This is a genomic window from Mycobacterium sp. IDR2000157661, from assembly GCF_022317005.1.
Classification (GTDB): domain Bacteria; phylum Actinomycetota; class Actinomycetes; order Mycobacteriales; family Mycobacteriaceae; genus Mycobacterium.
In genome coordinates, this window is the sequence record NZ_CP081006.1 from 2954629 (window position 1) to 3011157 (window position 56529).

Below are 56529 nucleotides of genomic sequence, written 5' to 3' on the forward strand. Positions count from 1 at the left end.
GGGCAAGGCGACATTCCTCTTCACCCGCACTACAGCGGGTGAGATCGGAATCCTGCCTCACCACATTCCGCTGGTGGCCCAGCTGGTCGACGACGCCATGGTGCGCGTCGAGCGGGAGGGTGAGGACGATCTGCGTATCGCAGTCGGCGGCGGCTTCATGTCGGTCACCGACGAAAGCGTGATCATCCTCGCCGAGTCCGCCGAACTCGAGTCCGAGATCGACGCTGACAGCGCGCGTCAGGACGCCGAGTCCGACGATCCCGCCACTTCTGCGAAGGGCCGGGCGAGGCTTCGCGCCCTGGGCCAGCTCGACTAGCGGACTCGGCACCTGGGCGAGCGAAGCGACGGAAACCCAGATGAACGCGTCCATGATCCTCATGGTCGTGCTGGTGAGCGTGCTGTTCCTGGTGGTCGTCGCGCTGAGTTACCGGCTGTGGAAGTTGCGGCAGGTTGGCGGCACGGCGGCGATTCTGCGTGATGTGCCGGCCGTCGGTGGCCACGGATGGCGGCACGGCGTAATGCGTTACCGCGGAGGCGAAGCCGGGTTCTACCGGTTGTCGAGCCTGCGATGGTGGCCAGACCGCCGGTTGAGCCGTCGGGGTCTGGAGATCGTGGCCCGCCGCGGACCGCGTGGCGACGAGTTCGACATCATGGCTGACGAGATCGTGGTCCTCGAGTTGCGGGACACCGGCCCGGATCGTCGGCGCGGTTACGAAGTCGCGCTGGATCGCGGTGCGTTGACGGCGTTCTTGTCGTGGTTGGAGTCCAGACCGTCACCGCGTACGCGACGGCGGAACTACTGATCCGCTTCGGCGATGGGGCCTGTTGGCGTTCGCGCCGGCGCTCATCCGCGCACGTTGGTCTTCGCGCAAGCGCTCATCCGCCGGGTTTCCATAGCACGTCGCCGTCGGGATTGGCCACGCGCGACAGGATGAACAGCAGATCCGACAGGCGGTTCAGATATTTGGCGGGCAACACGCTGACGGCATCGCCGTGCGTTTCCACCGCTGACCACGCCGATCGCTCCGCCCGGCGGGCGACGGTACGCGCGACGTGGAGAAACGCCGAGAGCGGCGTACCGCCGGGCAGTACAAAGGAGTTCAGTGCCGGCAGCGATTCGTTGAACTCGTCGCACCACGCCTCGAGGCGATCGATGTAGCTCTGAGTGATGCGCAGCGGGGGGTATTCGGGATTCTCCGCGACCGGTGTGGACAGGTCGGCGCCGGCGTCGAAGAGGTCGTTCTGAATCTGCTTGAGCACCTTGGCCATTTGCTGAGTCGGATTGCCCAGTGCGACGGCGACGCCGATGGCGGCGTTGGCTTCGTCGCAGTCGGCATACGCCACCAGGCGCGTGTCGGTCTTTGACACCCTGCTGAAGTCGCTGAGTCCGGTGGTTCCGTCATCGCCCGTGCGCGTATAGATGCGGGTCAGATGGACAGCCATGGTCAAACCGTACCCGACCACACGGCTCGCTAGGTCGCGGGAAACTGACACGGCTCGAAGCGCTGTTTACACTAACCCGCGTGAGCGAGCGATTCGTGGTGACCGGCGGAAACCGGTTGTCAGGCGAAGTTGCCGTCGGGGGAGCAAAGAACAGCGTCCTGAAACTGATGGCCGCCGCGCTGTTGGCCGAGGGCACCAGCACGATCACCAACTGCCCGGACATCCTCGATGTGCCGCTGATGGCTGAGGTGCTGCGGGGCCTCGGCGCCACCGTCGAACTCCGTGGTGACGTGGTACGGGTCACCTCCCCGGATGAGCCCAAGTACGACGCCGACTTTGCTGCGGTGCGCCAGTTCCGGGCGTCGGTGTGTGTCCTCGGCCCACTGGTCGGCCGGTGCAAGCGCGCCAAGGTGGCGTTGCCGGGCGGCGACGCGATCGGGTCCCGACCCCTGGACATGCACCAGTCCGGCCTGCGCCAGCTGGGGGCGCGTTGCAACATCGAGCACGGTTGCGTGGTCGCCGAGGCCGACCACCTCCGCGGTGCAGAGATCCAGCTCGAGTTTCCGTCGGTCGGCGCCACCGAGAACATCCTGATGGCGGCCGTCGTCGCGGAAGGTGTGACGACGATCTACAACGCGGCCCGCGAACCCGACGTGGTGGATTTGTGCACGATGCTCAACCAGATGGGCGCCCGTATCGAGGGAGCGGGAACCTCGACGATGACGATCACCGGTGTCGACCGGCTTCATCCGACCGAGCACCGGGTGATCGGTGACCGCATAGTGGCGGCAACCTGGGGGATTGCCGCGGCGATGACGCGCGGTGACATCTCCGTGACCGGCGTGGACCCCAGTCACCTGCAACTTGTACTGCACAAGCTGCACGACGCCGGCGCCACGGTGACCCAGTCCGACGACGGCTTCCGGATAGCGCAATACGAGCGGCCCAAGGCGGTCAACGTCGCAACGCTGCCGTTCCCTGGATTTCCGACCGACCTGCAGCCGATGGCGATCGGCTTGGCGGCCGTCGCCGACGGCACTTCGATGATCACCGAGAACGTCTTCGAAGCTCGGTTCCGGTTCGTGGAGGAGATGATCCGGCTCGGCGCCGATGCGCGCACCGACGGCCACCACGCGGTGGTCCGCGGTATCCCGCAGCTGTCCAGTGCGCCGGTGTGGTCGTCGGACATCCGCGCCGGCGCGGGCCTCGTGCTTGCGGGCTTGGTCGCCGACGGTGACACCGAGGTCCACGACGTGTTCCACATCGACCGCGGCTATCCACTGTTCGTCGAGAACCTCAAGAGCCTGGGCGCCGAGATCGAGCGCGTCGACTAGGACCGTTCCGGTTGCCGGCCACGGGACTCTTGCACTCACTTTGGGCCTGGCGCGAAATAGGCGTACTCTATGACTCATAAGCCCACGGCCCCAGGCCAATCGGACTGGCGGACGGGGTTTGACGTCTCCCTCTAGTCTGTTATAGACTGGCAGGGTTGCCCCAAAAGCGGGTGTGTTGTTTGAGAACTCAATAGTGTGTTTGGTGGTTTTTGTTTGTTGTTTTTTTGTTGCGCCTCTTTTTCCCGTTTAGGGGTGTGATGTTTTTTTGACCAGTTTTGTGCTGGTTGCTTGGTTCGGATTGTTCTGAATGGCTCATTTTGTTTGGGTTTTGTTTGGAGAGTTTGATCCTGGCTCAGGACGAACGCTGGCGGCGTGCTTAACACATGCAAGTCGAACGGAAAGGCCCTTTCGGGGGTGCTCGAGTGGCGAACGGGTGAGTAACACGTGGGTGATCTGCCCTGCACTTTGGGATAAGCCTGGGAAACTGGGTCTAATACCGAATACACCTTCCTGGTTGCATGGCTGGGTAGGGAAAGCTTTTGCGGTGTGGGATGGGCCCGCGGCCTATCAGCTTGTTGGTGGGGTGATGGCCTACCAAGGCGACGACGGGTAGCCGGCCTGAGAGGGTGTCCGGCCACACTGGGACTGAGATACGGCCCAGACTCCTACGGGAGGCAGCAGTGGGGAATATTGCACAATGGGCGCAAGCCTGATGCAGCGACGCCGCGTGAGGGATGACGGCCTTCGGGTTGTAAACCTCTTTCAGCTACGACGAAGCGCAAGTGACGGTAGTAGCAGAAGAAGCACCGGCCAACTACGTGCCAGCAGCCGCGGTAATACGTAGGGTGCGAGCGTTGTCCGGAATTACTGGGCGTAAAGAGCTCGTAGGTGGTTTGTCGCGTTGTCCGTGAAAACTCACAGCTTAACTGTGGGCGTGCGGGCGATACGGGCAGACTGGAGTACTGCAGGGGAGACTGGAATTCCTGGTGTAGCGGTGGAATGCGCAGATATCAGGAGGAACACCGGTGGCGAAGGCGGGTCTCTGGGCAGTAACTGACGCTGAGGAGCGAAAGCGTGGGGAGCGAACAGGATTAGATACCCTGGTAGTCCACGCCGTAAACGGTGGGTACTAGGTGTGGGTTTCCTTCCTTGGGATCCGTGCCGTAGCTAACGCATTAAGTACCCCGCCTGGGGAGTACGGCCGCAAGGCTAAAACTCAAAGGAATTGACGGGGGCCCGCACAAGCGGCGGAGCATGTGGATTAATTCGATGCAACGCGAAGAACCTTACCTGGGTTTGACATGCACAGGACGCCGGCAGAGATGTCGGTTCCCTTGTGGCCTGTGTGCAGGTGGTGCATGGCTGTCGTCAGCTCGTGTCGTGAGATGTTGGGTTAAGTCCCGCAACGAGCGCAACCCTTGTCTCATGTTGCCAGCGCGTTATGGCGGGGACTCGTGAGAGACTGCCGGGGTCAACTCGGAGGAAGGTGGGGATGACGTCAAGTCATCATGCCCCTTATGTCCAGGGCTTCACACATGCTACAATGGCCGGTACAAAGGGCTGCGATGCCGTGAGGTGGAGCGAATCCTTTCAAAGCCGGTCTCAGTTCGGATCGGGGTCTGCAACTCGACCCCGTGAAGTCGGAGTCGCTAGTAATCGCAGATCAGCAACGCTGCGGTGAATACGTTCCCGGGCCTTGTACACACCGCCCGTCACGTCATGAAAGTCGGTAACACCCGAAGCCGGTGGCCTAACCCCTTGTGGGAGGGAGCCGTCGAAGGTGGGATCGGCGATTGGGACGAAGTCGTAACAAGGTAGCCGTACCGGAAGGTGCGGCTGGATCACCTCCTTTCTAAGGAGCACCACGAAAAGATCGGGACATTGGGTTCTGGTCGAGCCGTGAGGAGTCGGTGGCTGTAGTGGCGCCGGCTGGGTGCACGACAAACAGTTTCGCCGGTTATGGGTTTCGAGTGATCGAGCCGGTGAGGGGTTGCCAGACACACTATTGGGCTTTGAGACAACAAGCCCGCTATCTCTTCGTCCCGAGTGTGGGAAACCGGAGATGGGACTGGTTGTCGCCCTGTCTTTGGTGGTGGGGTGTGGTGTTTGATTTGTGGATAGTGGTTGCGAGCATCTAGACAGATGCCGGAGGGCTCCGTTGCTTTTGGTGGCGGGGTTGCTGTGGTGTCGTGTCTTTGCAATTTCTTCTAGAAATGTTTGTGTGTAAGTGTTTAAGGGCGCATGGTGGATGCCTTGGCACTGGGAGCCGATGAAGGACGTGGGAGGCTGCGTTATGCCTCGGGGAGCTGTCAACCGAGCGTGGATCCGAGGATGTCCGAATGGGGAAACCCGGCACGAGTGATGTCGTGTCACCCAACGCTGAATGTATAGGCGTTGGGGGGGAACGCGGGGAAGTGAAACATCTCAGTACCCGTAGGAAGAGAAAACAATTGTGATTCCGTGAGTAGTGGCGAGCGAAAGCGGAGGATGGCTAAACCGTGTGCATGTGATACCCGGCGGGGGTTGTGTGTGCGGTGTTGTGGGGTCTGTGTTCTTTCCTCCGCCGAGGAGAGCAGCAGTGAGAAAATGGTGTGTTAGTTCAAGTGGCCTGGGATGGTCTGCCGTAGAGGGTGAGAGCCCCGTCGACGAAAACTCATCATCTGTTGTCACAGTGTCCCCGAGTAGCAGCGGGCCCGTGGAATCTGCTGTGAATCTGCCGGGACCACCCGGTAAGCCTGAATACTTCCCAGTGACCGATAGCGGATTAGTACCGTGAGGGAATGGTGAAAAGTACCCCGGGAGGGGAGTGAAAGAGTACCTGAAACCGTGTGCCTACAATCCGTCAGAGCCTTCCCTTCGGGGTGGGGTGATGGCGTGCCTTTTGAAGAATGAGCCTGCGAGTCAGGGACATGTCGCGAGGTTAACCCGGGTGGGGTAGCCGCAGCGAAAGCGAGTCTGAATAGGGCGTATCACGTCAGCAGTGGCGTGTGTAGTGGTGTGTTCTGGACCCGAAGCGGAGTGATCTACCCATGGCCAGGGTGAAGCGCGGGTAAGACCGCGTGGAGGCCCGAACCCACTTAGGTTGAAGACTGAGGGGATGAGCTGTGGGTAGGGGTGAAAGGCCAATCAAACTCCGTGATAGCTGGTTCTCCCCGAAATGCATTTAGGTGCAGCGTCGCATGTTTCTTGTTGGAGGTAGAGCTACTGGATGGCCGATGGGCCCTACTAGGTTACTGACGTCAGCCAAACTCCGAATGCCGACAAGTGAAAGTGTGGCAGTGAGACGGCGGGGATAAGCTCCGTGCGTCGAGAGGAAACAGCCCAGATCGCCGGCTAAGGCCCCTAAGCGTGTGCTAAGTGGAAAAGGATGTGCAGTCGCGAAGACAACCAGGAGGTTGGCTTAGAAGCAGCCACCCTTGAAAGAGTGCGTAATAGCTCACTGGTCAAGTGATTGTGCGCCGATAATGTAGCGGGGCTCAAGCACACCGCCGAAGCCGCGGCAATTCCATGCATGACATGGGGTTGGGTAGGGGAGCGTCCCTCATCTAGCGAAGCAGCAGAGTGATCTGGCTGTGGAGGGTGGGGAGTGAGAATGCAGGCATGAGTAGCGATAAGGCAAGTGAGAACCTTGCCCGCCGGAAGACCAAGGGTTCCTGGGCCAGGCCAGTCCGCCCAGGGTGAGTCGGGACCTAAGGCGAGGCCGACAGGCGTAGTCGATGGACAACGGGTTGATATTCCCGTACCCGTGTATGAGCGTCCCTGACGAATCCACACCGCTAACCACCCAAACGAGAAGCCACCAATCCCTTCGGGGTGCGGGGTTTCTCCGCTGCGTGGGACCCGTGTGGGTAGTAGTCAAGCGATGGGGTGACGCAGGAAGGTAGCCGTACCAGTCAGTGGTAATACTGGGGCAAACCTGTAGGGAGAGACCTAGGCAAATCCGGGTTTCACATATCCTGAGAGGTGATGCATAGCCGAGTGAGGCGAATTCGGTGATCCTATGCTGTCGAGAAAAGCCTCTAGCGAGCGCATACACGGCCCGTACCCCAAACCAACACAGGTGGTCAGGTAGAGAATACCGAGGCGTACGAGTGAACTATGGTTAAGGAACTCGGCAAAATGCCCCCGTAACTTCGGGAGAAGGGGGACCCCCACACCGTCAAGGCCTTCGCGGCCGGCAGCGGCAGGGGGTGGCACAAACCAGTGAGAAGCGACTGTTTACTAAAAACACAGGTCCGTGCGAAGTCGCAAGACGAGGTATACGGACTGACGCCTGCCCGGTGCTGGAAGGTTAAGAGGACCCGTTAACCCTTTCGAGGGTGAAGCGGAGAATTTAAGCCCCAGTAAACGGCGGTGGTAACTATAACCATCCTAAGGTAGCGAAATTCCTTGTCGGGTAAGTTCCGACCTGCACGAATGGCGTAACGACTTCTCAGCTGTCTCAACCATAGACTCGGCGAAATTGCATTACGAGTAAAGATGCTCGTTACGCGCGGCAGGACGAAAAGACCCCGGGACCTTCACTACAACTTGGTATTGGTGCTCGATACGGTTTGTGTAGGATAGGTGGGAGACTGTGAAACCCGCACGCCAGTGTGGGTGGAGTCGCTGTTGAAATACCACTCTGATCGTATTGGGCCTCTAACCTCGAACCGTCTATCCGGTTCAGGGACAGTGCCTGGCGGGTAGTTTAACTGGGGCGGTTGCCTCCTAAAAAGTAACGGAGGCGCCCAAAGGTTCCCTCAACCTGGACGGCAATCAGGTGTTGAGTGTAAGTGCACAAGGGAGCTTGACTGCGAGACCTACACGTCAAGCAGGGACGAAAGTCGGGACTAGTGATCCGGCACCCCCGAGTGGAAGGGGTGTCGCTCAACGGATAAAAGGTACCCCGGGGATAACAGGCTGATCTTCCCCAAGAGTCCATATCGACGGGATGGTTTGGCACCTCGATGTCGGCTCGTCGCATCCTGGGGCTGGAGCAGGTCCCAAGGGTTGGGCTGTTCGCCCATTAAAGCGGCACGCGAGCTGGGTTTAGAACGTCGTGAGACAGTTCGGTCTCTATCCGCCGCGCGCGTCAGAAGCTTGAGGAAACCTGTCCCTAGTACGAGAGGACCGGGACGGACGAACCTCTGGTACACCAGTTGTCCCACCAGGGGCACCGCTGGATAGCCACGTTCGGACAGGATAACCGCTGAAAGCATCTAAGCGGGAAACCCCCTCCAAGACCAGGCTTCTCACCCATCAAGTGGGATAAGGCCCCCCGCAGAACACGGGATCGATAGACCAGACCTACACACCCAGCAATGGGCGCAGGGAACTGGCACTAACCGGCCGAAAACTTACCACAAACACCGCAACCACAACCCACACAAACCCACACCCCACCACCATCGAAACACCAGGGCAAACAAAACCCCCCACCACACACAAAGGTGGGCACTTGAAAACAAGTGAATACAGTTACGGCGGTCAATAGCGGCAGGGAAACGCCCGGACCCATCCCGAACCCGGAAGCTAAGCCTGCCAGCGCCAATGATACTACCCAACCCGGGTGGAAAAGTAGGACACCGCCGAACACACATTAAGCCCTGTGGCCCCCATTGATTTGGGGGCCACAGGCATTTTCTGAGTAAGTCCGCGTCAATCGAATAATGTCGCAACCGGCGATAGTCGACTTTTTTCGAATTCCAATAGCGTCCTTTTCTTTTCGATACCGCCGCCGTATCCGGTGAGGCTTCCATTGGAGCCGATCACCCGATGGCACGGGACGATGATTCCGATCGGGTTGTGACCGTTGGCCAGTCCGACGGCGCGGAAGGCGCCCGGTGACCCGACCTGCCGTGCGATGTCGCCGTACGAGCGGGTCTCGCCGTATGGAATCGTCAGCAGTGCGGCCCACACCTTGCGCTGAAATGCTGTGCCGACCAGGTCGAGGTGGAGTTCGAACTCGGTGAGGTGGCCGGCGAAATAGGCCTCGAGCTGTTGGACCGCGTCGGGGAAGGCGGTGTTGTCGGGCACCCAGCCGTCGCGGCTCGGCTCGTAGGTCTGGTCGACCATTCGCAGGTGCATCAAGCGGTTGTCGATTCCCGCCAGGGTGAGCAGCCCGACGGGGCTGTCGATCGTGCGGAACTGCAGGCTGGTCATGAATTCTCCCTCGGTGGCCATTCGTTGACGGCATGGTCGAGTGCGGTCCACAAATGTTGGGTGGCGTAGGCGCGCCACGGCCGCCAGCGAGCGCTGTAGTCGGCGAGTGGGCGAGGGTCCGCCGGCAGTCCCAACTGGCTTGGCAGCCAGGTGCACGCCCAAATCGGTGACCGGGAAGGCGTCCGGGTCGCCGAGGCCGCGCATCGCGATGACCTCGGCCGTCCACGGGCCGATCCCCGGCAGCGCCAACAACTGCTCGCGGGCGCGGTTCCAGTCGCAACCCGCGTCGAGAACGAGGTCTCCGCGGTTCAGCGCGTGGATGAGCGCGTTGAGCGACCGTTGTCGCGCCTTCGGGAAGGCGAGGTGGACCGGGTCGATGTCGGCGAGGTGCTCGATCGCTGGGAACATATGGGTCAGGTCGCCGTTGGCGTCGGTGATCGGTTGTCCGTATGCCCTGGCGAGGCGCCCGGCGTGGGTGCGTGCGGCCTTCACCGACACCTGCTGACCGAGGACGACCCTCAGCGCGAGTTCTCCTTCGTCGACGGTGCGGGGAATTCGCTGACCGGGTGCCTTGTCGACGAGGACGGCCAGTTGCGGGTCGGCGCCGAGCGCATCGATGACAGCTTCCGGATCGGCGTCGAGGTCGAGCAGCCGACGGCAGCGAGCGATGGCGGTGGCGAGGTCGCGGAAGTCGTCGAGCACGATGTGGCACCGCACATGGTCGGGTTGAGGCGTGAGGCCGACGATCCCGCTGCCGTTCGGCAATCGCAGGGTGCGCCGGTACGCGCCGTCGCTCACCTCCTCGACGCCGGGGACAGCGCTGGCGGCCAGGTGCCCGAACAGTCCTTCGTAGGCGAACGGTGCGCGGACCGGCAGGCGCAAGGAGAGTGCGCCGGCGCCCCCGTCGCCGCTGCCGAACCTTGCCCGCGCGCGCTGACGCAGGACCGTCGGGGTGAGGTCGCACACCGAGCGGACCGTGTCGTTGAATTGCCGGATGCTGGCGAAGCCGGCCGCGAATGCCACGTCGCTGAACGGCAATTCGGTGGTCTCGATGAGCACCCGGGCGGTCTGCGAGCGTTGTGCCCGAGCCAGCGCCAACGGGTTGGCGCCGACTTCGGCCTGCAGCAGCCGTTCGAGCTGCCGCGTCGTATAACCCAGCCTGGCGGCCAGCCCGGTCACGCCCTCGCGATCGACGACTCCGTCCGTAATCAACCGCATGGCGCGAGCAACGACATCACCACGGACGTTCCACTCGGGCGAACCGGGCGACGCGTCCGGGCGGCAACGTTTGCAGGCACGGAAACCGGCCTTCTGGGCGGCCGCCGCGGTGGGGTAGAACCGCATGTTGCGGGCATACGGCGGCCGGACCGGACAGCTCGGCCTGCAATAAATCCCTGTGCTCAGCACGGCGGTGACGAACCAGCCGTCGAACCGGGCGTCCTTCGACTGAACGGCGCGGTAGCAGCGGTCGAAATCCTCGTGCACCCGTCAACGATTACATGCGGCCACCGACATCACTGGCGGAAAACCGACATCGTCGTAACAGCCACGACACCCACCAGACATCAGGTATGCGCTCAGTCGTCGTCGCTCTCGCACTCGCTCGTAGGGGCAGCACGTCAGGATCGGTAGCGTCCTGGCCGAACCCGCGCAGTGTCCGCCCCTCGCCGAACCTCACGCCCCGATCTCAACGCGCTAACGGTTGCATCATCACCAGCGTCGCGGGAAGCGCAGGACCCGGCTTTGTGGTGTCGTGGAAGTCGATGGGAAAACGCATGCTGTTCATGGCGAGTGCCGCTGCCACGGCGGGGGCGCTGCTCGTCGCGCCCGCGGTCTCGGCGGTGCCCGCGACAGATGCCCGGGGCTATGTCGACTCCACCGCCCGGTGTGCCGCGCCCAGTGAGGTCGTGGTCTTCGGCAGCACCGGGTCGTCACGGGTGGCGATCTGCAAGTCCGCTGACGGTGAGTATCAGTACCGTGGCGTGCGGCTGCGTGACGGTGCCCGACTGATCATCCCCGCCTCCCAGACCGGCGACGAGTTCACCGCCGAGAACAACGGGATCACTTACTTCGTCTCGGAGAAGTCCCTGGTTGTGAGTGCGGGCTCTCGGACCATTCGCGAAGAGCCGATGATCGATTTCCACGAATCTTCTTCTGCTGGAACGGCTCCAGTGCCGTCCAAGACCATGACTCCGACGAAGCCGTTGCCGCCGCCCTTGCCCGCCGAAGTCGGCGGCAGCTGAGCGACCGCGAGCCATCGCGTCAACAGGCGGCCTCGATGGTGAATTCGGCGTTGGTGGGATGCGTCCACTTGTCACCGAAGTAGCCGTATCCCGTTCCGTTGATGGTCAGGATGCCGGCGTCGCGATGCGCCTGAACGTCGCCAACGCCGCCGCGCCATGCGCTTCCCGTGAAGCCCCCGAGGTCGCGGATCTTCACCATTTCGGCGTTGAGGTCGCTGTCGGAGTCCAGCATCGCGGTGAACCCCGCGTCTTGGCCGACGGTGTCGATACTCAACTGCCACTGCTGCTTTCGGCAGCTCACAACATACTGTTTGCCGGTGTCGCGCCCGTCGATGGACACCTGCGCCGTGTTCCGCGGCATGCCGAGGTCGGGCCGCGGCGCCGGCTCGCTGCCGCAGCCTGCAGCGGCCGCGAGAAGGACAATGCCGAGGGTGTGGATGCCGGCTCTCCTGGGTGAAATCATCGCTGCTCCTGTGGTGTTCCGTCAGCGCATCGGTGATCCCGGCGGCGCCGAAGCCTTGTTGTCCGCGTCCCGTGTCGAGCGGCTCAGGCGCCCGAATCCCAGCAGCAGTCCGAGCACCATCATCACGGCGGCGAGGCCGAAGTGAAGCCGGTAGTCGGCGTTGGTGAAGGCGAGCGCGTCGGCCGCCGTCTTCCGGTTGACCACGTACGTCAGAAGCCACAACAAGCCCAGCACGAGGCCGGCACCCACCAGGAATATCCGCGCGTGATTGACGCGCCGAGAGGCCAGCAGGCCGAGTGTTCCGATCAACAGGTGAATGACGTTGTGTACGACTCCGGCCGAGAAGAGTCCGAACAGTATGGGGCCCGGCACGGTCGGCTGCTCTGCGGTGACAGGCGATACGAATCCCAGCACGCCGAAGCCGAGAAAGCCCACGCCGACGATCAGAGCCGCAAGGCGCACCGCCCGCCACCGCCCTCTGCTGAGCCGATCCGTGGAGTCACTGTCAGGCATCATCGTCACCCGAATGGTTCTTCTTTCTGCCTTGGGCACGCGTTGACCGGTACAGGCATCACGATGTCGCCGGCGCGGTCGAATTGAAATGTCACGTTGGCCGTCATGCCGGCCTTCAGATTCGGATCCAATTCGCCGAGTTGCACCGGCGGCACGCGGTTGCCCACCGATGGCGCCGCGGGCTCACCGAAGCCCACAGTGGACTTCGGGGGGATCTCGACACTCGTGTCGATATCGGCGCTCGCGGCCACGTTGGTGTTCACGCCGACAAGGCGTTCGGTCTCGGTGGGGCTGGCGTTGGTGACCGTGAAGAGCATTTTCGCTCCGGCGTCGAGCTGGATCGCACAGCGGTCCGGCAGGAACACCGGCACGATGAACGCGTTCTCGACGGTCGTTCCCTCGGTGAGTGAACCCGAACCGCGATTGGTCGACAGACCCTGTACGAAGTCGCAGCCGGTTGTCGACAGCGCGAGCACGACAGCGGCGACGGCCGATGTACCGACGCTTCGGCGGGACGATGCTCGCATTACTGACTCCTAGGCTGATCGGCGGCCGGACGTCAGGTACTGACAGCCCGGGTCCATGGATTCCCTGCGGTGCGCCGGCTGATACGTCCCCGGCGTTGCGGGATCGCGGCAGCGGCGGTGTCATTGCGGTGGGCGCGGCGCCACCTCGACCGTCGCGATCGTCTGAGCCGGCTGTCGGGTTGTGATCGTCACCGAGCCCGGGTCGTCGACGGTGAAGTCGAACACCTGATCTGCGACCGGCTTGACCGCGAACGTGCGGTTCAGTGCGCCCTCGATCTCGATGTTCGCCGCGGCGTCGCTGTCGACACGCAATTCGATGGGTTGCCCGACCGTGGCGCTCAGCGTTGCGTTCTGCGGTTGCACCGACCCGTTTGCGATATCCACGTCCACCACCACGGGCGACGGATCGGCCGGATACGAGGGCGGGTACGAGGTGCCGGGGACGGACGGTTCGGCTCCCTGCACGGTGGTGGTGAACTCGTCACCGGTGGGGTAGGGCGTCGAATCGCATCCCGCCGTCGCGGTCGCGAGCAGCACCGCCGCGAAAGAGGCGGTCACTGCGGCCGCGCGCCGCCCAACTCTCACCTCCGGGCCCGGATTGGTCATCGTGTCACCTCTCGTCTCGACGTCCGCCGACGTCGTACCCGAGCAGGCAATCGATAAACAGGGTCGAGCTACACCGGCAGTGCGAGCCGGGTCGGCTCGTCGTGGCCGCGCAGTGTGACGGTGTCGCCCAGGCTCCAGTGCGACTTTTCGTCGTCGCTCGCCTTGGACAGGGCATCCGATGAGGCGAGCAAATGGCCCGGCTTGTCCTTCGCCAGGTCGCACAGGCGCGCTGCTTCGTTGACCGGTTCGCCGATCACGGTGTACTCGAACCGTTCCTTGGCACCGACGTTGCCCGCCACCGCTTCGCCCGCCGCCACGCCGATGCCCGCTTCGCACTCGGGCACCTCCGCGCGGATGCGCCGGGCGATGGCACGACCGGCGGCCAACGCCTCGTCCTCCGGCCGCTCCAAGTGGTTGGGCGCACCGAACACCGCAAGCGCCGCATCTCCTTCGAACTTGTTGACGAACCCGTGGTGGCGGTCGACCTCCTCGACGATGACGGCGAAGAAGCGGTTCAGCAACTCGACGACTTCGGTTGCGGGTCTTCCCGTCACCAACTGTGTCGAGCCGATGATGTCGACGAAGATGACCGCCACATGGCGTTCCTCCCCGCCGAGCTTGGGCCGTTCCTTCTCGGCCGCCGCGGCGACGTCGCGACCGACATGACGACCGAACAAGTCGCGCACCCGTTCGCGTTCCTTGAGGCCCTCGACCATCGAGTTGAAGCCCCGCTGCAGCTCGCCGAGTTCGGTGCCGTCGAACACCACCAGGCCGCAGTCGTAATCACCCCGCTCGACGTGGTGCAGTGCCGAACGCACCACCCGGACAGGAGTCGCGGTCAGCCAGGACAGAATCCACATCAGGATGAAGCCGAACACCAGCGCCGCTGCCGCAATGCTCAGCACCGCAACACCGAACTGTGTGGGCGTGAGGTTGCCCAGTACCAGCGAGAAGATCGCGGTGATGGCAATGCCCATCACCGGCACCCCAGACCCCAGTGCCCACACCAGCATGGTGCGGCCCATGATCCCGGCGGTCAGCCGGCGCGGCGGACGGCCCGCTTCCAGCGCCTCCGCCGCGACCGGGCGCAGCGAGAATTCGGTGATCAGGTAGCACGCGGTGGCAACCACGATTCCGGGGAACCCGACCGCGAAGATGAAGCGGGGGATGAAGGCGGTGTCCTGCAGCCCGTACAACAGCGTCAGCAGCGCGGTGCCGAAGCCCCACAGGAAGAGCAGCCTCTTCGCCACCCGCCACGGCGCGAGGAACACGTTGCGCTGATCCTCCCGGGTCGGAGGGCGCTCTTCGATGGACCACCGCAGGGAGCGGACGGTCCGCGCGGTGATCCACGCGGTCCCGCCGACCAACGCGACCGCCATGTAGGTCGGGGCGACGGCCCACGTCAGCCACCCCGGCGCGTCGGAGAAGATGCTCGGCACGGGGATCGCCAACGCGTTGAGCAGCAACGACACCACGATTCCGATGATGTTGGCGAACAGCAACAGCGAGGTGAGGATGACCTGGATGCGGATGCGCCTGCGCCGCTGACTCTCGGTCGGCTTGCCGAGCAGCCACGACCCGTACTGCGGCGTGTCCGGCAGTCGGCCGCTCTGCCGTGTCACGGTCTCCAGGACGCGGCCGAGCCGCTTCGGGACGCTTTCGCTGACGCTCATCGTGCCTAGATCTTAATTTGCCGAACCGGCCCCTAAGGTGGTTCGGGTGCGTCTCGTGATCGCCCAATGCACCGTCGACTACGTCGGACGGCTGACCGCACACCTGCCCTCGGCGCGGCGACTGCTGCTGATCAAGGCCGACGGGTCGGTGAGTGTGCACGCCGACGACCGCGCCTACAAGCCGCTGAACTGGATGAGTCCGCCGTGTCGGCTTACCGAGAAGACCGAGGGTCCGGCGCCGGTCTGGGTGGTGGAGAACAAGGCCGGCGAGCAACTGCGGATCACCGTCGAAAGCGTCGAACACGATTCCAGCCATGAACTCGGCGTGGATCCCGGCCTGGTCAAGGATGGCGTCGAGGCCCACCTGCAGGAACTGTTGGCCGAGCACGTGGAACTCTTGGGCCCGGGATACACGCTGGTGCGGCGCGAGTACATGACCGCGATCGGGCCGGTGGACCTGCTGTGCCGCGACGAGAACGGTGGGTCGGTCGCTGTGGAGATCAAACGCCGCGGTGAGATCGACGGAGTAGAACAGCTGACCCGCTATCTCGAGTTGCTCAACCGCGACACGCTTCTCGCGCCCGTCACCGGAGTCTTTGCCGCGCAACAGATCAAGCCGCAGGCCAAGACGCTGGCCGTCGACCGCGGCATCCGGTGCCTGACACTGGACTACGACCAGATGCGGGGAATGGACAGCGACGAGTTCCGCCTGTTCTAGCGCCTTAGACTGAGTGCATGGCGCGTCGCCGCAGATCCAGCAGGCCGCCGGCTCCGCCACCGGCGCCGCGCCGCATCGAGACCGGGCCCGACGGTTACGACTACGAGGTCCGTCCGGTCGCAGCAGCGCGGGCCACCAAGACCTACCGTTGTCCCGGTTGCGACCACGAGATCCGGCCGGGCACCGCGCATCTGGTCGTGTTCGAAGCCCATCTGGGCGAGCGGGCAGTCGACGACCGCAGACACTGGCACACCGCGTGCTGGGCACACCGGTCTACGCGGGGCCCCACCCGCAAATGGTCTTAGTGAGCCGTCAGTGCTCTGGGGAGGCGGGCTCGACCAGCTCGATGAGGACACCGCCGGCGTCCTTGGGGTGGATGAAATTGATCCGCGAGTCCGCGGTGCCGCGCCGTGGGGCGTCGTAGAGCAACCGCACGCCTTCGGCGCGCAAGCGTTCGCTGAGTGTGTCGATGTCGCTGGTGCGATAGGCCAGCTGCTGCAGACCCGGTCCGCGCTTGTCGAGGAACTTGGCGATCGTCGAGGACTCGTTGATCGGCGACATCAGCTGGATCTGCGCGCTGCCGATGGGCGCACCGCGAACCGACAGCATCGCCTCGCGGACGCCCTGTTCCTCGTTGACCTCCTCGTGCAGCACGATCATGCCGAGGTGGTCGTGGTACCACTTGATGGCGGCGTCCAGATCCGGGACCGCGATGCCCACGTGGTCGATCGCCGCCACCAAGGCGCTTGCGAGCGCCGGACGTGCGTCTACGTGTTCGGTGGTCATAACGTAACGGTAACCTTGAGACAGATGTTTGCGGAATGTGTCATGTACCACACATGGCTATACCCACTTTCTGGAGGAAATAAATGAAGCAGCGCCAGTCGGTGATTGTCGCGGGAGCCCGCACTCCGGTCGGCAAACTCATGGGTTCGCTGAAGGACTTCTCGGGCAGCGACCTCGGCGGCATCGCGATCGCCGCAGCGCTCGAGAAGGCCTTCCCGAATACCGAAGAGCCGGCCCGGCTCGTCGAGTACGTCATCATGGGCCAGGTGCTGACCGCCGGCGCCGGGCAGATGCCGGCCAGGCAGGCCGCAGTGGCCGCCGGCATCGGGTGGGACGTGCCCGCCCTGAGTATCAACAAGATGTGCCTGTCGGGCATCGACGCGATCGCGCTCGCTGACCAGCTGATCCGTGCCGGCGAGTTCGACGTCGTCGTCGCCGGTGGCCAGGAGTCGATGAGCCAGGCGCCGCACCTGCTGATGAACAGCCGGTCGGGTTACAAGTACGGCGACGTCACGGTGATCGACCACATGGCTTACGACGGGCTGCACGACGTGTTCACCGACCAGCCGATGGGTGCGCTGACCGAGCAGCGCAACGATGTCGACCAGTTCACCCGTGCCGAGCAGGACGAGTTCGCCGCCGGATCGCACCAGAAGGCCGCCGCCGCCTGGAAGGACGGCCTGTACGCCGACGAGGTCGTGCCGGTGCAGATCCCACAGCGCAAGGGCGACCCGATCGAGTTCTTCGAGGACGAGGGCATCCGCGCCAACACCACCGCCGAGTCGCTGGCAGGACTGAAGCCGGCCTTCCGCAAGGACGGCACCATCACCGCCGGTTCGGCATCGCAGATCTCCGACGGGGCGTGCGCAGTGGTGGTGATGAACAAGGACAAGGCCGTCGAGCTGGGCCTGACCTGGCTCGCCGAGATCGGCGCGCACGGCGTAGTTGCCGGGCCGGACTCCACGCTGCAGTCACAGCCGGCCAACGCCATCAAGAAAGCGGTTGAGCGGGAAGGTATTTCACTTGACCAGCTCGACGTGATCGAGATCAACGAGGCCTTCTCCGCTGTCGCGCTGGCCTCCACCAAGGAACTCGGCGTGGATGCCGACAAGGTCAACGTCAACGGCGGCGCCATCGCCATCGGCCATCCCATCGGCATGTCCGGTGCCCGGATCACCCTGCACGCCGCTCTGGAACTGGCGCGCCGCGGGTCCGGTTACGCCGTGGCGGGACTGTGCGGTGCCGGCGGGCAGGGTGACGCTTTGATCCTGCGTCGCAGCTAGCGCCTGATCGGCGCTACGACGACGTGTAGTAATCGGCTTCTGTTTCGTGCACAATGGCGGCTATGACACGCGCTTTGGACCTGCGTTCCATCGCGGGCTGGTTTCGCCTCGTCGCCCTGCTCGAGGCAGTCAGCTGGGTGGGCCTGCTGACCGGGATGTACTTCAAGTACGTGGGCACGCCCCGCACCGAGATCGGCGTCAAGATATTCGGCATGGCGCACGGGCTGATCTTCGTCGCCTTCGTGCTCCTCGGCCTGCTGGCAGGAGTCGCCTTCAAGTGGGCGCTCGGCACCTGGGCGCTGGCCGTACTGGCCGGCGTCGTGCCGCTGGCCAGCGTGGTCTTCGTCATCTGGGTGGATCGCACCGGTCGGATGGGGGCGCCGGCCGCCGCCATGGCGCTCGCACAACCGGGGCGGTCGGCACTCGAAACGACGTGACAGACTTACTGACGTGAGTCGTCCACGACCCCCTATTGCGGCCTCGATGGCCGGCGCGGTTGATCTGTCGGCCCTCAAGCAGCGGCCTGCCACGAGCGAAGCGGGCCAATCCGGTCCAGCCGGCGGCGTCGAGGTAACCGAGGCCAACCTCGAAGACGAGGTGCTGGTCCGGTCCGGTCAGGTACCCGTTGTGGTGCTGCTGTGGTCGCCGCGCAGCGACGCCAGCGTCCAGTTGGGTGACGCACTGGCCGCGCTGGCCAACTCCGACGGCGGCAAGTGGTCGCTGGCGACCGTCAACGTCGATGCGGTGCCGCGAGTTGCCCAGATGTTCGGCGTTCAGGCGGTTCCGACGGCGGTCGCACTCGCGGCGGGCCAGCCGCTGTCCAGCTTTCAGGGCATGCAGCCGCCGGAGCAGCTGCGCCGGTGGGTCGACTCGCTGCTGAGCGCGGTCGCGGGGAAGCTGCCCGGCGGCGGCGACCCCGAGCAACCCGAACAGGTCGACCCCGAGCTCGCGAACGCCCGCGCTCACCTCGACGCCGGGGAGTTCGACGCCGCGCGCACCGCCTACCAGGCGATCCTCGACGCCAACCCGGGCCACGCCGAGGCCAAGGGGGCGGTTCGTCAGATCGCGTTCTTGCAGCGAGCGACGACGCGCGCCCCCGGTGCGGTGGTTGCCGCCGACGCCAATCCCGACGATATCGAGACCGCCTTCGCCGCGGCCGACGTCGAGATCCTGCAGCAGAACGTCGGCGCCGCGTTCGACCGGCTCATCGGGTTGATCAAGCGGACGTCGGGCGACGACCGCGCCAAGGTGCGCACCCGGTTGGTCGAGCTCTTCGACCTCTTCGATCCCGCCGAGCCCGAAGTGATCGCCGGTCGTCGCAAGCTGGCCAACGCCCTCTACTGATTCTCGCGGTTAGGACTCGGCCGGTTCGTACTCGAACCACAGCGCTGCCAATGGGGGCAGCACCATGACCGCGGACGCCGGCCGCCCGTGCCATGGCTCGTCGGTGGCCTGCACGGCGCCGTAGTTGCCGATGCCCGAACCGTTGTAGACGTCGGCGTCGGTGTTGAGCACCTCGCGCCAGCTGCCGGCGTGCGGCAGACCGAGGCGGTAGCGGGAGTGTTCCGATCCCGAGAAGTTGAACACGCAAGCCAGCACCGACCCGTCGTCGCCATAGCGCAGGAAGCTGAGCACGTTGTTGGCAGAGTCGTTGGCGTCGATCCACGAGTAACCCTCGGGGCGGGTGTCCTGTGACCACAGTGCGCGCCTGCTGCGGTAGATGGCGTTCATGTCCTGCATCATGCGCAGCACGCCCGTCGAGAAGCCGTTCTCGTCGAGCTGGTACCAGTCGACGCCGCGCTCCTCGGACCATTCGGCCCGCTGGCCGAACTCCTGGCCCATGAACAGCAGTTGCTTGCCCGGATGTGCCCACTGGTAGGCCAGTAGACCGCGCAGCCCGGCCGCTTTCATGTGATCGTCACCCGGCATCCGGCCCCACAGCGTGCCCTTGCCGTGCACGACCTCGTCGTGGCTGATCGGCAGCACGTAGTTCTCGCTGAACGCGTAGAGCATCGAGAACGTGATCTCGTGATGGTGGTAACTGCGGTGAATCGGGTCGCGCTTGATGAACTCCAGCGTGTCGTTCATCCAGCCCATGTTCCACTTCATCGAGAAGCCAAGGCCGCCGAGGTTGGTCGGCCTTGTGACACCGGGCCACGACGTCGACTCCTCGGCGATGGTCACGACGCCGGGAGCGGCCTTGTGCACTGTCGCGTTCATCTCCTGCAGGAACTGCACGGCCTCGAGGTTCTCGCGGCCGCCGTAGACGTTGGGCGTCCAGCCGCCCTCCGGGCGTGAGTAGTCCAGGTACAGCATCGACGCAACGGCGTCCACCCGCAGGCCGTCGATGTGGAACTCCTGCAGCCAGTAGAGCGCGTTGGCCACCAGGAAGTTGCGCACCTCGGCGCGGCCGAAGTCGAAAACGTAAGTGCCCCAGTCGAGTTGCTCGCCACGGCGCGGATCGGAGTGTTCGTAGAGCGCGGTGCCGTCGAACCGGCCCAGCGCCCACGCGTCCTTGGGGAAATGCGCGGGCACCCAGTCCATGATCACGCCGATGCCGGCCTGATGCAGGGTGTCGACCAGATGGCGGAACTCGTCGGGGGTGCCCATGCGCGACGTCGGCGCGTAATACGACGTCACCTGGTAGCCCCAGGAACCGCCGAACGGGTGCTCGGCCACCGGCATCAGCTCGACATGGGTGAATCCATGGTCGACGACGTATTCGGTGAGCTGCTGAGCCAGTTCGCGGTAGCTCAGCCCCGGCCGCCACGACATCAGGTGCACTTCGTAGGTGCTCATCGGCTCGAACACCGGGTTCTGGGCGGCGCGCTGCGCCATCCAGTCCTGGTCCTCCCACGTGTAGTCGCTCTTGGTCACCTTGGATGCCGTTTTCGGTGGCACCTCGGTGGCGAACGCCATCGGGTCGGCGCGCTCGGAGACCGATCCGTCGGCGCCGCGGATCCGGAACTTGTAGAGCCCGCCGATCTCGAAGCCCGGCCAGAACAGCTCCCAGACGCCGGTCGAACCCAGCACCCGCAGTTGTGCCTCGTTGGCGTCCCAATGGTTGAACTCACCGATCAGGCTGACGCCTGTGGCGTTCGGTGCCCATACCGCGAACGAGACGCCTTCGACGACCCCGTCGGGGGTGGTGTAGCTGCGTGGATGCGCACCGAGGATGTCCCACAGCCGTTCATGACGGCCCTCGGCGAAAAGGTGCAGATCCATCTCGCCGAGCGTGGGCAGGAAGCGGTAGGCATCGGCGACCGTGTGCACCTGATCCCCGGGGTAACGCACCTCGAGGCGGTAGTCCGAGAGACCGGTGAACGGCAGCGCGACCGCGAACAGCCCCGCCTCGATGTGCTGGAAGACATAGCGTTTCCCGCCGACCAGCGCGGTCACCTCTTCCGCATGGGGCCGGTAGGCGCGTAGCACCGTGTGGTCGTCGTACTCGTGGGCCCCGAGGACCGAGTGCGGGTCGTGGTGCTCCCCGGCCAGCAGCCGGTTGAGGTCGGCGGTGTGCGGTCGCAGATGCGGACTGCTCGCTTGCTTGGTCTGCGTCATGTTGTCACTCCCTACGCAGCAGATTGAGTCGTTGGTCGGCGGGCACGTGCGGCATGTTGAGAATGTGTGCCACTGCCCGGACGGGGTCGATGCGCACGTAATTGGCCTGACCCCATTGGTATTCCTCACCGGTGATCTCGTCGCGTACCCAGAACCGGTCATAGGGCTCCATACCCAGAGCGCCCATGTCCAGCCACAGGGTGGCCTCCTCCGGACCGAACGGATTGATGGTGACCACCACGAGCACCTGGTCGCCCGACACCGGATCGAACTTGCTGTAGGCGATCAGCGCGTCGTTGTCGACGTGATGGAAATTGATGGTGCGCAACTCGTGCAGCGCGGGGTGCAACCGGCGAATCTCGTTGAGCCGGGTGAGGAACGGCTCCAACGACTCTCCGTCGGCCAACGCGGCATCGAAGTCGCGCGGGCGCAGTTCGTACTTCTCCGAGTTGAGGTACTCCTCGCTGCCCTCCCGCACCGGCCGGTGCTCGAAGAGTTCGAACCCGGAGTACACCCCCCAGGTCGAGCTCATGGTCGCCGCCAGCGCCGCGCGGATCGCGAACATGCCGGGGCCGCCGTGCTGGAGGCTTTCGTGCAGGATGTCGGGGGTGTTGACGAACAGGTTCGGCCGGGCGTAGTCGGCGTGTTCGGCGATCTGCTCGCCGAATTCGACGATCTCCCACTTCGCGGTGCGCCAGGTGAAGTACGTGTAGGACTGCGTGAAACCGAGTTTCGCAAGCCCGTACAACCGGGCGGGCCGGGTGAACGCCTCCGCCAGGAACAGCACGTCGGGCTCTTCGTTCTTCACCTCGCCGATCAGCCACGCCCAGAAGTTCGGTGGCTTGGTGTGCGGGTTGTCGACGCGGAACACCTTGACGCCGTGTGAGATCCAGTACCGCACCACCCGCAGCACCTCCTCGTAGAGGCCGGTCGGGTCGTTGTCGAAGTTCAGCGGATAGATGTCCTGGTATTTCTTCGGCGGGTTCTCCGCATAAGCGATGGTGCCGTCGGGTAGCACGGTGAACCACTCCGGATGTTCACGGGCCCACGGGTGATCCGGCGCGCACTGCAGCGCCAGGTCGAGTGCCACCTCCATGCCGTCGTCGCGGGCGGCGGCGACGAAGTCGTCGAAGTCATCGATCGTGCCCAGCATCGGGTGAACGGCGTCGTGGCCGCCCTCGCTGGAGCCGATCGCCCACGGTGAGCCGACGTCCTTCGGCGCCGCGGTGACGCTGTTGTTGCGTCCCTTGCGGTGTACCTTCCCGATCGGGTGGATCGGCGGTAGGTAGACCACGTCGAAGCCCATCCTGGCCACCCGCGGCAAGGCCTTGGTGGCAGTGGCGAACGTGCCGTGCACCGGGTTGCCCTGGGCGTCCCAGCCGCCGGTGGAGCGGGGGAAGAATTCGTACCAGGAACTGAACCGGGCCAGCGGCCGGTCCACCCACACGCCGTACTGCTCGCCCCGGGTGACCAATTCGCGCAGCGGGTACTGGTCGAGAAGTTCGGCGACGTCGTCGGCGAGCGCAGCGCCGGCGCGCGCGAACGGGTCGCCTGGCTGCCGCAGCAGAGCCGCGGCCTCGAGCAGGGGATAGCGGTGTTGACGCGGCACCCCGGTCGCGGCGCGTTCCAGCAGTTGCGCGCCGACCAGCAGGTCGTTCGACAATTCCGACTCGCTCTGCCCAGCGTCCAGTTTGGCCGTCACGTTCTTGCGCCACGTCGCTATCGGGTCGCCCCAGCCGTCCACTCGGAACGTCCACAGCCCGATGCAGTCGGGACTGAACGCGCCGTGGAACACGTCCGGGGTGCGCCCGGCGGCCATCGGTAGATGCTGCGGCTTCTTGCGTGGGGCTGCGCTGACCACGGCTTCGATGGGCACCGGTTCGGCGGCCCTGGTGAGCCCCGGCGGGTCGTCGGCGAGCTTCGGGTACGACGACCCGTGGTAGCGCACCACCAGGGTGGCCGCGACCGCCTCGTGGCCTTCACGCCACACCGTCGCGGTCACCGGCACTATCTCGCCGACGACCGCCTTGGCCGGGTAGCGACCGCCGGAAACAACGGGCTGGACGTCATCGATTCCGATACGACCGGCCACCTACCACTCCTTACACTGGCGCAGCCCGCGAGAGCCGCTGTGTCGTCTTGGTCAGTTCAGAAAGCCTTGTCGCGCCCTATACCCACCGTAATGCTCGGCCCAACCCCAGGGAGGGGAAGAACTAGACGACGACCCTGCGCGACCGCGGATTGTCAGTAAGGTTGACTCGCGTGAGAGCCCTTCGCAGGTTCACCGTCCGCGCACATCTGCCCGACCGATTGGCCGCGCTCGAACGGCTGTCGATCAACTTGCGTTGGTCGTGGGACAAGCCGACCCAGGACCTGTTCCAGTCCATCGATCCCGCGCTGTGGAAACAGGTCGGCTCTGATCCTCTAGGCCTCCTCGGCCAGGTCAGGCCGAAGCGGCTCGACGAACTGGCGGCCGACGAGTCGTTCCTGCGCCGCCTCGACGGGTTGGCCGCCGATCTGGACGATTATCTGAACCGGCCGCTGTGGTATCAGCAGGAGATCGAGCATGGTGCTCCGCTGCCCAACGGCATCGCCTACTTCTCGATGGAATTCGGCGTCGCGGAATCGCTGCCGAACTACTCAGGCGGGCTGGGCATCCTCGCCGGTGACCATCTCAAAGCTGCTTCCGACCTCGGTCTGCCGCTGATCGCAGTCGGTCTGCTCTATCGCTCGGGGTATTTCCGGCAGTCGCTGACCGCCGACGGCTGGCAGAGCGAGAGCTATCCGTCGCTGGATCCACAGGGGCTGCCGTTGCGGTTGCTCACCGACGGCGCCAACCGGCCGGTGCTCGTCAAGGTCGCGATGCCCAGCCAGAGCCAGCATGACGGTGAGCTGCGAGCGCGCGTGTGGATTGCGCAGGTGGGCCGTATTCCGTTGCTGCTGCTTGACTCTGACATCCCGGAGAACGACCACGGTCTGCGCGGCGTTACCGACCGGCTCTACGGCGGCGATCAGGAGCACCGCATCAAACAGGAGATCCTGGCCGGCGTCGGCGGGGTCCGCGCCATCCGGGCCTTCATCGAACTGGAAGGTCGCCCGTCGCCCGAGGTCTTCCACATGAACGAGGGCCATGCCGGCTTTCTCGGTGTCGAGCGCATCCGCGAACTCATCGACGCGGGACTCGACTTCGACACCGCACTGACGGTGGTGCGGTCGTCAACCGTCTTCACCACGCATACTCCGGTGCCCGCGGGCATCGACCGGTTTCCGGTGGAGATGGTGCGGCGGTATTTCGGCGGCGCGACCGACGGTCCGTCCGGGGCGATGTCGCGGCTGCTACCCGGCCTGCCACTGGATCGCATCCTGGACTTCGGTGCCGAGGACGATCCGTCGAAGTTCAACATGGCGCACATGGGGCTGCGGCTGGCCCAGCGCGCCAACGGTGTGTCGCTGTTGCACGGCAGGGTCAGCCGCCACATGTTCAACGAGCTGTGGCCGGGCTTCGACCCCGGTGAGGTGCCTATCGGCTCCATCACCAACGGCGTGCATGCACCCACCTGGGCCGCGCCCAAATGGCTGGAATTGGGTCGAGAACTCCTTGGCAGCGATGACTTGAATTCGCTGCGCGAACCGGCCGTCTGGGAACGGCTGCACGAGGTCGAGCCCGGACAGCTGTGGTGGATCCGGAACCAGCTCCGGGAGCAACTGGTCGACGACGTGCGCGCCCGGCTGCGCCGGTCCTGGCTGGAGCGCGGGGCGTCGGAAGCCGAATTGGGCTGGATTGCCACGGCATTCGATCCTCGAGCGTTGACCATCGGGTTCGCCCGCCGGGTGCCCACCTACAAGCGGCTGACGCTGATGCTGCGCGACCCCGAGCGGTTGGAGAAGCTGCTGCTCGACGAGCACCGGCCGGTTCAGCTCATCGTGGCGGGCAAGTCGCACCCGGCCGACGACGGCGGCAAAGCCCTCATCCAGCAGGTCGTCAAGTTCGCCGACCGACCGGAGGTCCGCCACCGCATCGCCTTTCTGCCCGACTACGACATGTCGATGGCCCGGCATCTGTACTGGGGCTGCGACGTCTGGCTCAACAATCCGCTGCGCCCGCTGGAGGCCTGCGGAACCTCGGGCATGAAGAGCGCACTCAACGGCGGTCTGAACCTGTCGATCCGCGACGGGTGGTGGGACGAGTGGTACGACGGTGAGAATGGCTGGGAGATACCGACGGCCGACGGTCTCGCCGACGACGGCCGTCGCGACGACCTGGAGGCCGCCGCGCTCTACGACCTGGTCGAGAAGGCGGTTGCGCCGAAGTTCTACGACCGCGACGAGAACGACATTCCCGTCCGGTGGGCGGAGATGGTGCGCCACACGCTCATCGCGCTCGGACCCAAGGTGTTGGCCTCGCGGATGGTGCGCGACTACACCGAGAAGTACTACGCGCCGGCCGCCCAATCGCTGCGCCGGACCGTGGAACCCGGTGCGGACGGCGAACCGTTCGGCGCGGCCCGCGACCTGGCGGACTTCCGCTCGCAGGCGTCCGAAGCGTGGCCCAAGGTCCAGATCACCGATGTCGACAGCTACGGCCTGCCCGACACCCCGCTGCTCGGCTCGGAGCTCACGCTGACCGCGACGGTGCACCTCGCCGGTCTGCGGCCCGACCAGGTCGCCGTTCAGGCGGTGCTGGGCCGTGTCGATGCGAGTGACACCCTGGTCGAGCCGGTGATGGTCGCCATGCAGCACAGCGGGACCGCCGACGGCGGCAACGAGATCTTCTCGGCGACGGCGCCGCTGCCCATCGCCGGTCCGGTCGGTTACACCGTTCGGGTGCTGCCGCACCACCCGTTGCTGGCCGGCGACAGCGAGCTCGGCCTCGTCACTCTCGCGTGAGCGCCCTCAAGGTCGCGCTCGACGGGGGTCCGTACTCGCTGGCGCTCGGGGCAGACGGCGCAATGTGGGTGACGCTGGTGCACAGCGGGGCGATCGCCCGCGTCTCCGGCGGTGGCGAGGTCACCGTGGACATTGACCTGCCCGGCGAGCCGCACGCCGTGGTCGCCGACGCCGACGACGGTGTCCGGGTCGCCCTGGAAGCCGGTCACGTGTTGCGGATGCCTTCGTGACGGTCTGCGGACGAGTTTCTGGACACCTGTACGACCACCCAGCGGCGCGGGGTAGGTTCCGAAACGGTGCGTCGAACAGGTGGCGCTCGGGAAGGGTGCGGCGGTGAAGGTGTGGGGTGTGCTGCGGCGAGGCGGCGTCGTGTTCGCGGTCGGTGTGGTGATGAGCGGTCTGCTCGCCGAACGGGCTGCCGCACAGCCTGAGCCAGGCCCCGTCGCGGCCGATGCAGCCGCCGAGGCGACGGCGCTACCACCCGATGGGGCGCCGCCGCCGCCCGAGGGTGCCGTTGCCTCCACACCGCCCGCGGTGACCGAAACCCCGGACGGCTGGACGTTGACGCTGTCGGCCAAGGACGAGACCCAGGCGCCGATACCCCCGCTGACGACGGCGGTGTCCTCGCGCGAGTATGTCGTCGGAGGCACCTATACCGGCGCGATGAGCGGCCCCGGCGAGGGCACGCCGCCCGAGGGCACCCTCGAGGTCGGCTACGAGATCGGCTGCGGTATCGACATGAGCACCTCCAACGGCGTGGCGCTGACCGGTACCGCCGGCATCAACCCCTCGATCGGGCTCTTCGGTACCGACTTCATCTCGCCGTTCCCCGAAGGCCTGGTGCCGGGGTTGGGCGGCAACATCGGCGGCGCGATCACCGTGGGTCTCAAGCCCGGCATCATCAACGTCGTACCGGTGACCAAGAAGGAGTTCACCGGCGCCGATCCGTGGGTGATGGTCAGCGGCTTCCGGGTCAAGATCGACGGCTGCGTCGGCGAATCCTTCATCCGCTCGTATGCGTTCCTGACCAGGTCCACGGACATGTCCGAGGCCGTGCTGGCCTGGTACGGCGTGACCAAGAAGATCTAACCCGGAAGATCTGGCCCGCTCACTGGAAGCGCTTGAAGCAGCGCTCAGTGTCACCGAGCACGCCGATCCGGAACGCGTCGATGCGGGAGAACCCCGACGGCACCGATTCGCCGTTGGCGTCGCTGGCCGCCAGGCCGTTGACGAGTATCCCGGAAACCGCCTCGTCCACGTCACCGGCGGTGAGCGCGACGGTGTTGCCGTCCGGTGTGGTGACCGCCTTCGACATCTTGGTGGTGGCGACGCCGGTGAGGCAGGCGGTGCGCAGTGCGGCGGCGGCGCTGTCCAGTGTCACGCCGCGCTCCTGCTGGATCGCCTGAAGGTACCGCGACGCCAGCACCGAGTAGGCGGTGTTGTCACCGGTGGCCATGCTTGTCGGGTCATCGAGGTCGGGCGGCGCGCCCATCTTCTCCAATTCGGCGAGGTCGACGGAGATGGTGCTGGTGGCCGGGCAGTAGGAGACCGGCGGACTGGGTCGCGCATCCGGGCAGTCGCCGGATTCGAAGCTCAATCGCGGCGGGTCGGCCGGCGGGAACAGGATCTTCATCGCATCGACGATCGCGCGCACCGAGGTTTCGGTGACGGGCCATTCGCCGGTTTCGTTCGCCTCCAACAGCACCGGGAGATCACCACGGCGCTGGCCGATCTCGCGCATGTCGATGGTCGCGCACGCCACCGCACCGTCGGTGAAGCCGAACTGGAAGGCCGAGAGCCGTTCGAAGGCCGAGCCGTGCTCGTCCACTCCGAGCTCGGGGGAGTTCTCGCTGAGCAACGGGTCGCGGAACGCGATCACCGCGGCGAGCACGCTGTTGAGTCCTTCCCCGGTGGCCAGTGAAAAGCGCGACGAATTGCCTTCGGCGACCCACCGCATGTACGACCCGGCCAGGCAGTCGGCCTGCTGCTCGGACACCAGTGTCGGGGTGTTCTCGTCGGCCAGGCCGGCTGTCTCCTGGACGGCGTGTCCGTATTCGTGGGCCAGCACCATCGTGACGCCCATGTCGCCATAGTCCTGCTGCAGACTGGGCAATAGTTCGCCGCGGTCCCAGCCGATGGTCTGGTCGTCGTGGCAGTAGCCTGCGTTCACCACGCCGAATGTCTCGCCGCTGCAGAAGTTAATGTCGTCGAACCCGTTGGCGTCCCAGGAGACCACCTCGTTGACGGGGCGGAACTCACCGCCGAAGGCTTCGCCGTAGGCACCCTGCCAGAACTCTTCGATGTCGCTGATCGCCTGGCGGCCCAACTCGTCGGTGTCCCCGCCATCGGTCCCGATCACTTCTCGGACAGGCGGTTTCGCGCTGCGCCGCAACCCCGTCGGTCCGTCCGTCGCGGGCATGCCTGCGACGCTGAACGGGTCGGCGAACACCGAGACCGGCGTGCCGGGCAGCGTCGACGTGCACGCGGTCATCAGCGCCGCCGACGACAAGGCGATCGCAGCGCGCAGACGGTTTCGCCGACTCATCGCCGCCTCTCACAGAAACCGGCGGCCGGGCCCGCCGCGCATCGAATCGTTGTCAGGATAGTGAAGGAATCATCGGGCGCGTAGACGTTCCAGCGCCTGCCGCACCAGGGTCGAATCGGTGGTCGGCCAGAACGGCGGTAGGGAGGCGCGCAGGTAGCCGCCGTACCGTGCGGTGGCCATCCGGGAATCAAGCACTGCGACCACTCCGCGGTCGTCGACACCGCGCAGCAGACGGCCCGCGCCCTGGGCGAGCAGCAGCGCCGCGTGGCTGGCGGCGACGGCCATGAACCCGTTGCCGCCGCGGGCGGCGACCGCACGCTGTCGCGCCGTGAGCAACGGGTCATCGGGCCGGGGAAACGGGATCCGGTCGATCAGCACCAGCGACAGCGACGGTCCCGGCACGTCGACGCCCTGCCACAGCGACAGCGTGCCGAACAGAGTTGTCTCCGGGTCCTCGGCGAACCGCTTCACCAATGCCGATGTGGTGTCGTCGCCCTGGCACAGCACCGGGGTGTCGAGTCGTTCCCGCATGACCTCGGTTGCCGCCTTGGCCGCCCGCATCGATGAGAACAAACCCAGCGTCCGGCCGCCTGCGGCGGTGATCAACGCCTGGATCTCGTCGAGTTGCTCCGCCGACCCGGTTCCGTCACGGCCGGGTGGCGGCAGATGGGCGGCGACGTAGAGGATGCCCGACTTGGCGTGCTCGAAGGGTGAGCCGACGTCGATTCCCTTCCACCCGCTGTCCTCGCCCGTCAGCCCCCACGCCGTCGCCATCGCGTCGAAGGTGCCGCCGATGGTCAGAGTCGCCGACGTCAGCACCGTGGTCGAACGCTCGAACAGCCTGGCGCGCAACAGTCCCGAGACCGCGAGTGGAGCGACCCGCAGGACGCTCCGGACGGTGCCGCGGGTCTCCTCACGGTCCACCCAGACGACGTCCGTGCGGTCGGGGATGGCGGGCACGAAGGAGTCGATGACCCGCGATGCGGTGTCGGCCACATCGGTCAGTGCGGTGACCGACTCCGTGCGTGCCGACGCGGCTTTCGGATCGGTGGGTGCGGTGTCGATGGCCGACCGGGCACGGTGAGCGGCGTCGCGCACGGCGACCAGGTAGGTTTCCAACTCGTCGTCCAGCACGTCGATGCGGCCGGGTTCGGTGTCGTGGATCGCCGACGACAATGTCGCCGTCGCGGCCTCGAGTCGCTGCGCGAGTTCCTGGTCGATCAGTCGCGCCGCCCGCCGGTGCGCGGCACCCAGCGCTGTCGCCGACAGTTCGCCCGTGGCCACCGACGTCACCCGGTCGACCAGTTCGTGTGCCTCGTCGACGATGAGCAGACGGTGCTCGGGCAGCACCGCGGCGTCGGAGATCGCGTCGATCGCCAGCAGCGCGTGGTTGGTGACGACGACGTCGGCATGACCGGCCTTGTCGCGGGCTCTCTCCGCGAAACAGTCGGTGCCGAACGGGCAGCGCGATACCCCGATGCATTCGCGCGCCGAAACGCTGACCTGAGACCACGACCGGTCGGGCACGCCCGGTGTCAGCTCGTCGCGGTCGCCGGTGTCGGTGTCCGAGGACCACGCGATGAGCCGCTGCACGTCGCGGCCCAGAGCGCTGGACGCGACCGGCTCGAAGAGCTCCTCCTGCGGTCGATCGTCCGGCTCATTGGCTGCTCCATTGTGGATCTTGTTCAGGCACAGATAATTTCCGCGACCCTTCAACAGCGCGAACTCCGGCGTGCGCGGTAGTGCGTCGCCCAGCGATTGCGCCAACCGGGGCAGGTCCCGGTCGACCAACTGGCGTTGCAGCGCGATGGTCGCCGTGGACACCACGACGGGTTCATCGGTCTCGACGGCCCGCGCGATCGCGGGCACCAGGTATGCCAGCGACTTCCCGGTGCCGGTGCCGGCCTGCACCGCGAGGTGCTCGCGGGCGTCGAAGGCGTGCGCCACGGCTTCGGCCATCTCGATCTGGCCGGGGCGCTCGCTGCCGCCGAGACCGGCGACGGCCGCGGCAAGGAGTTCGGTGACGTCGGGCGTGGCGTGTCCCCTAACCGGCGGGCGGGATCAACCGCGTCGGAATGGCAGGCTCACCGTGGGACAACTTCAGGCCGTCCCAGGGCAGGCTGGTCAGTCCGGCCTGGACGCGCTGGCGGGCGGAATCGAGATCCTGACCGCCGACGGGTTCGCCCGCCCGAACCAACGGCACCATCAGCGGGCGCGCGGTCAGCCCGTCGTCTTCGACGGGGGGGCGGCCGTAGGGGTGGACGACCTCCTCCACGATCGTCCCGGTGTTTCTGGCCAGCCGCAGCGCCTGCTTGCGCCCCCCGTGCGACTCCTTGTGGCTGCTGCGCTTCTCCACCGGCATGCCGTCGACCTCGACCAGCTTGTAGACCATGCCCGCGGTCGGGGCACCGGATCCGGTGACCAGCGAGGTGCCCACGCCGTAGCTGTCAACGGGTTCGGCGCGCAGTGCGGCGATCGCGTATTCGTCGAGGTCGCCGGACACCACGATCCGGGTGTTCGAAGCGCCCAGGCCGTCGAGCTGCACGCGGACCTGCCGGGCGAGCACCCCCAGGTCACCCGAGTCGATGCGGACAGCGCCGAGCTCCGGTCCGGCCACCTCGACCGCGTTCGCCACGCCCGCGGTGATGTCGTAGGTGTCCACCAACAGGGTGGTGCCCACGCCGAGGGCGTCGACCTGGGAGCGGAACGCCGCCTTCTCCCACTCAGAGGTTCTCTGCCCGGGAGGCTCAGCACCGGGGCCCGCCGGGCCGGTCGCATGCAGCAGGGTGAAGGCGTGGGCGCTGGTGCCGAGGGCGGGCACGCCGTGGCGTCGTTGCGCCTCCAGATTCGAGGTCCCGGCGAAGCCCGCGATGAAGGCGGCACGCGCCGCGGCGACGGCGGCCTGTTCGTGGGTGCGGCGCGAGCCCATCTCGATCAGCGGACGGCCCTGTGCGGCGCAGGCCATGCGGGCGGCCGCCGACGCGATCGCGCTGTCGTGGTTGAAGATCGACAGCACCAGGGTCTCCAGCACGACGCATTCGGCGAAGCTGCCGTGCACCGAGACGATCGGCGACCCCGGGAAGTACAACTCGCCTTCGGGGTAACCCTCGATCTCGCCGCCGAACCGGTATCCGGACAGGTAGCTCAACGTTTGGTCGTCGAGGAACTCGGACAGCGAGGACAGCGTCGCGTCGTCGAAGCTGAACTGCGCCAACGCTTCCAGGAACCGCGCAGTACCGGCCACCACCCCGTAGCGGCGGCCGGCGGGCAGGCGCCGCACGAAGACCTCGAAGGTGGTGCGGCGGTGGGCGGTGCCGCCCTGCAGCGCAGCCGCGAGCATCGTCAACTCGTACTTGTCGGTGAGCAAGGCCGAGGATGCGGCATTCACACCGCAACCGTAGTAGCTCCAAGCCGCCGGTACGTGTTGGCTATCCTGAACACCATGGTGACGCCGGCGAAGACTCGACCGGGAACCCGCGAAGAGATCGACCAGCGGGAAGATGCGGCCACGGACACGCCCTGGGTGACCATCGTCTGGGACGACCCGGTGAACTTGATGACGTACGTGACCTATGTCCTCCAGAAACTCTTCGGCTACAGCGAACCGCACGCGACCAAGCTCATGCTCCAGGTGCACAACGAGGGCAAGGCCGTGGTGTCGGCGGGCAGTCGCGAGTCGATGGAGGTCGACGTGTCAAAGCTCCATGCCGCCGGTCTGTGGGCGACCATGCAGCAGGACCGCTGACGGTCACGTGCGTAAGTGGAAGCGGGTCGAAACCGCGGACGGCCCGCGTTTCCGGTCGGCCCTCGCCGCACACGAGGCGGCCCTGCTGCAGAGCCTGGCATCGTCCCTGGTGGGCATGCTCGACGAGCGCGAATCCCTCGCGCCAACAGATGAACTCGAACAGATCACCGGCATGCGCACCGGCAACTCGGCCCCACCCGACGACGACACGATGAAACGGCTGCTGCCCGACTTCTACCGTGCGCAGAACGACCATCCGGCGGGCTCCGGAACCACCGAAAGCCTCAACAGCGCGCTGCGGGGCCTGCACGAGCCTGCCATCATCGACGCCAAACGTGAAGCGGCGCAACGTCTTATGGCAACCCTGCCGCCGCAGGGCGGCAAGTTCGAGTTGACCGAGAGCGACGCGCACGCATGGGCGGCCGCGGTAAACGACATGCGGCTGGCGCTGGGCACCATGCTGGGTATCTCGCCCGGCGGGCCCGACGAGCTGCCGCCAGACCATCCGATGGCCGGACACCTCGACGTCTACCAGTGGTTGACCGTGCTTCAGGAATATCTGGTGCTGGGCCTGATCGGCAAGCCGAGGTGATGAGCGCTTGCGCGAGGAACGGACTTCCGTGACCGGGGCGATCACCGATGTGGGCGGGATTTCCGTCGGCCAGCACCACCGGCTCGACGCCGACGTCACGTTGGGGTCCGGCTGGGCGAGCGGGACCACGGTGGTGCTCACCCCGCCTGGCACGGTCGGCGCGGTGGACGGCAGGGGCGGGGCACCGGGAACCCGGGAGACCGATCTGCTGGACCCGATCAACTCGGTGCGCCATGTCGACGCCGTCGTGCTGACCGGGGGGAGCGCGTTCGGCCTCGCCGCCGCCGACGGGGTGATGCGCTGGCTGGAGGAACAGGGGCGCGGGGTCGCCCTGGAGGGCGGGGTGGTGCCGATCGTGCCCGCCGCGGTCGTCTACGACCTGCCGGTGGGTGGCTGGCAGTGCCGGCCGACGGCGGAGTTCGGCTACCGCGCGGCGCAGGACGCCTGCAGCGAGGTGGCGATCGGCAGCGTCGGCGCGGGCACGGGCGCGCGGGTGGGTGTGCTCAAGGGCGGGGTCGGTACTGCGTCGACGATGCTCGAGTGTGGGGCGACGGTCGGGGCGCTGGTCGTCGTCAATGCCGCAGGCGATGCCGTCGACCCCGCCACCGGACTGCCGTGGCTGGCCTACCAGATCGAGGAGCTCGGTCTGGTGCCCCCGCCGGCAGACCAGATCGCCGCCTACGCCGGCCGGCACCTCGAGTTCAGCCCGCTCAACACCACCATCGCGGTGGTCGCGACGGATGCCGCGCTGAGCCCGGCCGCGTGCCGCCGGGTCGCGGTCGCCGCCCACGACGGCCTGGCGCGCACCATCAGGCCGTGCCACACCCCGCTCGACGGCGATACGGTGTTCGCGTTGGCCACCGGCGCGGTGGAGGTCGCGCCGGACCCGACGACACCGGCGTCGATGTCACCAGAAGTGCCGTTGATCACGCAGGTCGGCGCCGCCGCCGCCGACTGCCTGGCCCGCGCCGTGCTGGTCGGCGTGCTGGCGGCCGAGTCGGTAGCCGGAATACCGACCTACCGGAACATGTTGCCCGGAGCGTTCGCATGAACCCGGCCCACGGTGAGGAGGCGTGAGACAGTGCTGGTGATCCGAGCCGACCTGGTCGATGCCATGGTCGCGCATGCCCGCGCCGACCACCCCGATGAGGCGTGCGGGGTAATCGCGGGTCCTGAGGGCTCGGATCGTCCGGAGCGGTTCATCCAGATGGTCAACGCCGAGCGGTCGCCGACGTTCTACCGCTTCGATTCCATGGAGCACCTGCGGGTCCACCGGGCGATGGAAGCGGCCGACGAGGTACCCGTTGTCATCTATCACTCTCATACCGCCACCGAGGCCTATCCGAGCCGCACCGACATCTCGATTGCGCAGGAACCCGATGCTCACTACGTGCTGGTATCCACCCGCGATCCCGACGTACACGAGTTGCGCAGCTTCCGGATCGTCGACGGCGTCGTCACCGAGGAAGACGTCAAGATCGTCGAGCAGTACTAGAACCGAAGACTCGAAGGAGCCTGTTGCATGCCTGTCTCAGTGTCCATTCCGACCATTCTGCGCACCCACACCGGCGGCGAGAAGCGGGTAACGGCCGCCGGCGAGACGCTGGGCGCGGTCATCAGCGATCTGGAGGCCAACTACTCCGGCATCTCCGAGCGGCTGATGGACTCCAACAATCCGGGCAAGCTCAACCGCTTCGTGAACATCTACGTCAACGACGAGGACGTGCGGTTCTCCGGTGGGCTTGACACCGCGGTCGCCGACGGCGATTCGGTGACGATCCTCCCGGCCGTCGCGGGAGGGTCCGTGGACGGCGTATGACCCGTTACGACTCGCTGCTGCGTGCGCTCGGTGACACGCCGCTGGTCGGGCTTCCGCGCCTGTCGCCCCGCTGGGACGACGGCGGCGACGGGGACGGTGCCGGTGGCGCACCACACGTGCGGCTGTGGGCCAAGCTCGAGGACCGCAACCCCACCGGTTCCATCAAGGACCGTCCCGCGCTGCGGATGATCGAGGAGGCCGAAAAGCAGGGACTGCTGCAGCCCGGCGCGACGATTCTCGAGCCGACGAGCGGGAACACCGGGATCTCGCTGGCGATGGCAGCGCTGCTCAAGGGCTACCAGTTGATCTGCGTGATGCCCGAGAACACCTCGATCGAGCGACGGCAGCTGCTCGAACTATACGGCGCGCGCATCATCTACTCACCCGCCGAGGGCGGTTCCAACACCGCGGTCGCGCACGCGAAAGAGCTTGCGCTACAGAATCCCTCGTGGGTGATGCTCTACCAGTACGGCAACGAGGCCAACTCGCAGGCGCACTACGAGGGCACCGGTCCGGAGATCCTCGCCGACCTGCCGGAGATCACCCATTTCGTCGCGGGTCTGGGCACCACCGGCACCCTGATGGGCACCGGTCGCTTCCTGCGCGAGCACAAGCCGGACGTCCAGATCGTCGCCGCCGAGCCGCGCTACGGCGAGGGTGTCTACGCGCTGCGCAACCTGGACGAAGGGTTCATCCCCGAGCTGTACGACCCCGACGTGCTGACCACGCGGTACTCCGTGGGCTCCTATGACGCGATCAAACGCACTCGCGAGCTGATTCAGGTCGAGGGCATCTTCGCCGGTATCTCCACCGGTGCCATCCTGCACGCCGCACTCGGTGTGGCGGCAAAGGCCGTCAAGGCGGGCGAGCGGGCCGACATCGCGTTCGTCGTTTGCGACGCCGGGTGGAAGTATCTGTCGACCGGTGCGTACGCCGGTAGCCTGGATGACGCCGAGGACGCTTTGGAAGGCCAGCTATGGGCATGACCGGCCCGGGATATCCGGGCATGGCCGGCGCTCCGGCGCCGAAGAAGCGACCCGCCTGGGTCGTCGGCGGTGTGACCGTCGTCAGCTTCGTCGTGCTGCTGTGGGTCATCGAACTGTTCGACTCGCTGTCGAATCACCGACTCGACGACAACGGCATCCGGCCGCTGGAGACCGATGGGCTGTGGGGCATCGTCGTCGCGCCTCTGCTGCATTCGAACTGGGATCATCTGATCGCCAACACCGTCCCGGCGCTGATCCTGGGTTTCCTGATGACGCTGGCGGGCCTGGCGCGGTTCATCTTCGCCACCGCCATCGTGTGGATCGTCGGCGGTTTCGGCACCTGGTTGATCGGCAACGTCGGTGCGCACTGTCCATATGTCGGTGTGCGCTGCGAAACCAACCACATCGGCGCGTCCGGGCTGATCTTCGGCTGGCTCGCCTTCCTTATCGTCTTCGGTTTCTTCACCCGCAAGGCCTGGGAGATCGTCGTCGGCGTCGTCGTGCTGTTCGTCTACGGCAGCGTGCTGCTGGGCGTGCTTCCCGGGACACCCGGGGTGTCCTGGCAGGGTCATCTCGCCGGGGCCGTCGCAGGCGTCATCGCCGCGTATTTGCTGTCGGGTACGGAGCGCAAGGCGCGCGAACGCCGGAAAATCACCGCGTCGAACCCGTATCTGAAGCCGTGACAGAAATCGTCGGGGGCAGCACGCTCCCTGTCGGCATCTTCGATTCCGGGGTCGGCGGCCTCACGGTTGCGCGCGCGATCATCGATCAGTTGCCGGACGAGGACATCGTCTACGTCGGCGACACCGGCAACGGGCCGTATGGTCCGTTGACCATCCCCGAGATCCGCGGGCATGCACTGGCGATCGGTGACGATCTGGTCGAGCGCGGCGTCAAGGCGCTGGTGATCGCCTGCAACACCGCATCGTCTGCCTGCCTGCGCGACGCGCGCGAACGCTACGCGCCCGTGCCCGTCGTCGAGGTGATTCTGCCCGCGGTCCGCAGGGCGGTGGCCACGACCCGCTCGGGCAGGATCGGGGTCATCGGCACCGAGGCGACCATCGCGTCCGGCGCCTACCAGGATGCGTTCGCGGCGGCCCGCGACACCGAGGTGTTCGGCGTGGCGTGCCCGCGGTTCGTCGACTTCGTAGAGCGGGGGGTGACCAGCGGCAGGCAGGTCCTCGGTCTCGCCGAGGGCTACCTCGAGCCGCTGCAGCGTGCAGAGGTCGACACCCTGGTGCTGGGTTGCACGCACTACCCGATGCTGTCGGGTCTGATCCAGCTGGCGATGGGGGATCAGGTGACGCTGGTGTCGAGCGCGGAGGAGACGGCCAAGGACTTGCTGCGGGTTCTGACCGAACTCGATCTGCTGCATCCGCACGGGGGCCCGCCCGCCCGGCGGATGTTCGAGGCGACCGGTGATCCCGAGGCGTTCACCACACTCGCGGCGCGCTTCCTGGGTCCGTCGCTCGACGGGGTTCGCCCGGTTCAACGTCACGTCGACGCGCGGAGATGAATTCGGTCGCGCAAACGCGCGATGTTTTCGTCAAAGGGATAGCGGGCATGGCAAGCTAGTGAGCGTGCGAATCACCGTGCTCGGTTGCTCCGGCAGCGTTGTCGGGCCTGATTCGCCGGCGTCTGGTTACCTCGTCACCGCCCCCGAGACCCCTCCGCTGGTCCTCGACTTCGGCGGTGGAGTGCTCGGCGCGCTGCAACGGCATGCCGATCCCAACGACGTGCACGTGTTGCTGTCGCACCTGCACGCTGATCACTGCCTGGACCTGCCCGGACTCTTTGTGTGGCGGCGCTATCACCCGTCACCGGCGCAGGATCGCGGCGTGTTGTACGGTCCGGCCAACACGTGGGCCCGACTCGGCGCGGCGTCTTCGCCGGAAGGCGGAGAGATCGACGACTTCTCCGACGTCTTCGAGATCCGGCACTGGGTCGACAACGAGGCGGTCACCATCGGCACGCTCACCGTCACGCCGAAACTCGTCTGTCACCCGACCGAGTCGTACGGCCTGCGGATCGTCGATCGAGACGGTGCGACACTGGTCTACAGCGGGGACACCGGTTACTGCGACGCGTTGATCGACCTGGCGCGCGACGCGGACGTGTTCCTCTGCGAAGCGTCGTGGACACACTCGCCGGACCGGCCGCCGCGGCTGCACCTCTCGGGCGCCGAAGCCGGCCGTGCCGCCAAGCGGGCCGGTGTGAAAGAACTGCTGCTGACCCACATTCCGCCGTGGACGTCGCGCGAGGACGTCATCAGCGAAGCCAAGGCGGAGTTCGACGGCCCGGTGCACGCGGTGGTGTGCAACGAGGCGTTCGACGTCGCACGCGCCTGACGTGTCCGGGCCACCGGATAGGGTTGGGCCCGTGTCCAGACGAGAAGACGGCCGGCTCGACGATGAGCTGAGGCCGGTTCGCATCACCCGCGGGTTCACCACCCATCCGGCCGGTTCGGTGCTGGTCGAGTTCGGTGAGACCCGCGTGATGTGCACCGCGAGCGTCACCGAAGGGGTCCCGCGCTGGCGCAAGGGCTCGGGCAAGGGCTGGCTGACGGCGGAGTACGCGATGCTGCCGGCCGCCACCCATGACCGATCGGACCGCGAGTCGGTCAAGGGCCGGCTTGGTGGGCGCACCCAGGAGATCAGCCGGCTGATCGGTCGGTCGCTGCGCGCCTGCATCGACCTCGCGGCGCTGGGCGAGAACACCATCGCGATCGACTGCGACGTGTTGCAGGCCGACGGGGGTACGCGTACGGCCGCGGTCACCGGCGCCTATGTCGCGCTGACCGACGCGGTGACCTACCTGTCCGCTGCAGGCAAGCTGTCCGATCCGCGACCGCTGTCGTGCGCGATCGCCGCGGTGAGCGTCGGGGTGGTCGACGGCCGCATCCGCGTCGACCTGCCCTACAGCGAGGACTCCCGCGCCGAGGTCGACATGAACGTCGTAGCCACCGACACCGGCACGCTGGTGGAGATCCAGGGCACCGGTGAGGGCGCGACGTTCCCGCGCTCAACGCTGGACAAGATGCTCGACGCCGCGATGGGCGCCTGCGAGAAGATCTTCGAGATCCAACGCGATGCGCTGGAGCTGCCCTATCCTGGCGTGCTGCCAGAGCCGAAGGACCCGCCGAAGAAAGCCTTCGGCAGCTGACGAATCCGGCCATGGTGAGGTTGTTCGGTATTTCGCTGGTATTTCTGCTGTCCGGTTGTGGGCTGTTCTCCGGGCAAGCCGACTCACCCGACTTCGCCAATAGCTCTGCGATACAGCGCGCACTCGGCGCCTCGGGTCTCATGTGCCACAGCTACCAACCGGTGCGTGGTGAAGACCTCGAGCCGGGTATGGAGAGCGCTGTCGATGTCGGCGAATGCGAGATCGACGATGAGACTCCGAGGCTGGTCGTCTGGACGGACAACGACCAAAAGGACGATTGGGCGGACACGAGCCGGCAGATCGGTTGCGCGATGTCTGAGGGATCGGGCGACTCGGCCTTCGACTACGTAGCCGGTGAGCGTTGGTCCATTTCGGATGCGTCGCAGAAACTCGCCAACAAGATCGCGGACGCCATCGGGGGCGAAGTCGTCCACGTCGAATGCGAGCAGGGGTGACCGAGTTGCTGGTCGCCAGCCGCAACCGCAAGAAGCTGGCTGAGTTGCATCGCGTGCTCGACGCCGCCGGCGTGACGGGTCTGAGCCTGCTGTCGCTCGACGACGTGCCGCCGTTCGAGGAAGCACCGGAGACCGGTGCGACGTTCGAGGAGAATGCGTTGGCCAAGGCGCGCGACGCGTTTCACTCCACCGGGTTGGCGTCGGTGGCCGACGATTCCGGGCTTGCAGTCGACGCGCTGAACGGGATGCCCGGCGTGCTGTCGGCGCGGTGGTCGGGCGCGCACGGCGATGACGCCGCCAACACCGCCCTGCTGCTGGGACAGCTGCTTGATGTGCCGGATTCGCGGCGCGGCGCCGCCTTCGTGTCGGCCTGCGCATTGGTGCACGGGGCCGGCGAACTGGTGGTGCGTGCCGAATGGCCGGGAAGCATCGTCCGTGAGCCGCGCGGCGACGGCGGCTTCGGCTACGACCCGGTGTTCCTGCCGGAGGGCGCGACGCGCACCGCAGCGGAGCTGACGTCCGACGAGAAGGATGCGGCGTCGCATCGGGGCCGCGCGCTGGCGTTGCTGCTGCCCGCGCTGCGAGAGCTGGCCTGACGAACGTGAGCGGGGTGAACGGCCACAGGCCGTGCGAGATTTTGCATAGCCGATCTAATCGGTAGCATCCTCCCGGTGCGTGGTCGTGGTGAGCCGACGAAGACGCGGCATCCGGCAGTGCTGGTCGCCGTGCTCGCCGCCGCGGGCATCAGCGTCTCGCTGATGCAGACGTTGATCATCCCGCTGATCCCCGAGCTGCCGAACCTGCTGCGCACGAGCCCGGCCAACGCGTCGTGGACGATCACCGCCACACTGCTCACGGCCGCCGTGGCGACGCCGGTGTTCGGACGGCTCGGCGACATGTACGGACCCAAGCCGATCCTGATCGCCTCTGCCGCGCTGCTGACGTCCGGGTCGCTGCTGGCCGCAGTGACGAGCGAGCTGCTACCGCTCATCGTCGGCAGAGCGTTGCAGGGCTTCGGGTTGCCGATCATCCCGCTGGGCATCAGCGTGCTGCGCGCGGCCGTGCCAGCCGAGAAGGTCGGTGCCGCAATGGGTTTGATGAGCTCGTCGCTCGGTGTGGGCGGCGCCCTGGGACTTCCGCTGTCGGCGGTCATCGCGGAGAACTTCGACTGGCACATGCTGTTCTGGGTGTCGGCGGGCCTCGGCGCCGGCGGTGTGCTGGTCTTCTCGCTGCTGGTGCCGAGCATCCCTGCCCGCTCGGGCGACCGGCTGGATCCGATCGGCACGCTGGGCCTGGCTGTGGGTCTGGTGTCCCTGCTGCTGGCGATCTCCAAGGGCTCCGGGTGGGGCTGGACGAGTGGCGTGACGCTGGGACTGTTCGGCGGTTCGGTGGTGGTCTTCGCGCTGTTCGGGTGGTGGCAGTTGCGGGTGCCGTCGCCGACGGTCGACCTGCGCACCACGATGCGGCGGCCGGTGTTGACGACGAACGTCGCGTCGATCGCCGTCGGGTTCGCGCTGTTCGCGATGTCGCTGATCGCCCCGCAGATCCTTCAGCTACCCACCGAGACCGGCTACGGCCTCGGCCAGTCGATGCTGCACACGGGTCTGTGGATGGCACCGGGCGGGCTGGCGATGATGCTGGCGTCGCCCATCGCCGCGCGCGTGGCCGGTGTTCGCGGGCCGCGGTTCACCCTGATCGCCGGGTCGGCCATGGTGGCGGGCGGCTACCTCTCCGGGCTCTGGCTGATGAACAGTCCCTGGCAGCTGTGCGTGTTCAGCGTCCTGGTCAGTCTCGGCGTCGGCTTTGCGTTCTCGTCGCTGCCCGCGCTTGTCAACGCGGCCGTGCCGGTCTCGGAGACGGCGGCGGCCAACGGCATCAACGCGCTGGCGCGGTCGTTGGGCACCTCGATCTCGAGTGCGGTGATCGGTGCGGTGCTCGCGGCCATGACCGTCACGGTTGCGGGGGATAAGGTGCCGTCACTGGCGGGATTGCAGGCGGCGCTGATGGTCGCAGCGGGCGCCGCCGTGGTCGCCGCGCTGATCGCGTTCGCCATCCCGAAGCGAGAGGACCCGGTCACGGTGCCGGCAGCCGACCTGGCGCTGGTTAAAGACCGTAGCGGTCCTTAATCTCCCTGGTCTGCACCTGCTCGACGATGATGCCAACGAGCGGGATCGTGCCCGCTAGCAGCACACCGATCGTCTTGCCGATGGGCCAGCGCACCTTGACCGCGAGGTTGGCGGTGAACAGCAGGTAGACGAAGTACACCCAGCCGTGGACGACGGCGATCCAGTTCAGGTCCTCCACGCCGTAGACGTACTTCATCACCATCTCGTAGCACAGCGCGATCAGCCAGATGCCCGTCGTCCAAGCCAGCACGCGGTAGCCGAGCAGCGCCTTGCGGATCGATTCGGCGGAGGTAGTCTGCGGTTCGGTCATGGGGCCGGGTGTTCCTTGTCTTTCTTCGCGAGGTCTTTCTTCGCGAGGTCTTTCTTCGCGAGTTCGGCCAGGTAGGCGTTGTACTCGCGCAGGGCGGGATCGTCATCGTATTGGCTTGCCGGGCGCGGCTTCTCCGGCAGAAGACCGTCGGGTATCTCGGTCACGGTGTCTCGCTTGACCGGTTCGGGCGGGGCTTCCTCGTAGCGCACGAACTTGTAGTAGGCGTACACGACGAAGCCCGCGAACATCGGCCACTGCAGGGCATAGCCCAGGTTCTGGAAACTGCCGGAGGCCGATTCGAAGCGGGTCCACTGCCACCAGGCCAGCGCCAGGCAGCCGGCGGCGCCGATGATCGCCAGGACGATGAGCGCCGGCCTCCTACGCCGTGTAGTGGACACCGTCCAACGGTACCGCGCGCACACCTCCGTGCAGCCGTCCGACCTGCCCGCGGACGGCGACTGACACACCCGATGGTGCTCAAGCCAGGCGCCGGTACTGACAATTCCGGGTTCGGCGGGCGCGGTACGATCGCCTCACCGCGGGCGTGATGGAACTGGCAGACATGCGGGCTTTAGGTGCCCGTGTTCGAAAGAACGTGTGGGTTCGAGTCCCACCGCCCGCACTCAGTTCGATAGCAGAGTCCTACACCGGGGTCGTGATACATGGGCGAGGGTGACGGCCCCCATGCAGAAATCGTGGTCAGGCGCGCTGGGCGAAGTACTTCTGCCCCTCGCCGGGGATCCGGCCGAAGCCTGCCTTCAGCAGTGGCGCAAGGACTTTGACCGGCAGCGCAGTCGCCTTCTTCGGTTCGAGCGCCAGCACCCACGTGAAGCGGGTCCCCCCAGCATTGGGTTCGACGATGTAGTCCTCGGCGAACCGAGTGAACACCGGCAGCGTCGACTCGTAGACATAGAACGAGTGGCGGTGTCCCTCGTCCCAGCGGAAGTAGCGCTCGCGCATCGTCGCCCCGCCGGGCGCCACCACGTCGCGGGTCGTGCCGATGCCGAACGGGCGCGAGGACGTCCACGTCACCCTCCGGATCGACGGACCCCACGCCGCGATCGATTCATCGGAGGTCAGCGACTCCCACACCTGATCGGGGGTCGCGGCGTAGCGCTTCTCGTATCGGAAGACGTGCGGAGCCGACGAAAGGAAGTCGGCATCGGCGGGTTGGAGCGGATACCAGCGGGCCATAGCTGCTCATCATGGCAGCAGTCCGGCGCTACTGGTCCCTACTCTGCGCTCCGAAACAGACGAGGCTGGCGACGAAGCTGAACGTCGCGATCGTCCCGGACAGGGCAGCCAAGGGAGCGTCCGCCCCACCCCAGCTCGCCAGGCACACCGCGACGGCGATGATCGCGGTGAAGATCAGGAACAGTCCGGTGGTGGCAACTGCTTCGGCGTTCGAACTCTCGGCGGGGGCGAGGGCACGCTCGCGCATCAACGTCTCCTACGGGCTGACGGAACTCTGATGCGCTGTTACTGCCCGGTATTGACGGTGTTGAAACCAAACGATGCAGATTCGCCGGGTTCAGCCGACCTTCCTGACCGACGTGCTGTTGCGTTCGGCCAGCGATCGCAGCTGCCGCAGCGCGAACTGGCGGGCACGGCCGGTCTTCGGGATGAAGATGCCTGCCCAGAGGCCCTCGGCGCCGGGAGTCTGGCACGCCTCTTGGGCGCACACCCAGCGGCGCGGACAGACCCTGCAGAGTTCTTTGGCGCCTTCGTCGGCGGTGACGGCCCACCGGTCTGGGTCCTGCGTGCAGGCACCGAGGGGCGCCCCGTCGAGTGCGAGGGGAAGTGCCGGCGCGAGGGCACCGGCGGCCGTGACGGGTCCGCTGCGACTCGCGGCGGTGGGCCCACGGCCCGTGGTGCGCCCGTCGCCTGCCATTGCATCTCCTCCCGATATGCTTGAAGCGCTCACCGGCCTGGCCGACAATACACTTGTATCGGTTCTTAACGATACAGACGTTTACGGATACGGTGGAATCGTGCCTAGCTTCACCTGCGGCAATTGATGGCGGCTCAACCGCCCGAGCCGTCCGACGGCCGCACGCCCTCGAGCGTGGACCGGATTCGGGACGCGGCGCTGAAGTGCTTTGCGGATCGGGGCACGGCGGCGACGTCGTTGCGCACCGTCGCCGCCGAGGCGGGAGTGTCCCTTGGTCTCGTCCAGCATCACTTCGTGACCAAGGCGAATCTCATCAAGGCCGTTGACGACCATGTGCTCGAGGTGATGAGCACCACACTCGCCGAGCCGATCCCCGATCCGCCTGCGGACTCGATCGCCGACGTCGGGCGGCGGGTGACCTGGCTGATCTCCGAACAGCCCGACGTGTGCGCCTACGTCGGTCGGGCGCTCACCGACGGCAGCCCGGTCGGCAGCCAGGTGTTCGACTCGCTCGCGCACTTGGGGGAGGCCCGGTGGAAGACCAGGGAGCAGCAGGGCCTGACACGACCCGACTTGGACGCCACCTGGGGGATGCTCAACCCGCTGGTGCTCGCCCTGGGCACCTGGGTGCTGCGCGGTCACGTCGAACGCCATCTACCCGAAGCGTTGACCACGCCTGCACAGCTCGAGCGGTGGCAGAACTCCGTCGACTCCCTCCTTCGTCAAGGTCAGCTCCGTCCCGACTCGTGATCACCGGCGGAGGCATCACACAGGTGCGCCCCCGACCCGCTTGCGATAGGTCGTCGGCGTCTCACCGCTGAATTGGGTGAACGCCCGGGTGAACGAGCTGAGGCTGTCGAAGCCCACGGCCGACGACGTCTGACGCACCGACTGCCCCGGGGCCGCCAGCAGTGCCATCGCCCGCAGCATGCGTGCGTGCAATAGGTAGGTACGCCAGGACAGCCCGATCGAGTCCTGGAATAGACGCCGCAGTGTGCGTTCGGACACAGCCACCGCCCGGCTCACATCCGCGGCCGTGACGCAGTCGAGGTGTTTCTTGGTGTAGGCCATGGCCGCCGACACGATCGGGTGTTCGGAGGTCGGAAGGCTCAGCGGCGCTTCATGATCGAGCGCCTCGGACACCAGGTCGGCCAAGGTCCGGAAAAAGGCGTCGGATATCGCGTCGCCATCTGCTCGGTCGATCGGCCATCGCAGGGCGTAGATCATCATCTCGCGGATCAGCGGCGAGACCGCGAGGATGCGGGCGCGGTCGCCGGCTTCGGTGATGAGCTGCGGGTCGAACATCACCGCGACGGTCTTGACGTCCGGGTTCATCGTGGCCTGATGGTCGAGGCCGACGGGAATCCACGCCGCCTGCTGCGGCGGCAGCAGGTAGTGTGCCGACGCCGTCTCGACCTCCACCACCCCGCCGATCGCATATTCGATCTGATGGACTTCGTGGCTGTGCCATCCGGTGATCAGCCCGTCGCCCTCGTAGAGGTAGCTGCCGCCGAGGGCGCGCCCACCCCGGCGCAACTCGATGACGCGGTGAGCACCGCGCCGGTCGATGTTGGCCGATTGTGCAAAACGTCTGTCCGAAAGCGCAGAGCCGGTCACGACCCAAGACGGTACTACTTGAGTCATGGATGTAGCTGACCTCGTTCTCGTGAGCATCGACGACCACGTCGTCGAACCACCCGATATGTTCCTGCGCCACGTTCCGGCCAGGTACAAGGACGAGGCACCGATAGTGGTGACCGACGACAAGGGCGTCGACCAGTGGATGTATCAGGGCCGGCCGCAGGGCGTCAGCGGCCTCAACGCCGTGGTCTCCTGGCCGGCCGAGGAGTGGGGACGCGACCCGGCCGGCTTCGCTGAGATGCGGCCCGGCGTGTACGACGTGCACGAGCGAGTCCGCGACATGAACCGCAACGGCATCCTCGCCTCGATGTGCTTTCCGACCTTCACCGGGTTCTCTGCGCGGCACCTCAACATGCACCGCGAGGAGACGACGCTGGTGATGGTGTCGGCCTACAACGACTGGCACATCGACGAGTGGGCTGGGTCCTATCCGGACCGCTTCATCCCGATCGCGATCATGCCGACCTGGAACCCCGAAGCGATGTGCGCGGAGATCCGCCGGGTCGCCGCCAAGGGCTGCCGCGCGGTCACGATGCCCGAGTTGCCCCACCTCGAGGGACTGCCGAGCTACCACGACGAGGAGTACTGGGGTCCGGTGTTCCGCACCTTGAGCGAGGAGAACGTGGTGATGTGTCTGCACATCGGGACGGGCTTCGGCGCGATCAGCATGGCGCCCAACGCGCCGATCGACAACCTGATCATCCTCGCCACCCAGGTCTCGGCGATGTGCGCACAGGATCTGCTGTGGGGTCCGGCGATGCGCAACTACCCGGACCTGAAGTTCGCCTTTTCCGAGGGCGGCATCGGCTGGATCCCGTTCTATCTCGACCGCAGCGACCGGCACTACACCAACCAGAAATGGCTGCGCCGAGACTTCGGTGACAAGCTGCCCAGCGACGTGTTCCGCGAGCATTCGCTGGCCTGCTACGTCACCGACAAGACGTCGCTGAAGCTGCGCCACGAGATCGGCATCGACATCATCGCCTGGGAGTGCGACTATCCGCACTCGGACTGCTTCTGGCCCGACGCGCCCGAACAGGTTCTCGCCGAACTCAACGCGGCGGAGGCGTCGGACTCCGACATCAACAAGATCACGTGGGCGAACTCCTGCCGGTTCTTCAGCTGGGATCCGTTCGTGCGCACACCGCGAGCAGAGGCCACCGTGGGGGCGTTGCGCGCCAAGGCGACCGATGTCGACGTGTCGATCCGGCCACGCAAGGAATGGGCGAAGCTCTACGAGCAGAAGCAGCTCGCCGAAGCCTGAGCGCTGGGCTCGGGCGACGGCGAGTGAGCGCTACCGGGCGGCGAGCGCGGTGACGCGGACGGGGATGTTTCCCTGACGCGGGAGTCCGGTGATCCGGTCGTAGTCGACATCCGTCGGGACCAGTCGTCCGACATTCGTGCCCTGGCTGCGGAACTCGTCGTCGTCGCCCGGCATCCCGCCGAACGCGTGGTGCATCGCGGTGACGTCAGGCCGCAGGGTGTCATCGGCTTCGAGCACCGCACAGACGCTGTCGTGTGGCGAGGTGACCCGGACCGACTCGCCCGACTGCAGGCCGAGGCGGGTGATCGCGTCGGGGTGCATGTAGGCCGGGTTGTACGGCTTGCCGCGGTGCAAGGCCGCGAGCGTGGTGCCAGAGGAGTTCATGAAGTTCGGATGGCGCCGCGGGATCAATCGGAAGGGAAACTCGGGATCACTTCGCGCAGTGACGAAGTCGTCGTTTCGCACCTCCAGCAGTTCGGCCAGCATGTGAGCGTTGCCGACGTCGAGTTTGGCGGTGCAGTTCGGATCTCGTGGTTCGACCGTTGCTTCGACGTCGAAGATCTTGCCGTGGGGATGGCGGCGTACCTCGTCGAGCGGTATGCGCGACGTCGCGCACATCTGCTCGAAGAGTTCCTCGGTGCTGAGCTCGGTGTCACCGTTCATCTGGAGGACCACGGGCGGTGACTCCATGAACTTGCCGCCGCCACCACCGAAGAAGTTGACGAACCATAGTTCGAGGTCCATCCGTTTGGCCAGGCCGAGAAAGAAGCGCCACTCCTCGATGAGGTCGGAGCCCGCAGGTGGCTCCAGGAGCCGTGGCGCGTACTGCGCATAGGCGGCGGGGATCCCCGTGCCGCTGGTGTAGTACTTGATCAGCTCGCTGCCCATCGTCATCGCCGGCGTCTCCATCTGCATCATGGGCGCGATGACGTAGTCGGCCAGGCGGGAGGTCAGCGACATCTCGGTGTCGAGTGTGACCAGTAGATCGAGGTTCTCGAGCGCTCGTAGCGTCTTTCGTTGGTCGGGCCAGGCCGCCATGGGATTCCCGCCGATGCAGATCAGCGCGCGCACCTGCCCAGCGCCTTCGAGCAGAATCTCGTCGGCCAGTGCCGCTGTTGGCATTCCGCTGACGGTGTCGGTGAGGCCACGCACGCGCAGCTTCTCACCGTAACCCCAGCCCTCGTACGGCGGATGCGGCTGTGCCTTCGCGGTGAACGCCGGCATCAGCGTGTTCGGCCGCACCACGCGTTCCCCGGCGCGTTGCCAGCGGCCGCAGATTGTGGTCAGACAGAGACACAGGTATTCGAGCAGGCTTCCGTGTAGAGCGAAGTTCGCACCGGTGCCGGCGTTGACCATGCCGCGACGGTCGCCGTGCGTCGCGAAAACCCTTGCGGCCTCGAGCAGTTGCTCCTCAGGGACATCGGCGCGTTCGGCGGCGTAGGCGGGCGTGAACGGTTCCACCGCCCGCGCCAGATCGGTGAAGCCGTCGACGTTCTCCTCGATGAAGGCGATGTCGTTCAGCCCCTCACGGATGATCACATTGATCATCGCCGCCAGGATCGTGACGTCTTCGCCGGGCCGGGGTTGAAGATGAATGGCGGCACGCGCCGCGGTCTGGGACCGGCGCGGGTCGATCACGATGAGCTTCATGCCGCGCTCGACGGCGGCCTTCAGGCCCTTCGCCGGGTTCTGCCCGGGAATGCCGATCGCTTTGGACACCAGCGGGTTGGTGCCGATGAGCATCCAGCTGTCGGCCTCGTGGAAGTCGACGTCCCCACCGAGCCAGTGGCCGTGTGCCGCCAACGCGATCTGCTTGCCCGGTTGGTCGATGGTGTTCGCGGTGAAGAACATCGGGGACTCGATGGCCCGGATGAAGGCATTGCCCATCAAAGCCGACGCTGGATAGGGCAACCCGTTGGTGCCGAGGTATATCGCCACGGAGCGGGGTCCGTGGTTGGCGATCAGGTCTTGTAACTTCGCGGCGATCTCGTCCATCGCCTCCGGTGCGGCGATGGGGGAGTGGGAGCCGTCAGGTTGGCGCTTCTGGCTGTGCAGCAGGCGGTCTGGATTGTTGTGGATGTCCGGTAGCGCGCGTCCCTTCGCGCAGGTGTAGCCGGCGAACATCGGGTTGTCGGGATCGCCGGAGACCTTGGTCAGGCGGCCGTCGGTGACGGTGGCCAGCACTCCGCAATGTGCTGAGCAGATCCGACAGATACCCGGCAGTGTGATCGTCTGCGACATGACCGCGATGCTAAGCGACCGCCCAGCGTCACGGGCGCGAACGGCCGTCATGTCATCGTCGCAGGTCTCACCACATCAAGCCGCGAACCATCTCGGCGGGCGGGATGTCCTCGACGGCCACCAGCCCCGCAGGCGCGCGGCAGACCCAGTCGACCGCGTTGACCACCCGGGCGGCGGTGGACACGCAGCCGGCCTCGGTGACGTCGAGCACCGGATGCGACAACAGCGTGCTCACCTCGACGCGTGGCTCGCCCTCGATGATCACCTTGTGCACACCGGAGTGGCCGTCCGGCGGGTACTCCCAGTCGGGCGCGGCAGCCGGTGTGAGCCGAGTGGTGTGCTCGATGGTGATGACCGGTGCTCCGTCACGGACCCCTTCGGCGGCGAACCGCACCCCGGCCAGTCCGCCGGGTTCGACCGTCATCATCTTGCATTCGATTCGCTGGTCGGCGTACCAAGGCTCGTAGCGCTGGCTGACCTCGTCGAGTTCGAGGTCGAGGTGGTGCGCGAGGTTGCGCACCAATCCGCCGAACATCGCCGTGATCACCCCCGGCTGGAACGCCATTGCCGGCTCGTCCTCGGCCGTGGTGCCGAAGCCCATTGCCGTTCCGGTGTATTCGTAGTCGTCGTAGTTGCCGTAGTCGAAGACTTCCTGAACGGTGATCGATTCCGCGCGCGTCACCAGGCTCAATGCCGCCAGCACGGCGGTGTCACCCGAGTAGCCCGGGTCGATACCGTTGACGTAGAGCGAGGAATTCCCTGTGGCGCAGGCCTTCTCCAACGGGTCGCGCAACCACTCGTCGGTTTGGCGGGGCGTCACCAGCCACACCATCGAAGTGCCGACGACGTTCACCCCGGCTGCGAGGAACCTCGACATCTGATCGATGGCCTCCATCGGGCGGGTCTCGCCCAATGCCGTGTAGACCACGCAGTCCGGTTTCGATGCGATGAGCGCGTCGATGTCGTCGGTCGCGACGACCCCGGTGGGCTCGCGCAGTCCGCAGAGATCGGCGGCGTCCCTGCCGATCTTGTCGGGGTTGGCAGCGTGCACTCCGACCAGTTCCAAGTCCGGCCTGCCGATGATCGCGCGCAGCGAGTGTTGGCCGACGTTGCCGGTGGAGAATTGGACAACCCTGCGCATCTTCTGTCCTCGTTCAGTAGTCGGGTATCGGCAGCGGCGAGTTGTTGGAGTCGATACCGCCGTCGACGTGGAAGATCGCGTTGGTCGCGTAACACCCTTGAGTGGCGAGGTAGACGCACAGCCGACCCAGATCCTCGACGTCGCCGAGTCGGTGCAGCGGCGTCGACTCCATCATCTTCTCCAGCGATCCGGGCATCATGTCCAGACTGCCCTGAAGGCCATCGGTGGCGAAAGAACCCAGGGCTATCGCGTTGACCCGGATCTTCGGCGCCAATTCCTGCGCCATGGCGCGAGTAAGCGCCTCGAGTCCACCCTTGGCGGTGCAGTACGCGGTCAGCGCGCGAATGCCGAAGCGCGCTGAGCCCGAGGAGATGTTGACGATGGATCCGTGTCCCGCCTCGAGCATGTGCGGGGCGGCCAGTTGGCTCATGATGAACGCCGAGGTGACGCACCAGTCGAAGGTGAGCCGGAAGTCGTCGTCGGTGATGTCGAGGAAGCGTGCGTAGGTGGACCCCCCGACGTTGTTGACCAGGATGTCGATGCGGCCGAAGCGTTCCATCGTGGTGGCCACGACCCGCTCACCGTCGGGCCGGCTCATGGCGTCGGCGACCAGTGCGAGGCCTTTGCAGCCGGCCTGTTCGATGCCGGAGATGGTCCCGACGATATCGGCCTCGGTGCGGGCTGTCCCCACCACTGTTGCGCCCGCTTCCGCGAGAACTCGCGCAATGCCCTGTCCCACACCCTTTCCCGCACCGGTGACGATGGCCACCTGACCGTCGAGGTTGAACTGCTCGAGCGCCATACCGCCTCCTCGTTCGACTGACTGGAGTCAACCACACTTGTCGACGGCAATCCAGCTATCGTGGTCACATGGCAGTGGTGGACAAGCCGTCGGCGCGCGAGACCAAGCGCTTGCAGACGCGCGAGCGGTTGATGGGAGCGGCGATCGCCGAGTTCAAGCGGTCAGGCATCGCGGCGGCTGACGTCGGCGCCATCGTGACGGCGGCGGGCGTCGCCCACGGCACGTTCTTCTTCCACTTCCCGACAAAGGAACACGTGCTGCTGGAGCTTGAGCACCGCGAAGAGGAACGCATCGCCAAGCAGCTCGGTCGGTACAGCGATGCCGCGCATGATCTCGAATCCATTCTCAAGGAATCGGTTCGGCTGATCCTGGGCCTGGAGCGTCGACTCGGATCACTGTTGTTCAAGGACTTCCTCGCCTTGCACTTCTCGCAGACCCGGCCCGTTGACGAGAGCACGGAACACCCGGTGATCGTCCGGGTCGCGCTCGAGATCGAGGGTGCTCAGCAGCGCGGCGAGGTTGCCGCCGACGTCAATCCGATGAACAGTGCCGTGTTCTTTCTGCTGGGGCTCTACGCGTTGTTGACCACCACCCACAACTGGCCGACGCAGAGCACGATGATCGACGACTACGTCACGAGGACCTTGCGGGGCATCGAGACGCGATAGAGCTCTCGTTGACTTAGGTCAGTTTCGCTGCGATGCTCTGAAGGCCGATTCCTAGGAGGGTGCCTTGACTCTGCCCACATTTCCCGCCGCCGGCAGCGGCCTGGACGACCACATGGAGCGATCCCGGCTCGCTCAGCGCCAGGCCGACAAGTGGCTCATCTCGGGGAGCCTGCTGATCGGGACCGCAGCCCTCGGCGTCGTCGGGCTGCCGCTGTTCCTGCGGGGGGTGTGGCTGCTGCGCAGGGCGCAGCGTGAAGGGCTGTCGGTGCGCCCGATGATCGTCACCCTGATCGGTTATCTCGTGATCATCGATGCGGCGATCAACACCGTGGGCTGGGCGCTCGACCTCGTTGCGAGCCACACCATTCTGGCTCGAATCCTGTTGAACGGCTGGGGTGCCATGTTCGACGCCGGGTACTTCTGGCACTACAACGAGTTGTGGCTCGGCGGCGCCGCCGGCCCGGGCGAGAAGGCAATGGAAGTCGGGATGATCCTGACCGTGTTCACGATGCGGATCGCAGCCGGAATCGGCTTCCTGCAGATGAAGCGGTGGGGCCACCAATGGATGATCGTGACGTGCTGGATGGGAGTGCTCATCTGGTGTCTCTACGTGTTCAACATGACGATGTACGCCGACGTGCGGTACGCCGGGACCATCTTCCCGGTCGTCGGCTGGTGGTTGTACGACATCTTCTACATCACCCCTTTCCTGGCCATCCCCTATTTACATACCGTCAACCGCGAGATATTTTCTGACTGACTTCACTCATTGACTTAAGTCAGTATCTAGGTTAGAAAGAGCGAACCATGACCGCCCAGGTGAAGCTCTCGGCGCGCGAAGAACGCCGGCGACAGACGCGGGAACGCATCCTCGAGGTCGCGACAGCGGAGTTCAAACGCGCGGGGATGGCCGGCGCGGACGTGGGTGCCATCGTGGCTGCCGCAGGTGTGGCGCACGGGACCTTCTACTTCCACTTCCCCAGCAAGGAACATGTGCTGCTCGAACTGGAGTCTCGCGAAGAAGCGCGTGTCGCAGCCGAATTCGCCGCCTCCCTGAGCTCACCGCACGACCTGGTGACCGCCTTGACGAAGGTCGTCGACCTGGTAAGCGGGCTGGAGCTACGGTTCGGTCCACTCCTCTTCAAGGAGATTCTGGCGCAGCACTTCTCGCCGACACGCCCGCAGAGAGACGACTGGACCGACCACCCGGTCATCGTGTTGCTCGTCGATGAGATCGAGCGGGCCCGCGGTGACGGTGTCATCCACCCGCAGGTCGACGCGTTCTACAGCGCGACGTTCTTCCTCCTCGGCATCTACGGAGTGCTGACCACCACCGACGACAGCGAGACCCGGAACGCGATGCTGGCCGACTCGGTCGCGTCGGTCGTGCGAGGTCTCAAGATCCGATGATCGACCAACCGACCTCGAGGAGGTTGCACTAGTGGACTGGATTTGGGAGATACTCCGGTACGTCGCGGCGTGGGGTGGAACCGGTCTGATCATCTGGTTCTGGTACTGGATGTTCTCCAACATCGGCACCTTCTGAGCGGGGCTACGATCAATGCCGGAACTCTCCGATGCACACGCGATGGCTGTCGAGCGCAGTTGCGCGGTTACGGCCGTCGCGCTGAGCGAACAGCGGCGCGAGGGCGTTCGCCTGATCACTGGTGGGCATCGCGCCTTCAGCCTGAGTGCGGCTCTGGACTTCGTGCTCGTGCCGTACCCGATCGGCCGTGACTGGACCCGCAGAACCCTCACATGCGGTGTCGCACTGCAATGTGCGCCGTCGAAGGACAGGATTCTCGACTACCGGCTGAACGAGCTGTCGGCACGGGAACTGCGCGCGCTGACGATCGTTGAGGCCGGCGTGGCTCTCGGATGGGTCGCCGCGCGCTGGCCCGGCCTGTTACCGGAGATCCGGCGGGTGATGGGTGACTTCGAGACCCTCGACAGCGACCTCGATGCGACGGCGATGCTCGGCCGGGCGATCGCAATGGCGCGCACTGCAGAACCGATGAGCGTTCATCCACTCCTGGGCCGACTTCCCCTCGCGTACACCGCTCCCCAGAGCATGTCCGACAAGCTGCGGCGCACGCTGGGCAGAATGCCGTGGACCACATCGCAGAAGCGGCTGCCGCGGCCGTACTCGATCCCCGTGGGCGGGGACGGCGGCATCCGCAATCCCAATCTGCCGCCGCCGAGCCGCCCGCAGGACAACGATCTCGACATCACACCCGACCATCGGCCCGGCATCCCGTATCCCGAGTGGAACTCGTGGACCAAGAGTTACATGCGCGACCACGTGGCGGTGCTCGAGAAGGCGCATCCGTCCGGGACCGGCAAGCCGGAAGCGGGTTCGGCGGAGCTGCGGAAGTGGTTCGCCGAACACACCCACCGGGCGATGAAGAATCGGCTGGAGGACGGCTCGGATCTCGACGTCGAACGGTACGTCGAGCACTACATCGACTTGACGACCGGCGAGGCGGTAGAGCCGCGCATCTTCCGCGAGCTCCTGCCGAGCGACCGGGACGTGTCGACCGCTCTCCTTCTGGACGGCAGCTCGTCGCTCGGGGTTCACGGCGGCCGGATCTTCAAGCTCGAACTGGCCTGTGCCGATGCGCTTTCCCGGGCGATGACACTGGCTCGTGAGCGGCACGGCATCTTCGTGTTCACCGGGAACACCCGGCACCGGGTCGAGGTCAGTTGTCTGAAGGACTTCGCGGACCGCAGGTTCGTGCCACCAAGCCGCCTCGGTCTGTCCGCCGGCGGATACACCCGCCTCGGTGCGCCGCTGCGCCACCTCACCAGCAGGCTGCTCGCGCAACCGTCCGAGCGCCGACTGCTCATCGTGATCGGCGACGGCCTGATCTCCGACGAGGGGTACGAGGGCCGCTACGCCTGGGCCGACGCGGCACACGCCGTCGAGGAGGCCAACGACGCGGGCGTGAGCATCTACTACGTCGGCGTCGGGCCGACCCGCGTCGACCCGCTGCCTGAGGTCTTCGGACCCCGCCGCTCACAACGTATCCGACGAGTCGAGGAGCTACCCCGAGTGCTTGCCCACGTCCACCGCGAGTTGGTGGCTGCATGAGCGATGCTTGCGAGCGAATGACTGGCACTGACTATTACGCGAATGCCAACGAGGTGCGCCTGTTCGAGCAGGCATACCTGAAGCGCCTGCCCGTCATGCTCACCGGGCCGACCGGTTGCGGCAAGACGCGCCTGGTCGAGCACATGGGTGTCCTGCTCCAACGGCCCGTCGTGACGATCAGCTGCCATGACGACCTGACGAGCTCCGATCTGGTCGGCCGGTTCATGGTGACCGGCGGCGACGTCGTGTGGACCGACGGACCGCTCACCCGGGCCGTGAAGGCCGGAGCCATCTGCTATCTCGATGAAGTGGTGGAGGCGCGCCACGACTCGCTGGCCATCCTGCACTCGCTGACCGACCATCGCCGCGCGCTGTATCTGGATCGGGCCGGTGAGGTGGTTCAGGCGCCGGAAGCCTTCATGTTGGTCTGCTCCTACAACCCCGCCTATCGCAGCTCGCTGAAGGAACTCAAGCCGTCGTTCCGCCAGCGCTTCGTGACGTTGCCCATGCGGTACCTGGAACCCGAACGCGAAGCGGCGGTGATCGTCGCCGAAACCGGTGTGGGGTCAGCCACCGCAACCCGCCTCGTGGCATGCGCCACGGCGATCCGCACCGCCGACGAGGCCTTCCACTTCGAACCGCCTTCGACCCGCGTGCTCGTGACGGCCGCGCAGCTGATCGTCTCAGGGGCAACCGAATTGGAGGCCGCCGAGGCCTGCATTCTCGCGCCACTGTCCACTGACGGTGCCATCACCGACGGCCTGCGCGAAGTAGCCGTGGCCAGCCTGTCCGACGCTCCGAGCACATCCGGTTAGAAAGGAGTCCGACCGCATGGATCAGAAAGAGCGAAATCGCAAGAAGGCCCTCATCATCCTGCAGATAGTCATCTACGGCTACCTGCTCACGATGTTCGGCATCCAGCTCTACATGTCATTCGCCCGCGGCTGGTGGGAATTGTGAACCTGCCGCTGCTGAACCGGCGATCGAAGGGACCAGTTCCGCTCGACGGGTCCGTCCCGCTCGAGGAACACGACGAAGAGTCGCGCCTTGCGCAACGCCGGGCGGACAAGTGGATGATCGTCGGGGCCGGCCTGATGGGAATGTGGGCGCCGGGGATCTTCGGACTGCCCATCTTCCTGCGCGGCGTGTACCTCCAGCGGCAGGCGGCGCGTGCCGGTCTGTCGATGCGGCCGATGATCGTCACGCTGATCGGTTATCTGGTCCTGATCGACGGGATGCTCAACAGCCTCGGCTGGGCGCTGGACCTGGTCGCCAACCACACCCTGATCAACCGGGTGCTGATGGTCGGCTGGGGCGCCATGTTCGACGCCGGCTATTTCTGGCACTACAACGAGGCGTGGGTCGGAGGCGCTGCCGGGCCCGGTGAGAAGTCGATGGTGTTCGGCATGATCCTGACGGTCTTCGCGATGCGGTGCGCCGCGGCGATCGGCTTCCTGCAGATGAAGCGCTGGGGTCATCAATGGATGATCATCACCTGCTGGATGGGCGTACTGATCTGGTGCCTATACGTCTTCAACATGACGATGTACGCCGACGTGCGCTACGCCGGTGTGGTGTTCCCGGTCATCGGGTGGTGGCTCTACGACATCTTCTACATCACGCCCTTCCTGGCCATTCCCTACCTGCACACAGTGAACCGCGAAATCTTCTCCGACTGAACGAGTTCCAAGGAGCCAAGCCATGACGACCACCCCGGAAACCACCGAGGAACAGCGGGACGACCTGCCACCGGGCACGACGCCGTACTACGCCCGCATGCACCGCTACATCAAGCGCGCAGTCTTGGTGTGCCTGGTCGCCTTGGTGATCGAAGGCGCGTTCACTTTGCCGTTCATGGCGGTGTACTAC

55 protein-coding genes, 1 tRNA gene, 3 rRNA genes and 3 pseudogenes (2 of these 62 cut by a window edge) are annotated in these 56529 nt (G+C 65.9%); 39 read left to right on the plus strand and 23 right to left on the minus strand.

The features are described 5' to 3' along the window. Positions 1-316, plus strand: the 3' portion of a protein-coding gene (locus K3G64_RS15550) for a F0F1 ATP synthase subunit epsilon (RefSeq protein WP_238885537.1). The gene continues 50 nt to the left of window position 1, outside the view; only the last 316 of its 366 coding nucleotides appear in the window; its start codon lies off the left edge, out of view; the stop codon is at positions 314-316. A 40-nt stretch (positions 317-356) separates the two neighbouring features. Further along, positions 357-803 carry a DUF2550 domain-containing protein gene (locus tag K3G64_RS15555; protein ID WP_238885538.1) on the plus strand — a complete coding sequence of 149 codons (447 nt, stop codon included), beginning with the start codon at positions 357-359 and terminating at the stop codon, positions 801-803. Positions 804-876: 73 nt separating this feature from the next. Here the strand turns inward: K3G64_RS15555 and K3G64_RS15560 are convergent, their stop codons facing one another. Further along, positions 877-1443, minus strand: a complete 567-nt coding sequence (locus tag K3G64_RS15560; RefSeq protein WP_238885539.1) for a cob(I)yrinic acid a,c-diamide adenosyltransferase — start codon at positions 1441-1443, stop codon at positions 877-879. An 80-nt stretch (positions 1444-1523) separates the two neighbouring features. Here K3G64_RS15560 and murA point away from each other — a divergent pair, with 80 nt between their 5' ends. The 4 genes from murA (at position 1524) to rrf (ending at position 8353) form a co-directional block, all read left to right on the plus strand. Then, complete coding sequence (murA, locus tag K3G64_RS15565; RefSeq protein WP_238885540.1) at positions 1524-2777, plus strand: UDP-N-acetylglucosamine 1-carboxyvinyltransferase; 1254 nt, start codon at positions 1524-1526, stop codon at positions 2775-2777. 329 nt (positions 2778-3106) lie between these two features. Continuing rightward, positions 3107-4629 (plus strand): 16S ribosomal RNA (locus tag K3G64_RS15570). A 369-nt stretch (positions 4630-4998) separates the two neighbouring features. Beyond that, positions 4999-8125: ribosomal RNA gene (locus K3G64_RS15575) — 23S ribosomal RNA — on the plus strand. A 113-nt stretch (positions 8126-8238) separates the two neighbouring features. Beyond that, positions 8239-8353: ribosomal RNA gene (gene rrf, locus K3G64_RS15580) — 5S ribosomal RNA — on the plus strand. Together the 16S, 23S and 5S rRNA genes form the textbook arrangement of a ribosomal RNA operon. A gap of 64 nt (positions 8354-8417) precedes the next feature. Here rrf and K3G64_RS15585 read toward each other — a convergent pair. After that, positions 8418-8942, minus strand: coding sequence for a methylated-DNA--[protein]-cysteine S-methyltransferase (locus K3G64_RS15585; RefSeq protein WP_370646953.1), 525 nt, complete (start codon positions 8940-8942; stop codon positions 8418-8420). Beyond that, positions 8918-10406 (minus strand): annotated as a pseudogene (locus K3G64_RS15590) (AlkA N-terminal domain-containing protein). The gene K3G64_RS15585 and the pseudogene K3G64_RS15590 overlap by 25 nt, the downstream one beginning before the upstream one ends. A 299-nt stretch (positions 10407-10705) precedes the next feature. Between K3G64_RS15590 and K3G64_RS15595 the strand changes: the two are divergent. Then, the gene (locus tag K3G64_RS15595) at positions 10706-11164 is read left to right on the plus strand and encodes a hypothetical protein (protein ID WP_370646954.1); all 459 of its coding nucleotides are present in this window, start codon (positions 10706-10708) and stop codon (positions 11162-11164) included. Positions 11165-11183: 19 nt separating this feature from the next. Here K3G64_RS15595 and K3G64_RS15600 read toward each other — a convergent pair whose 3' ends face one another. The 5 genes from K3G64_RS15600 to K3G64_RS15620 all read right to left on the minus strand — a co-directional run bounded on the left by K3G64_RS15600 (position 11184) and on the right by K3G64_RS15620 (position 14946). After that, positions 11184-11627 (minus strand): lipoprotein LpqH, encoded by a 444-nt coding sequence (locus K3G64_RS15600; RefSeq protein ID WP_238885545.1) that lies wholly within the window; start codon positions 11625-11627, stop codon positions 11184-11186. A gap of 21 nt (positions 11628-11648) precedes the next feature. Continuing rightward, positions 11649-12089, minus strand: coding sequence for a DUF4383 domain-containing protein (locus K3G64_RS15605; RefSeq protein ID WP_238885547.1), 441 nt, complete (start codon positions 12087-12089; stop codon positions 11649-11651). A gap of 56 nt (positions 12090-12145) precedes the next feature. Then, positions 12146-12616: a hypothetical protein gene (locus K3G64_RS15610; RefSeq protein WP_238885549.1), complete on the minus strand. Its 471-nt coding sequence runs from the start codon at positions 12614-12616 to the stop codon at positions 12146-12148. A gap of 171 nt (positions 12617-12787) precedes the next feature. Continuing rightward, a complete protein-coding gene (locus K3G64_RS15615; RefSeq protein ID WP_238885551.1) occupies positions 12788-13273 on the minus strand; it encodes a hypothetical protein in 486 nt (161 codons plus the stop codon). Between the two features lie 68 nt (positions 13274-13341). After that, complete coding sequence (locus K3G64_RS15620) at positions 13342-14946, minus strand: adenylate/guanylate cyclase domain-containing protein (protein WP_238885552.1); 1605 nt, start codon at positions 14944-14946, stop codon at positions 13342-13344. 46 nt (positions 14947-14992) lie between these two features. Between K3G64_RS15620 and nucS the strand changes: the two genes are divergently transcribed. Continuing rightward, positions 14993-15664, plus strand: coding sequence for an endonuclease NucS (gene nucS / locus K3G64_RS15625; RefSeq protein ID WP_238885553.1), 672 nt, complete (start codon positions 14993-14995; stop codon positions 15662-15664). A 17-nt stretch (positions 15665-15681) separates the two neighbouring features. Then, positions 15682-15969 (plus strand): hypothetical protein, encoded by a 288-nt coding sequence (locus tag K3G64_RS15630; RefSeq protein WP_238885554.1) that lies wholly within the window; start codon positions 15682-15684, stop codon positions 15967-15969. Positions 15970-15976: 7 nt separating this feature from the next. Here K3G64_RS15630 and mce read toward each other — a convergent pair whose 3' ends face one another. Then, positions 15977-16450 (minus strand): methylmalonyl-CoA epimerase, encoded by a 474-nt coding sequence (gene mce, locus K3G64_RS15635; RefSeq protein WP_238885555.1) that lies wholly within the window; start codon positions 16448-16450, stop codon positions 15977-15979. A gap of 83 nt (positions 16451-16533) precedes the next feature. Here mce and K3G64_RS15640 point away from each other — a divergent pair, with 83 nt between their 5' ends. The 3 genes from K3G64_RS15640 to K3G64_RS15650 are packed head-to-tail and all read left to right on the plus strand — an operon-like array spanning position 16534 to position 19077. Next, positions 16534-17733 carry an acetyl-CoA C-acetyltransferase gene (locus tag K3G64_RS15640; RefSeq protein WP_238885556.1) on the plus strand — a complete coding sequence of 400 codons (1200 nt, stop codon included), beginning with the start codon at positions 16534-16536 and terminating at the stop codon, positions 17731-17733. Positions 17734-17786: 53 nt separating this feature from the next. Further along, the gene (locus tag K3G64_RS15645) at positions 17787-18170 is read left to right on the plus strand and encodes a DUF3817 domain-containing protein (protein WP_238885558.1); all 384 of its coding nucleotides are present in this window, start codon (positions 17787-17789) and stop codon (positions 18168-18170) included. 13 nt (positions 18171-18183) lie between these two features. After that, positions 18184-19077, plus strand: coding sequence for a tetratricopeptide repeat protein (locus K3G64_RS15650; RefSeq protein ID WP_238885561.1), 894 nt, complete (start codon positions 18184-18186; stop codon positions 19075-19077). A 9-nt stretch (positions 19078-19086) separates the two neighbouring features. Here K3G64_RS15650 and glgB read toward each other — a convergent pair whose 3' ends face one another. Both glgB and K3G64_RS15660 read right to left on the minus strand, forming a co-directional pair. After that, entirely contained in the window at positions 19087-21294 is a 2208-nt protein-coding gene (gene glgB / locus K3G64_RS15655; RefSeq protein WP_238885564.1) for a 1,4-alpha-glucan branching protein GlgB, read from the minus strand. A gap of 4 nt (positions 21295-21298) precedes the next feature. After that, positions 21299-23386 carry an alpha-1,4-glucan--maltose-1-phosphate maltosyltransferase gene (locus K3G64_RS15660; protein WP_238885566.1) on the minus strand — a complete coding sequence of 696 codons (2088 nt, stop codon included), beginning with the start codon at positions 23384-23386 and terminating at the stop codon, positions 21299-21301. A 170-nt stretch (positions 23387-23556) separates the two neighbouring features. On the opposite strand from K3G64_RS15660, the gene K3G64_RS15665 reads away from it, so the two are divergent. The 3 genes and pseudogenes from K3G64_RS15665 (at position 23557) to K3G64_RS15675 (ending at position 27270) form a co-directional block, all read left to right on the plus strand. After that, the gene (locus K3G64_RS15665) at positions 23557-26181 is read left to right on the plus strand and encodes a glycosyltransferase family 1 protein (RefSeq protein ID WP_238885568.1); all 2625 of its coding nucleotides are present in this window, start codon (positions 23557-23559) and stop codon (positions 26179-26181) included. Further along, positions 26178-26298 (plus strand): annotated as a pseudogene (locus K3G64_RS15670) (virginiamycin B lyase); the annotation flags it as partial. The gene K3G64_RS15665 and the pseudogene K3G64_RS15670, both read left to right, overlap by 4 nt. Positions 26299-26571: 273 nt before the next feature. Further along, on the plus strand, positions 26572-27270 hold the full coding sequence (locus K3G64_RS15675; protein ID WP_238950708.1) for an MspA family porin: 699 nt from the start codon (positions 26572-26574) through the stop codon (positions 27268-27270). A gap of 19 nt (positions 27271-27289) precedes the next feature. On the opposite strand, the gene K3G64_RS15680 is transcribed toward K3G64_RS15675, so the two are convergent. From K3G64_RS15680 to K3G64_RS15690, 3 genes are all read right to left on the minus strand, one after another. Beyond that, entirely contained in the window at positions 27290-28726 is a 1437-nt protein-coding gene (locus tag K3G64_RS15680; RefSeq protein WP_238885570.1) for a neutral zinc metallopeptidase, read from the minus strand. A gap of 69 nt (positions 28727-28795) precedes the next feature. Continuing rightward, complete coding sequence (locus K3G64_RS15685) at positions 28796-30691, minus strand: ATP-dependent DNA helicase (RefSeq protein ID WP_238950710.1); 1896 nt, start codon at positions 30689-30691, stop codon at positions 28796-28798. Between the two features lie 79 nt (positions 30692-30770). Further along, the gene (locus K3G64_RS15690) at positions 30771-32066 is read right to left on the minus strand and encodes a nicotinate phosphoribosyltransferase (RefSeq protein ID WP_238950712.1); all 1296 of its coding nucleotides are present in this window, start codon (positions 32064-32066) and stop codon (positions 30771-30773) included. A gap of 102 nt (positions 32067-32168) precedes the next feature. Here K3G64_RS15690 and clpS point away from each other — a divergent pair, with 102 nt between their 5' ends. The 13 genes from clpS (at position 32169) to K3G64_RS15755 (ending at position 41611) form a co-directional block, all read left to right on the plus strand. Continuing rightward, positions 32169-32471 (plus strand): ATP-dependent Clp protease adapter ClpS, encoded by a 303-nt coding sequence (gene clpS, locus K3G64_RS15695; RefSeq protein ID WP_238885574.1) that lies wholly within the window; start codon positions 32169-32171, stop codon positions 32469-32471. 7 nt (positions 32472-32478) lie between these two features. Next, complete coding sequence (gene aosR / locus K3G64_RS15700; RefSeq protein ID WP_238885576.1) at positions 32479-33063, plus strand: oxidative stress transcriptional regulator AosR; 585 nt, start codon at positions 32479-32481, stop codon at positions 33061-33063. Between the two features lie 28 nt (positions 33064-33091). Continuing rightward, positions 33092-34114: a P1 family peptidase gene (locus tag K3G64_RS15705; protein ID WP_238885577.1), complete on the plus strand. Its 1023-nt coding sequence runs from the start codon at positions 33092-33094 to the stop codon at positions 34112-34114. Between the two features lie 63 nt (positions 34115-34177). Beyond that, positions 34178-34558, plus strand: a complete 381-nt coding sequence (locus K3G64_RS15710) for a Mov34/MPN/PAD-1 family protein (protein ID WP_238950714.1) — start codon at positions 34178-34180, stop codon at positions 34556-34558. A gap of 27 nt (positions 34559-34585) precedes the next feature. Then, complete coding sequence (locus tag K3G64_RS15715; RefSeq protein WP_238885578.1) at positions 34586-34882, plus strand: MoaD/ThiS family protein; 297 nt, start codon at positions 34586-34588, stop codon at positions 34880-34882. After that, positions 34879-35868, plus strand: coding sequence for a cysteine synthase (locus K3G64_RS15720; RefSeq protein ID WP_238885580.1), 990 nt, complete (start codon positions 34879-34881; stop codon positions 35866-35868). The genes K3G64_RS15715 and K3G64_RS15720 overlap by 4 nt, the downstream gene beginning before the upstream one ends. Beyond that, entirely contained in the window at positions 35859-36551 is a 693-nt protein-coding gene (locus tag K3G64_RS15725; RefSeq protein ID WP_238885581.1) for a rhomboid family intramembrane serine protease, read from the plus strand. The genes K3G64_RS15720 and K3G64_RS15725 overlap by 10 nt, the downstream gene beginning before the upstream one ends. 5 nt (positions 36552-36556) lie before the next feature. Continuing rightward, the gene (gene murI / locus K3G64_RS15730; RefSeq protein WP_238950715.1) at positions 36557-37384 is read left to right on the plus strand and encodes a glutamate racemase; all 828 of its coding nucleotides are present in this window, start codon (positions 36557-36559) and stop codon (positions 37382-37384) included. A 58-nt stretch (positions 37385-37442) separates the two neighbouring features. Next, positions 37443-38216, plus strand: coding sequence for a cyclic nucleotide-degrading phosphodiesterase (locus K3G64_RS15735; protein WP_305071260.1), 774 nt, complete (start codon positions 37443-37445; stop codon positions 38214-38216). A 31-nt stretch (positions 38217-38247) separates the two neighbouring features. Next, positions 38248-39030: a ribonuclease PH gene (gene rph, locus K3G64_RS15740; protein WP_238885583.1), complete on the plus strand. Its 783-nt coding sequence runs from the start codon at positions 38248-38250 to the stop codon at positions 39028-39030. Between the two features lie 11 nt (positions 39031-39041). Then, positions 39042-39485, plus strand: coding sequence for a hypothetical protein (locus K3G64_RS15745; RefSeq protein WP_238885584.1), 444 nt, complete (start codon positions 39042-39044; stop codon positions 39483-39485). Continuing rightward, on the plus strand, positions 39470-40081 hold the full coding sequence (rdgB, locus tag K3G64_RS15750; RefSeq protein ID WP_238885586.1) for an RdgB/HAM1 family non-canonical purine NTP pyrophosphatase: 612 nt from the start codon (positions 39470-39472) through the stop codon (positions 40079-40081). The genes K3G64_RS15745 and rdgB overlap by 16 nt, the downstream gene beginning before the upstream one ends. A 75-nt stretch (positions 40082-40156) precedes the next feature. Then, positions 40157-41611 carry an MFS transporter gene (locus K3G64_RS15755; RefSeq protein ID WP_238885589.1) on the plus strand — a complete coding sequence of 485 codons (1455 nt, stop codon included), beginning with the start codon at positions 40157-40159 and terminating at the stop codon, positions 41609-41611. On the opposite strand, the gene K3G64_RS15760 is transcribed toward K3G64_RS15755, so the two are convergent. After that, positions 41589-41921 carry a DUF3817 domain-containing protein gene (locus K3G64_RS15760; RefSeq protein ID WP_238885592.1) on the minus strand — a complete coding sequence of 111 codons (333 nt, stop codon included), beginning with the start codon at positions 41919-41921 and terminating at the stop codon, positions 41589-41591. The genes K3G64_RS15755 and K3G64_RS15760 overlap by 23 nt on opposite strands. After that, positions 41918-42319, minus strand: a complete 402-nt coding sequence (locus tag K3G64_RS15765) for a hypothetical protein (RefSeq protein ID WP_238885594.1) — start codon at positions 42317-42319, stop codon at positions 41918-41920. The genes K3G64_RS15760 and K3G64_RS15765 overlap by 4 nt, the downstream gene beginning before the upstream one ends. Before the next feature lie 140 nt (positions 42320-42459). Here K3G64_RS15765 and K3G64_RS15770 point away from each other — a divergent pair. Beyond that, a tRNA-Leu gene (locus tag K3G64_RS15770) sits at positions 42460-42543 on the plus strand. 77 nt (positions 42544-42620) lie between these two features. Here K3G64_RS15770 and K3G64_RS15775 read toward each other — a convergent pair. From K3G64_RS15775 to K3G64_RS15785, 3 genes and pseudogenes are all read right to left on the minus strand, one after another. Then, positions 42621-43115 (minus strand): SRPBCC family protein, encoded by a 495-nt coding sequence (locus K3G64_RS15775; RefSeq protein ID WP_238885596.1) that lies wholly within the window; start codon positions 43113-43115, stop codon positions 42621-42623. Positions 43116-43143: 28 nt separating this feature from the next. Further along, positions 43144-43362, minus strand: coding sequence for a hypothetical protein (locus K3G64_RS15780; RefSeq protein ID WP_238885598.1), 219 nt, complete (start codon positions 43360-43362; stop codon positions 43144-43146). Between the two features lie 90 nt (positions 43363-43452). Then, positions 43453-43713: pseudogene (locus K3G64_RS15785) on the minus strand (WhiB family transcriptional regulator); the annotation flags it as partial. Between the two features lie 273 nt (positions 43714-43986). Here K3G64_RS15785 and K3G64_RS15790 point away from each other — a divergent pair. Next, the gene (locus tag K3G64_RS15790) at positions 43987-44562 is read left to right on the plus strand and encodes a TetR/AcrR family transcriptional regulator (protein WP_370646955.1); all 576 of its coding nucleotides are present in this window, start codon (positions 43987-43989) and stop codon (positions 44560-44562) included. A gap of 15 nt (positions 44563-44577) precedes the next feature. On the opposite strand, the gene K3G64_RS15795 is transcribed toward K3G64_RS15790, so the two are convergent. Further along, the gene (locus tag K3G64_RS15795; RefSeq protein WP_238885603.1) at positions 44578-45429 is read right to left on the minus strand and encodes an AraC family transcriptional regulator; all 852 of its coding nucleotides are present in this window, start codon (positions 45427-45429) and stop codon (positions 44578-44580) included. A gap of 25 nt (positions 45430-45454) precedes the next feature. Between K3G64_RS15795 and K3G64_RS15800 the strand changes: the two genes are divergently transcribed. Beyond that, a complete protein-coding gene (locus tag K3G64_RS15800; RefSeq protein WP_238885605.1) occupies positions 45455-46717 on the plus strand; it encodes an amidohydrolase family protein in 1263 nt (420 codons plus the stop codon). A gap of 30 nt (positions 46718-46747) precedes the next feature. On the opposite strand, the gene K3G64_RS15805 is transcribed toward K3G64_RS15800, so the two are convergent. The 3 genes from K3G64_RS15805 to K3G64_RS15815 form a co-directional block, all read right to left on the minus strand. Further along, complete coding sequence (locus K3G64_RS15805) at positions 46748-48958, minus strand: molybdopterin-containing oxidoreductase family protein (protein ID WP_238885607.1); 2211 nt, start codon at positions 48956-48958, stop codon at positions 46748-46750. 67 nt (positions 48959-49025) lie between these two features. After that, positions 49026-50099 (minus strand): NAD(P)H-dependent amine dehydrogenase family protein, encoded by a 1074-nt coding sequence (locus tag K3G64_RS15810; RefSeq protein WP_238885608.1) that lies wholly within the window; start codon positions 50097-50099, stop codon positions 49026-49028. A gap of 13 nt (positions 50100-50112) precedes the next feature. Continuing rightward, positions 50113-50901, minus strand: a complete 789-nt coding sequence (locus K3G64_RS15815; RefSeq protein WP_238885609.1) for an SDR family NAD(P)-dependent oxidoreductase — start codon at positions 50899-50901, stop codon at positions 50113-50115. A 68-nt stretch (positions 50902-50969) separates the two neighbouring features. On the opposite strand from K3G64_RS15815, the gene K3G64_RS15820 reads away from it, so the two are divergent. From K3G64_RS15820 to K3G64_RS15850, 8 genes are all read left to right on the plus strand, one after another. After that, entirely contained in the window at positions 50970-51569 is a 600-nt protein-coding gene (locus tag K3G64_RS15820) for a TetR/AcrR family transcriptional regulator (protein WP_238885610.1), read from the plus strand. A gap of 112 nt (positions 51570-51681) precedes the next feature. Beyond that, positions 51682-52329, plus strand: coding sequence for a hypothetical protein (locus tag K3G64_RS15825; protein WP_238950717.1), 648 nt, complete (start codon positions 51682-51684; stop codon positions 52327-52329). A gap of 47 nt (positions 52330-52376) precedes the next feature. Then, positions 52377-52979 carry a TetR/AcrR family transcriptional regulator gene (locus K3G64_RS15830; protein ID WP_238885611.1) on the plus strand — a complete coding sequence of 201 codons (603 nt, stop codon included), beginning with the start codon at positions 52377-52379 and terminating at the stop codon, positions 52977-52979. 151 nt (positions 52980-53130) lie between these two features. Next, on the plus strand, positions 53131-54660 hold the full coding sequence (locus K3G64_RS15835) for a nitric oxide reductase activation protein NorD (protein ID WP_238885612.1): 1530 nt from the start codon (positions 53131-53133) through the stop codon (positions 54658-54660). A 17-nt stretch (positions 54661-54677) separates the two neighbouring features. After that, complete coding sequence (locus tag K3G64_RS15840; protein ID WP_238885615.1) at positions 54678-55475, plus strand: CbbQ/NirQ/NorQ/GpvN family protein; 798 nt, start codon at positions 54678-54680, stop codon at positions 55473-55475. A gap of 16 nt (positions 55476-55491) precedes the next feature. Next, positions 55492-55620 (plus strand): hypothetical protein, encoded by a 129-nt coding sequence (locus K3G64_RS25550; RefSeq protein ID WP_255727766.1) that lies wholly within the window; start codon positions 55492-55494, stop codon positions 55618-55620. After that, positions 55617-56339, plus strand: a complete 723-nt coding sequence (locus K3G64_RS15845; protein WP_238885617.1) for a hypothetical protein — start codon at positions 55617-55619, stop codon at positions 56337-56339. Before K3G64_RS25550 ends, K3G64_RS15845 begins: the two co-directional genes overlap by 4 nt. Before the next feature lie 22 nt (positions 56340-56361). Continuing rightward, positions 56362-56529: the start of a hypothetical protein gene (locus tag K3G64_RS15850; RefSeq protein WP_238885620.1), read on the plus strand. It continues 261 nt past the right edge of the window; 168 of the gene's 429 nt are visible here — the first part of the coding sequence; it begins with the start codon at positions 56362-56364; its stop codon lies beyond the right edge, outside the window.

Bases quoted from the DNA above. Each gene is read 5' to 3' on its own strand.
- K3G64_RS15555 (WP_238885538.1), top strand. From the start codon at position 357: ATGAACGCGTCCATGATCCTCATGGTCGTGCTGGTGAGCGTGCTGTTC.
- K3G64_RS15560 (WP_238885539.1), bottom strand. From the start codon at position 1,443: ATGGCTGTCCATCTGACCCGCATCTATACGCGCACGGGCGATGACGGA.
- K3G64_RS15585 (WP_370646953.1), bottom strand. From the start codon at position 8,942: ATGGCCACCGAGGGAGAATTCATGACCAGCCTGCAGTTCCGCACGATC.
- K3G64_RS15595 (WP_370646954.1), top strand. From the start codon at position 10,706: ATGGCGAGTGCCGCTGCCACGGCGGGGGCGCTGCTCGTCGCGCCCGCG.
- K3G64_RS15600 (WP_238885545.1), bottom strand. From the start codon at position 11,627: ATGATTTCACCCAGGAGAGCCGGCATCCACACCCTCGGCATTGTCCTT.
- K3G64_RS15615 (WP_238885551.1), bottom strand. From the start codon at position 13,273: ATGACCAATCCGGGCCCGGAGGTGAGAGTTGGGCGGCGCGCGGCCGCA.
- K3G64_RS15620 (WP_238885552.1), bottom strand. From the start codon at position 14,946: ATGAGCGTCAGCGAAAGCGTCCCGAAGCGGCTCGGCCGCGTCCTGGAG.
- K3G64_RS15630 (WP_238885554.1), top strand. From the start codon at position 15,682: ATGGCGCGTCGCCGCAGATCCAGCAGGCCGCCGGCTCCGCCACCGGCG.
- mce (WP_238885555.1), bottom strand. From the start codon at position 16,450: ATGACCACCGAACACGTAGACGCACGTCCGGCGCTCGCAAGCGCCTTG.
- K3G64_RS15640 (WP_238885556.1), top strand. From the start codon at position 16,534: ATGAAGCAGCGCCAGTCGGTGATTGTCGCGGGAGCCCGCACTCCGGTC.
- K3G64_RS15645 (WP_238885558.1), top strand. From the start codon at position 17,787: ATGGCGGCTATGACACGCGCTTTGGACCTGCGTTCCATCGCGGGCTGG.
- glgB (WP_238885564.1), bottom strand. From the start codon at position 21,294: ATGACGCAGACCAAGCAAGCGAGCAGTCCGCATCTGCGACCGCACACC.
- K3G64_RS15675 (WP_238950708.1), top strand. From the start codon at position 26,572: ATGAGCGGTCTGCTCGCCGAACGGGCTGCCGCACAGCCTGAGCCAGGC.
- K3G64_RS15680 (WP_238885570.1), bottom strand. From the start codon at position 28,726: ATGAGTCGGCGAAACCGTCTGCGCGCTGCGATCGCCTTGTCGTCGGCG.
- K3G64_RS15690 (WP_238950712.1), bottom strand. From the start codon at position 32,066: ATGCTCGCGGCTGCGCTGCAGGGCGGCACCGCCCACCGCCGCACCACC.
- clpS (WP_238885574.1), top strand. From the start codon at position 32,169: ATGGTGACGCCGGCGAAGACTCGACCGGGAACCCGCGAAGAGATCGAC.
- K3G64_RS15710 (WP_238950714.1), top strand. From the start codon at position 34,178: ATGGTCGCGCATGCCCGCGCCGACCACCCCGATGAGGCGTGCGGGGTA.
- K3G64_RS15715 (WP_238885578.1), top strand. From the start codon at position 34,586: ATGCCTGTCTCAGTGTCCATTCCGACCATTCTGCGCACCCACACCGGC.
- K3G64_RS15720 (WP_238885580.1), top strand. From the start codon at position 34,879: ATGACCCGTTACGACTCGCTGCTGCGTGCGCTCGGTGACACGCCGCTG.
- K3G64_RS15725 (WP_238885581.1), top strand. From the start codon at position 35,859: ATGGGCATGACCGGCCCGGGATATCCGGGCATGGCCGGCGCTCCGGCG.
- K3G64_RS15745 (WP_238885584.1), top strand. From the start codon at position 39,042: ATGGTGAGGTTGTTCGGTATTTCGCTGGTATTTCTGCTGTCCGGTTGT.
- rdgB (WP_238885586.1), top strand. From the start codon at position 39,470: ATGCGAGCAGGGGTGACCGAGTTGCTGGTCGCCAGCCGCAACCGCAAG.
- K3G64_RS15760 (WP_238885592.1), bottom strand. From the start codon at position 41,921: ATGACCGAACCGCAGACTACCTCCGCCGAATCGATCCGCAAGGCGCTG.
- K3G64_RS15775 (WP_238885596.1), bottom strand. From the start codon at position 43,115: ATGGCCCGCTGGTATCCGCTCCAACCCGCCGATGCCGACTTCCTTTCG.
- K3G64_RS15780 (WP_238885598.1), bottom strand. From the start codon at position 43,362: ATGCGCGAGCGTGCCCTCGCCCCCGCCGAGAGTTCGAACGCCGAAGCA.
- K3G64_RS15800 (WP_238885605.1), top strand. From the start codon at position 45,455: ATGGATGTAGCTGACCTCGTTCTCGTGAGCATCGACGACCACGTCGTC.
- K3G64_RS15805 (WP_238885607.1), bottom strand. From the start codon at position 48,958: ATGTCGCAGACGATCACACTGCCGGGTATCTGTCGGATCTGCTCAGCA.
- K3G64_RS15810 (WP_238885608.1), bottom strand. From the start codon at position 50,099: ATGCGCAGGGTTGTCCAATTCTCCACCGGCAACGTCGGCCAACACTCG.
- K3G64_RS15815 (WP_238885609.1), bottom strand. From the start codon at position 50,901: ATGGCGCTCGAGCAGTTCAACCTCGACGGTCAGGTGGCCATCGTCACC.
- K3G64_RS15820 (WP_238885610.1), top strand. From the start codon at position 50,970: ATGGCAGTGGTGGACAAGCCGTCGGCGCGCGAGACCAAGCGCTTGCAG.
- K3G64_RS15825 (WP_238950717.1), top strand. From the start codon at position 51,682: ATGGAGCGATCCCGGCTCGCTCAGCGCCAGGCCGACAAGTGGCTCATC.
- K3G64_RS15830 (WP_238885611.1), top strand. From the start codon at position 52,377: ATGACCGCCCAGGTGAAGCTCTCGGCGCGCGAAGAACGCCGGCGACAG.
- K3G64_RS15835 (WP_238885612.1), top strand. From the start codon at position 53,131: ATGCCGGAACTCTCCGATGCACACGCGATGGCTGTCGAGCGCAGTTGC.
- K3G64_RS15840 (WP_238885615.1), top strand. From the start codon at position 54,678: ATGACTGGCACTGACTATTACGCGAATGCCAACGAGGTGCGCCTGTTC.
- K3G64_RS25550 (WP_255727766.1), top strand. From the start codon at position 55,492: ATGGATCAGAAAGAGCGAAATCGCAAGAAGGCCCTCATCATCCTGCAG.